The organism is Sarcina sp. DSM 11001 (assembly GCF_900101015.1).
Classification (GTDB): domain Bacteria; phylum Bacillota; class Clostridia; order Lachnospirales; family Lachnospiraceae; genus CAG-791.
On record NZ_FNFZ01000006.1, the window covers coordinates 1 to 57,671 of the forward strand.

Consider the following 57,671-nt stretch of genomic DNA (forward strand, 5'->3'; position numbering starts at 1 on the left):
TTCCAAAAGGACCTTTTACCGCAGATGGAATCAGATCGCTCAGCTGAACCTTGACCCGGAGACCCCTTTCAGCAAGTGGATTTAATTACCAATCCATTGTGCCAAAAATCATTGATTTTTGGCACACCACTTATTTTTGGCACACTCGTCTGCTGAATTTGCATGCAGAGCCTCAAAGGTGCACCGGCTCTTCTCCTGCTGTACCTGGAAACTGGTAATCACTCCGGTTGATTACGCTTTCAAAAGAGATGTATTGGCGATTTTTAAAGAAAAATCGCAGATACGTCTGGTTCTTTGTACCCATTTTCAGGCTTCAGTGTGAAATTTCCCTAATTTGACGCTCGTTTGACCACGTTGTTACCTGACACCATAAACGTGACCCCGGTATTTTGAAACAATCAAAATGTCCCTGCTTTTACATGTTTACAGTCTAAAAAAGCAAATAATAGGTTGTATTTAACCTATTATTTGCTATCATTGTTTTGGGAGGAAAACTAATATGACAATTAACACGAATGCGATCGTAAGCGCGACAGAAGCGAATCAGAATTTTTCCAAAGTTGCCAGGATGGCTGAAAAAAGGGGACATGTGGTAGTGTTCAAGAACAATAAGCCCAAGCTGCTTGTCATTGATTTGGATCAGGAACCTCAGATCGATATGACAGAGGATGAAAAGTTTGAGTTTGTAGCCGCCAGGATCCTTCGCGAACATCGGGCGGCATTTGAGGAGCTTGCAAAATGATAAAGTTTTCCAGAGAAAGAGTATTGCTGCTGCATCAGATCATAGGAGAAGCCACCGGCGGAAGCATAGGCGTACGCGACGAAGGGCTTTTAGATTCTGCCCTGGAAGGTATCTACGCGGGATTTGGCGGTAAAGAGTTTTATCCGACCAAAGAGGAAAAGGGCGCCCGCCTGGGTTTTTCTTTGATTTCCAACCATGCATTTGTTGATGGCAATAAGCGGATCGGGATATATGTCATGCTGGCGTTTCTCGAAATGAATGGGATACGGTTGTACTGTACGGATGACGAGCTTGTCAAAGTCGGCCTGTCCGTAGCTGAAGGTTCAATGAAATATGAGGAGTTGCTTGCGTGGGTGGTGGAACATGAAACAATATAAAAGTCACGGGTATAGTCCTTTTGTAGGTCGCGGGGACTGTGATGAAGGAATGTAGGTCACGGGGACGGTCCTTTTGTTTCCGTCCCCTTGTTTGTGCTTCTGACTGTTGGGAATCAGGGAGACAGATACAAAAGGACCGTCCCTTTGTTTCCCTTTGTTTCCTTTGTTTCTGCCTTTGTTTCTGCGGCGCTCACTGCTGCGGCGTTGTGATACTGAGCCAAGGCTGTATGGTGGAAAGGCAGTCCGATCCCCCTCAAGGTGAACCTGCCGTAAGGCAGGTAGTAGGAAGCACGCGGCGGTAGTCGTGTGAGGCTTCACTGGCCAAAAAAACATTGACCTAAAGACGGATTTATGATAATGTGATTGCAATTTAATAAAACCGTTGAGGGAGAGTGAGTAGGTGGCTTCCCTGTCATTACAGAGAACTGCGGGCGGTGAGATCGCAGTATGATATATTTCACTGAATGGACTCCTGAGGGCGCAGTCAAAAGAATTATTATTCAAAGAATTATTGCTCAAAGAATTATTATTCCCAGTATGCTGCGACGTTGCAGGCAGACGTCAATTGCCGGGGATATGTTGGTATCCCGCTAAGTGCACGGGTCAGACCGTGAAATCAAGGTGGCACCGCGGATAGTGTCTATTGCTTTTATCTATTCGTCCTTGACAGATGGTATCTATGTATCCATCTGACAGGGACTTTTTTATGTCTCCGGCGGATGGGAAAACTGTTTTTCTGCCTGCGCGGCGGGAGAGTACTGCCGCTTTAAACAGACAGGCAGGACACAGGCAGGGCTAAGGCCGGGTTATTTCTGAAAGGATTTCCGCCAGGCCTTCCAATCGTTTTTCAGGAGGAGAACAAATGATTAAGGAAGCAATCGTAAAGATCGTCAGCAAAGGTGACCTCAGCTTTGATGAAGCCTACACCGTCATGAATGAGATCATGAGCGGCAGTACGACGGCGACGCAGAACGCGGCTTTCCTGGCAGCACTTTCTACAAAGAGTGCCAGGGCGGAGACGACCGATGAGATTGCCGGATGTGCCGCCGCCATGCGGGCACATGCCACGAAGGTTGAGACCGGCATGGATCTGTTTGAAATCGTGGGAACCGGCGGAGATAACGCACGCAGTTTCAATATTTCCACGACTTCCGCCCTGGTCGCTGCCGCGGGCGGAATGAAGGTGGGCAAGCACGGCAACCGGGCGGCATCCTCCCAGTGCGGAACGGCTGACTGCCTGGAGGCGCTTGGCGTCAATATCGATCAGAGCCCTGAAAAATGCCTGGAACTGCTCAAAGAGGCCGGCATGTGCTTCTTTTTCGCCCAGAAATATCACACTTCCATGAAGTATGTCGGCGCCATCCGAAGGGAGCTCGGCTTCCGGACGGTTTTCAATATTCTGGGACCTCTCACCAATCCGGGAACACCGTCCATGCAGCTCCTGGGAGTCTATGATGACTATCTTGTGGAGCCGCTTTCCCATGTACTGGTGAGCCTTGGCATAAAGCGCGGCATGGTGGTGTATGGGATGGATAAGCTTGACGAAATCTCTATGAGTGCGCCTACGAAGGTATGTGAGATCAAGGATGGATGGTACCGGACATCCGTGATCACACCGGAGGAATTCGGCTTTATCCGGTGTACGAAAGAAGAACTGAAGGGCGGGACGCCGGAAGAGAATGCGGAGATCACACGGGCTATTCTGCGTGGAGCCCCCGGACCGAAGAGAGATGCGGTCCTGGTGAATGCGGGCGCCTCCCTCTATATCGGAGGAAAAGCGGACAGCATGAAGGAAGGCGTTGCCCTGGCAGCACAGCTGATTGATTCGGGGAAGGCCATGGAAACGCTCGAGAAACTGATCGAGGTCAGCAACAGGCCGGAGAAATTATGTAGTTAGAAAAAAGCAGTTATGGAGATTTAGTATGACAATACTGGATACGATAGCGAGATATGCCAGAGTGAGAATAGCAAGGGATAAGGCGTCCATCAGCTCCGGGGAGATGAGGGAGCGTGCTTTTTCCCTTGGAAGAGGGAACGGCAGAGCTTTCTCCGCAGCTCTTGCAAAGCCGGGTCTGCGTTTTATCTGCGAGATCAAAAAGGCCTCCCCCTCAAAAGGACTTATCGATCCGGTCTTTGATTACAGGAAGACTGCATCGGAGTACGAGTCGGCGGGAGCAGACGCAGTTTCTGTTCTGACTGAGCCCAGGTGGTTCCAGGGCTCTGACGAGATCTTCCGGAATGTCCGCAGCCTGATCCGGACACCTATGCTCCGCAAGGATTTTGTGGTGGACGATTACCAGATCTACCAGGCCAGATGTCTGGGAGCGGATTGTATCCTTCTGATCTGTGCCCTACTTGATACGGAGACGATCCGAAGTTATCTTGGCATATGTGAGAAACTCGGGCTGGCAGCCCTGGTGGAGGCGCATGATGAAGAAGAGATCCGGTCCGCGGTCAGGGCAGGCGCCGGGATTATAGGTGTAAACAACAGGAACCTGAAGGATTTTTCTGTAGACCTGAGGAATGCCTCGCGTCTGCGGGACCTGATCCCTCGGGATGTCCTGTATGTGGCGGAAAGCGGCGTAAAGACAGCCGGCGATGTCCGTAAGCTGTACCAGACCGGAGCTGATGCCGTTCTGGTGGGGGAAGCCCTGATGCGCTCACCGGATAAACAGCGGCTCCTCGATGATTTCCGGGAGGCGGCCCGATGACAAAAATAAAGATCTGCGGTCTGTTCCGTGAACAGGATATCGAATATGTGAATGAAGCGCTGCCGGATTATGCCGGATTTATCCTGCATTTTCCCAAAAGCCACCGCAATATTGACCTTGGAAAAGCGAAGGCTCTGAGAGACCGTCTGGTCCCGGAGATCCGGCCTGTCTGTGTATTCGTAGACCAGCCTCTGGAGACCGTGATCCGGTCTGCAGAATACATTCAGCCGGATATCCTGCAGCTTCACGGCAGTGAAAGCAACAAGTACATTGAAGAATTGAAAGAAAAAACAGGATTGACTGTCTGGAAAGCATTCCGGGTCAGAAACAGCGCATCGATGACGGAGGCTATGGAATCCAGTGCGGATCTGGTTCTTTTGGACAACGGTTACGGCACCGGGGAAGTTTTTGACTGGTCAAAGGTGGAATCGTTACTTTTCAGACCGGCACGAAATTCGAGGCGTTTTTCGCGGGTTTTTCGCGAAAAATCCGAGTGGAACGGCGTTCGCCCCATTCGCGAAGCGAATTCAGCATGGGCGAACGCAAGTTACTGTCACGCCCCTCGAGGGGGCGTGGACAGTAACGCGGAATCCTTCCGGCGTCCTTTCATTCTCGCAGGCGGCCTGACCCCGGGGAATATCCCGGATGCTGTTTTAAGGCTGTGTCCAGCAGCAGTTGACATCTCCTCCGGGGTTGAGACAAACCGTCAGAAGGACAGGGACAAAGTGCTCGCGGCAGTCCGGGCAGCCCGTTCCTGCTGACCGGATTAAAATGAAGGCATGGCAGGCGGCAAGGCCCGACCGGGCAGCCCGCTCCTGCTGACCGGATACTGACCTGATGTATCTGATGTACATGATAGAAAACCCGGTTCGGGATCTTCCATGGGGAAGACCCTGAACCGGGTTTTTTACAGCAGAATGATCAACAGCAGGATGATTAGCAGCAGGATGATCAACAGCAGGATCATCAGCATCAGAACCATCAGCATCAGAACCATCAATAACCGGAATCTACGATTTCCCATCCACCGTTTTCAGTGCGCCCGAGCCACCACTGGTAATCGGTGTATTCAGTGTCAGGCGTCAAGGGAGAGAGACCACTCTCGACCGGGCTGTGAAAGCTGCCCAGGAATTCGGCGACCTGTGTGTATTTTTCTGTTACGCCTTCATGGGAATTCAGCCATGCGATGTTTTCTTCGGTGCAGCACTCATCACCGGCATAGCGCAGGCTGTGGAGCTCACAGCCCTTCCAGGAGGCAAAGTTGCATTTGATCTGGATGTCGGCCTCTTCCAGGTCCTCCTGACTGTAGAGTTCGGAAGTGCCGTAGTCGATGTCCACATCTGTCTCATTGACATCTCCGAGGTAACCCTCCAGGGTCACGCCGGTCGACATGATCTCTCTTGCGATATCTACATTGTCCAAATACCGGATGTGCCAGGGCTCATAGCCATAGCCGGTGAGATGCTCCTTGCCCTCCAGAGCGCGGAGGACAAAGCCGTAGTCGGCAATCTTCGCATGGATTTTCTCCCAGATTTCTGGATACTGGATCATATCTTCGTTTTCAAAAACGTCAACGCCGTCGATAATGAGATACAGATCCAGCGCCAGTCCGGTGTGGTGTTCGGAGAAGCCCGGAGTCGCAACTGTCTTTGCGGCATAGTCCGCACCGTATTTTTTTGTAAAGTCGTCCATGATCCTCTGCTGATCAGCGACACTGCGGCGGCCGGAATCAAGATCCACGTACACACCTTCCTTTTCCAGGTCTTCCTTCAGGCGCAGGTAGGCATCATAGGTTTTCTTTTCCACCTCTACATCATCGCCCAGGGAATTTGTCGTATGGACTGTCTCAAGCGCGTCCTCCCAGCCCTCAGGCAGGGGATGAATCTTGTTGACCAGCACGAGATAGTCTATGCTCTCTGCGGTAGTCTGTGCGCTGTCCGTGGCAGCAGTGGCAGCAGTTTCAGGAGCCTCCTCAGTGGAGAAGGCAGCGGCTCCCGCAGTCGAAAACTCAGTAGCTGCTGCGGTCGAAAAGGCAGCGGCGTCAGCGGAAAGAGTCGCAGAAGCTTCCTCAGCGGCAGCAACAGAGAGATCTGCAGAAGCATCATCAGAATCTTCAACAGAATCCGCAGCGGAAACGTCTGCTGGAGCTTCCGTTTCTTTTTCTGTATCTGCGGCAGGAGCAGCGGTTCCGGAAGAACAAGCCGCAAGCGCAAATACCATACCAGCCGCAACGATCAGGCTGCAGCATTTTTTCCATGTTTTTTTCATAACTTTTTCCCTCGCTTGTTTTGTTGTTTTGATATTGTGATTTTTTTAAAAACCCCACAAACACAAGTGCCGATACTATAATATCTTAGAATTCATCAGAATGGGAACGGTTTCGTATTATTTTAAATTGTTTTCACAAAGCACCGGCTGTTATCACAGAGTATTGGTTATTTTACGCTGGTCGCTTTTCTTCTTCACCAGCATAGGTGACCTTGGACTTCCGGAGCCGGAATATCGCTTTACTCTTTCCTCGGCATAAGTGACCTTGTGCTTTCGGAGCTGCTGCATTGTTAAAAAGGATGACTACATGTATGTATTATTGCTAAAGCTTTCAGGCAGGCCTGTACAGATCAGGAAATTTTTCTTTGATTGACAGCTGACTGAATTTCGAGTTATTTTGCATAGCCTTTCTGCATAATGTATAATAAGAATCTGGAATCTATGGATTTGTAAACGATGGCAAAACAGTCTGCAGACCTTCGGACATTTCACGTCATGAACCTGCGGACGGTACTATTTCGGAGAGAATTGAAACCCGTAATAATTTCCTGACTCAGATTGATTCCGAAAAAACAAAAGAACACAGTTGTAAGATAGAAAGAAACCAGCAGCCATATAAATCGAATTCGAGTTTTAACGAGTACAGCACCATCTTTAACATGCATTGGCTTGCGGTAATCTGCCAGAAGGAGATACCATCATGAACGCAAAGCGCGGCTTCGTCCCGGAGGACGAGAGAAACTTCTCTCTTCCTGCATTGGAAAATATGAAGACTGCCTCCCGTCACGTCTGTTATCTCCTGAATGAGGGATATGACCTGAAACAGGCTGTCACCTTTGTGGGCAATCACTACCTTCTCTCGGAACGCCAACGACTTGCGATCATGCGGAGTGTTGCCACGCAGACACAGATTGAAAACAGAAAAGAAAAACAGGTGCCGCTCACTTCATTGTCCGGCAGAGAAGTCTGGATCGACGGCTTTAATACGATCATCACTCTGGAAGTTCTGCTGAGTGATTCTATTCTCTTTGCCTGCATGGACGGCACGATCAGGGACCTGGCTGCTCTTCGCGGCACCTACAGACTGATTCCGGAGACTGAAGCTGCGATCCGTATGCTGTTCGACATTCTCCGGGAGGCAGGAGTAAGCAGAGTAAATATCCTGCTCGACCAGCCTGTCTCAAATTCCGGACGTCTGAAAACCTGTATGGCTGACCTTGGCGAAGAATACCCCTTTATACTGGACATCCGGATCCTCAGGGATGTCGACCGGGAATTATACGGGAAAGAAAACGTGGTCACATCCGATTCCATCATACTGGATCATTGCATAAGCTGGGTCAATTTGACACCGGAATGCCTGGAGCGGCAGGGAAAAGACACTATTCAAGTCTGGTAAAAAACAGGGCGGACCAGGGGAAGGGGCTGGTTCCCAAGCCCGCTCAGAACAGCCTAAGCTGCGGATCGATCCAGCTCTTTTGTTTCGCCTCATGAACTTTGTCTTCCGGACGGAGCCTCCCCACGAGGAGCGGAGAGGAAGGGTCGTGCCTGAGCATATTATTCTTTACAGTCGTGATATCTGCGTTCGCGTAGCAGTATCGGCACAGGTGCCCGCAGGTGTTGTATTGACCTATATCATTTGTGATGTAACAGGTGCATTCCTTCCGATTGCCGGGATTGGGCGGCAGGGTCAGGTTCTGCCCTACTGCGGCCTCGAAGGTCTTCAGTGTCATGCAGCCGGATAAGTCCGCGCCTGCAGAGGCCAGCCGCGGATCTTCCCCGCAGGGCTTGATGATCATTTGATGCCGGGCCGCAATCTTTACAAGGGCTTTTGTGAGGTGCATCTGAACATCAAACGGTACTGTCCTTGCCTCAGGGAAATTCCTCCATACTTTTTCATAAAGGTCGATAAAGCTGATGACACAAGTATATGTCCGGCCTTCCAGTTTTTCACACATGGAGGAAAAAGCATCGATATGACGGCTGACAGTCCATTCCTGATCGACAAGGATCGGGTCATACCGCCAGCACATGCGCTCCGGACCGACGATTTTCGAGAGACTGCAGAAGGTGTCTATAACCAGCTCTTTTTCTGGAACGTTGGGTTCGATGTCCCTGCCGTAGGGTGTGATCGTGATAAACCAGTACTGTTTGTACGGCTTTAAGAGACTCATATAGGGAAGCATTGGCCCGGGATTCTTGGAGCAGAATACGATCAGGTCGACGATGGATGGATCGAACCGGTATTTTGTTACCTGGACAGGATTGAAAGGATTTCGCACGAGCACATAGCCTTCCCGCAGACGGTTGGCGAACCATTCCGGATAGAAGGCGGGGATATCTGTGCGGTTTCCAGTCTGGATGATCATCACGGTGTCTCTCTTTCTTACGACAGTCTTACAAAAATATATTGTAGCATGTTTTGCGGCACGAATCTGTTCGTGAAGGAGGATATACAGAACGAATCTGTTCGTGAAGGAGGATATACAGAACGAATCTGCTCGTGAAGGAGGATACACAGCACGAATCTGTTCGTGGAGGAGGATATGGATGAAACTGAAAAATGTGCTGATCGTTGTAAAGGACATAGAGCGGTCGAGAGACTTTTATCATGACGTCTTCGGGCTTGATCTTCTGCTCGACAACGACGGGAACATGATCCTTACAGAAGGCCTCGTGCTGCAGGATGAGAAGATCTGGAAAAAGTTCCTGGACAGGGAAATTACTCCGGAGAACAACTGCAGTGAGTTGTATTTTGAGGAGCCCGATATCGAGGGATTTGTGGAACAACTGGAGAAAAAATATCCGGAAGTGCGCTATGTGAACAGGCTGATGACCCACAGCTGGGGTCAAAAGGTCGTCCGCTTTTACGACCCGGACGGCAATCTGATCGAAGTTGGAACCCCGACGTAGGGGTATTGTGGAATTCGTTCCCCGGTCACTCCTGGTCCACATGCTCGCTTTTGATATTTACGCGGGGACAAACCATGGTAAAATGGAGTTCAGGGAACAGGAAGAGCTTTAAAAAAGCAGGAGGTAAATAAGAATGAACGACGTAATCAAAGCCATGAAAGAACGCAGGAGCATCCGCAGCTTTAAGCCTGATATGCCGGCGGAGGCGGATATCGAGCAGATCCTGGAAGCGGGTCTGTACGCGCCCAGCGGTATGGGAAAACAGAGCGTGATCACTGTTGCAGTGACAAACAAAGAGATCAGGGATAAACTTGCAGCGGACAACTGCAGGATCGGCGGCTGGAAGGAAGGATTTGATCCTTTCTATGGGGCGCCTGTCATCCTGATCGTTCTTGCAAAGAAAGGCAGCTTCACATGCGTTTATGATGGCAGCCTTGTGATGGGCAACCTGATGCTGGCGGCACATTCTCTTGGTCTCGGGAGCATCTGGATCCACCGTGCCAAAGAGGAATTCGAGATGGAGGAATACAAAAAACTCCTCGCGGATCTCGGTGTCGAGGGCGAGTGGGAAGGTATCGGACACTGTGCAGTCGGTTATGTCAACGGAGATCAGCCGGAGGCGGCACCGCGCGCCAAAAACAGGCTTTTCTATGTGAGATAAAAAGACTGAGTAAGAGATAGTAATTGAAGTATTTGAAAGGGGATGGTTCTGTTGTCAGGGTTTACCAGACCAGAGAGCCATCCCTTTGTTTGTTACATATTTTTCCGGTTTTTATATTTCCCCGGTTTTTATATTTCTCCGGCTTTTCATATTCTTCCGGCTTTCCATGTATTTCCGGCTCTCCCTGGTTTGCCGGCCTACATGATCTTTCGGGTTTCTACGAGGGTGTCTTTCGCAGGAAGGAGAAAATACAGGCGGTTTTCTCTTTCAACATAGGAATACTCCGCCTTTGATGTCGTGCCCTTGAGGATCCTGACAGACAGAAGGTCATCATCCTTGAGGGGGTCAAATTCATCTCCCTGATAGCAGATGGAAACGGCGGGGCTTTGCCCGGCATCTCCGCATTCGACTGTGAACCGGACCGGGAAAGCAGTTTCGCGCGTCTGCAGCAGTTCAAAAACAGCTTCTTCAAAAATGCGGGTCACGAGATTGACAGTCCGGATGCCCATTGACTGTTTGTGGCAGAAAGCGGCCAGTTCCGCAATGGTCTTCGCGTAATCGATCTGAGGATGTTGAAATACGATCTCACAGGTTTTCAGCCGATTGACAAAGATGCGCGTCTTTTCCTTTTCAGGGTGATGGAAGATTTGTTCCGGGTTTCCTTCTTCATAGATCCTTCCGTCAGACATGAAAAAAACTCTGCTGCTGACATTTTCGGCAAAACGCATCTCATGGGTCACGATCAGCATGGTGTATCCTCTTGAAGCCAGGTCGCGGATCACGGAGTGGACTTCGTCGACCATGGCGGGATCCAGGGCAGAGGTCGGTTCATCCAGAAGGAGCAGGTCGGGATCCATGCAGAGGGTACGTGCAATGGCTACGCGCTGTTTCTGACCGCCGGACAATTCGTCCGGATAGTTGTTTTCACGGCCGGCAAGGCCGACTGTCTCCAGCATGGACCTGGCTTTTGCCTCCGCCTCCTTTCTCCCGAGACCCTTGAGCGTTATGGGGCAGACGGTCAGATTTTCGAGGACAGTCATATTGGAAAACAGGTTGAAGGATTGAAAGACCATTCCGATCTTCCTGCGGGTTTCCCGAAGCTGTTTCCTGTTGTCGCTCATAAGGGTTCCGGAAAAATACACCTCTCCGCTGTCGGGAATCTCCAGACGGTTGATGCATCTGAGGAAGGTGCTTTTCCCCGTGCCGGAGGGACCGATCACAGAGATCACTTCACCGCTTTCAACCGTACAGTTCACGTCCTGCAGAGGGGCAAGATCTCCGTATTTTTTTGCGAGATGCTTTATCTCCAGAAGAACCTTTCTATTCTGCATATTTTTTCCCCTTTTCAGGCGTTCTTTTTACTTTGGATCTCCTTCCATTCAGTTTCCTTTCAGCGATGGAAAGCAGGAGCAGGACAAGGCGGCAGATCAGAAAATAGATCAGGGCTGTAAAGACCAGGGAGAAAAAGGCTTCATAGGTCCGGGCCCGGATGATGTCCGAAGCCTTGGTAAGGTCCTGTACAGCAATGTAACCCACCACGGAGGTGGCTTTGATCAGATTGACGACCTGGGTCTTGTAGACGCCGAAGATGTTCTGTACCGCCTGAGGAAAAATGATCAGGCGGTGGATCTGGAAGGGGCTCATCCCCATAGATTCCGCAGCTTCGATTTCGCCCTTTTCCACGCTTCGTATCCCGCTGTCGAGGGTCACGGCGCCCCGGCAGCCGAAATCTGTGGCAAAGGCAATGATCGCCACGATCATCTCCGGGAGACCCGTTCTGGCAAATATCACATAGAAGCAGATCATCAGGAAGAGGACAATGGGCATACCGTTGACCAGTTCAATAACAGATTTCATGAACAGGGAGACTGCCCTGAACCGGCTTCCTGCTGCCGCACAGAAGAGACAGGCCAGGATCGTTCCCAGGACCAGAGAGCAGCAGGAGAGTAGGAGTGTGACCCGCAGCCCGTCCAGGATCAGCTTCCAGCGGGATTCACGAATAAAGGTCTTTTCGAAATTTACCCGCATTGTGTCGAGAAAAGTGGATGAAGGGCCGGCATTTTGGGCCAGCACCATCATTTCAGTCGGTACTTCATGGATGGCGGGAAAAACGAAATCTGCCTGTTCGGCTCTTTCTTCTGTATAGAAAAAACCGCCGTCCGTCATATCGATCCGGCCGAATTCCGCATCGGAGAGCTGAGAGGTCGTATCTTCTACACGGAAATCCACGGCATAGCCATACTCAAGGGCAAAGGTCCTGACGAGCTCAACACACATACCGATCAGCTCATCTCCCTGATAAAAGGAATAGGGCACTATTGTTCCCTGTGTCCCGGTAGTGATGACTGCCCTGGGCTGCTGCGCTTCGGGAATGTCCGGCATTACATACCCGTTTCCGGAAGTCCAGCGGTCATACAGGTCGTCCAGATAGCCTTGTTCCTTTTTGGCCTCCATAAATTCTGTCACTTCACTGTGGAGCGATTTGATCTTTGTTTTAGGGGAAACGGTCATACAGATTTCGTCTGTCCCGACCGGTGTCTTCAGTATATAGAGTTTGTCCGGTTTTTCACGCTGCGCGTTTTCCAGGACGATCCCGTTGTAGACAATGGCATCGACCTGCCCCCGCTCCAGCCCCAGGATCAGTTCCGTCGGTCCTTTATAGCTTTTGATCTCTGCCTTATGGAAAAGCTTTCTGACCAGAGTTTCCGACCCGGCTCCGGTTACGATACCAATCGTGTTTTCCGGCCTGTCCATCTCCAGGGGGTCTTCAGTGTGGAAGGGAGCCTGTCCGGAGACCGATGGTATTACTGCCCGGGCTTTTACCCGGCAGAACACAGAGGCAGCCAGGACAAGAGCGGTCAAAAGCAGGTATAGCCGGATAATGATTCTTTTATTCATTTTTTGAACCTCTTTCCTGCCCCGTCTGCCGGAGAGTATGAGCGAGTCTTCAACTACAAGTCAGTTATACACATGAACAAGTCAGTTCTACACATGGCAGCGATTTTCTGAACAGATCTGAACAGATCTGTTCAGAATGGAGAAGCTGCTTGATCCTTGTCCCGTGTTTAAAAGGAAAGGTTATGGAAGCTGTACATAGGCTTTATCAAAAGCGTTCCGGAGGCTCTCCCTGAGAGAGTCTGCCTTTGCCTTGTCCTTGCTCTTTTCAGCCATGTGCGTAAACAGCTCGAATTTGCTCTGCGCGTTCCTGACAGTCGGATGGGTTCCGGCCAGGCGCGCTTTTTTATTCAGATCCTCCGGGATCAGCTTCAGACTGTCGAGCGCCATGTCCACGGAGAGGTCCAGAAGCTGGCCGCTGATGTCCGTGTCCGAATCCATCCCCATGGAGAGGATCTGGGGAACAAAACCAAGAGTGGAAGCAGTGTACCAGCCGCCGTCAAAGTCGTTTGGATTTTCTTTCAAGTCCGTAACCCGGGTGTTGATCTTGTTCGTCAGATAGGCGATCACCAGATTGCGCTGCAGGTCGATCATGACAAGGGTGCCGGTCCATCCCTGGTGGCCTATGGTGTTTGAGCCGGCCTGTGAGCCGAAATACCAGATCCTCTGACCGTCGCCCTGACGCCACCAGCCAAGTCCCCAGTTCGCCGCGTTCTCCATCTTGGGCGCCGTGAACAGATCGATCACGTTCTGTGAGAAATAGCGGTTCCCGCCGTATCCGCCGCTGAGCATGACGGAGGCAAGCTTTGCCACATCCGATGCGCTCGCGAACAGGCCTGCATGGCCGGATACTCCATCCATGCTGTAAAATGCCTTCTCGTCATGTACCTCTCCCTGGAGGATATAAGTCCGGTAGCCCGGGAAATCCAGAAGGTGGTCACGGGTGTTTCCGTTCAGTTCAGTGGCCGCGCAGTCATCTTTGGCAAAGCCGTTTCTCAGAGGATTGTAGGTGATATGTGTCAGACCCATCGGATCCCAGAAAGTCTTTTTGAGCCAGGTGTCCAGTTTTTCGCCTGTGGTCTTTTCGACAACGAGACCGAGGATCATGTAATCCAGATCGGAATACACGGTCTTTGTGCCGGGTTCATACCACAGAGGAGTCCTGCAGATCATGTCGACCGTTGCCTTCGTGGTTTCTTTCCCGGGGTTATTGCCGGCAAAAAGCGGGTTCTCCGGGTAGCTCTCACCCTCCGGTACCTCATCATCGTAAAGAAAAGGTGCACTGTATTTAGGATCCGGAGGGAAGCCGCCCTGATGACGGAGCAGATCCCTGATCGTCAGTTCCTTTTTCCATTTCTTGATCTGCTTGAGGTCTGCTTCCGGATATTGTCCCTTCTCATTGGGCACATAGAGGGTTTCCTTTACAAACTCTTTCCCCAGAAAATCCGTGATCTTTGCGTCCAGACTGACCTTCCCGTCCGTCACGAGCTTCTGCAGAGCATAGTTGACGGAAAACATCTTCGTCAGGGAGGCAAGATCATAGAGAGTCTCTGTTGTCACTTCCGGACTTTCCGTGTCCGGACTCCCGTCCTGCAGATAGCTGTTGGTCTTTCCCCAGGCATTCTCATAGACCAGCCTTCCGTTGCGGATGACTGCAAGCTGGGCGCTGGTGAAGCCGTGGCTGACGTCTGTCTCGATCAGGTCCGAGACCATCTCCAGGGCCTGGGCGGAGAAGCCCTCCTCTTCCGCTGTACCCGGAAGGACCTCCGGATAAGGGACGCACAGGGTCACGGTCGCGTCTGTGACATTGGGGGTGATCCCCGAGATCTGGACCGTGTTTTCTCCGTCTCTGGTCAGAGAGGAGATATCCAGATCGTATTTTTTCCCGCCGGTCAATTCAGCGGTGTCGACAAGGACCTCGTTGACATAGAGACGGAATCCCGTGACTTTCTTCGAGGGGCCCAGGCGCAGTGACCCCTGCCCGTGAAAGCCCAAAAAGCTGTACATATGATTCATGGCCAGGGTATCGTCCACATAGCCTTTCCAGTAGGGATAGGTCACTTCTTCCTTTCCGTAGGGCTCCTTAGAGGGAGAAACCTCCTGAACAGCTACTTTAATGCCGTTTTCTCCGGCAGCCTTCGAACCCTCTTTCTTTTCGGTACATGCTGTCACGGCCAGAATCAGGAGTAAGCAGATAAGAACTGCGCATATCCTTTTTTTATACTGTCTGAACATGATCATATCCGGGACCTCCTTCTTTAATGTTTCTATTATTATGCTTCCATTATGCTTGAAATAATCTCTGGTTTACAGTGGGATGCCGTAAAGACTTTCTGAGTCTTTTTTTATCAATGTCACTCAAAATCATAATATAAGCCAGACAAAAGAACAAGAAGCTGGCGTTCAGACTGTCACGAAACTCGATGCAGCCCGGTGTACCATTACGTGGTTTCCAACGCAAAATCCGATTGGACAACAATGTGTAATGAACAGGAGAATAAGGGCTCTTCCACGGGATTCTCCACTTGATTAATGCGGGGAATTCCCATATAATCTGAGCCATTGGAGTCAGAAGATTTCCGCAAGTCAGGGAGTTTGTAGAGGAGAAACGGTTGGAGAAATTCACGATAGAGATTGCCGGGATACCTGTCCTGATCAGGTGCCGGTACAGTGTCAACAGAGATTTCCTGAGGGATTATTTGAGTGAAAAAGAGCCGGTGTGCACTATTGAACCGTCTGCCGAAGACCTGGTCCGGATGCAGTCGGACTTTGACCGGATGAACGAAGCTGAGGGATTTCCCGCCCGCCGGAGGTCGGACGAGTTTCTGGAAAATAATGCTATCCATTCTCTGCTGGCGGAAAAACTCGTCGGGCACGGTGTCCTGCTGATGCATGGCTCTGCTCTGTGCATGGACGGGGAGGCCTACATTTTTACGGCAAAGAGCGGAACCGGCAAGAGTACACACACCAGGCTCTGGCGGGAGATGTTCGGGGACCGCGTCTGGATGATCAATGACGATAAGCCCATGCTGCGGATCTTCGGAGAAAAAGAGACCGGCAAAGGGGCTTGTGCAGACAGCTGCAGAGATGCGGCCGGCAATGACAGGAATGACCATGTAAATGAACGTGTCATGGTATATGGCACGCCATGGAACGGCAAACACCGCCTGAGCCGCAACGCCTGTGCACCTTTAAAAGCCATTGTCAACCTGTACAGAGATGAACAGAATCATATAGAACCGATGACGAAAGCAGATGCTTTTCCGGAACTGATGAAGCGGGCCTTTTTCTCTCAAAATCCATCCACGATGGCGGGGATCATGATTCTGGAGAAAAAGATTCTGAACGCCGTAGATTTCTATACTCTGGGCTGCAATATGGAGCCGGAAGCGGCGCGGACGGCCTGGGAGGGGATGAATGGGCTCCTTGCAAAAGGTTCATTGTAAAAGGCTCATTGCAAAAGGCCCATTACAAAAGGTTTTTTACAAAAGGAGATTTGATATGAAACTGAAATCGGATTTTATCACTCAGGAGATCGATGACACCCAGTTCCTGGTGCCTGTAGGCGCGGAGTCCTTCAGCGGTATCGTGCGCAGCAATAAGACGGCGGCCTTTATCGTGGACTGCCTGAAAGAGGAGACCACAGAGGAAGCTATCGTTGACAAAATGTGCGCGAAGTATGACGCGGACCGCGCGACGATCGCGGCCGATGTGAAGAAGATCCTGGACACTCTGAGAAAGATCAACGCGATCGAGGAATGAGCATGACCTTTGAAGACATCCTTGCCCGGGACGGGAAGCTGGTTTACAAGACCAGAGGCGTGAGCATGGAACCTATGCTGCGGCAGAACAGGGACCTGGTGGTGATCCGGGTTCCTTCTTCACGTCTGAAAAAATATGATGTGGCGCTCTATAAACGGGGAGATAATTATGTCCTGCACCGGGTGGTGGGCGTCGGGGACGGCCATTATCTGATCCGGGGCGACAATACCTATACTCTGGAGATCGTGCCCGACAGCGCCGTGATCGGGGTGCTGGACGGCTTTCAGCGCAAGGGCAGGCAGATCTCCGCAGACGACAGAGGATATCAGACCTATGTCTGCCTCTGGGATACCGTCTATCCGCTTCGCCGCTGTGGGTTCAAATGCCGGAGACTGGCAGTGAGAGCTGCGCGGAAACTCGGGATCCTGCCGGTGATCAAAAAAATGATGGGAAGATCGTGAGACTGCCCGTCGCGAACCAGATGACTACGGAAGAATCTCCGGACTGAAAGATTTCCGGACTGAAAAATTTCCGGACTGAAAAATTTCCGGACTGAAATTCAAAAGGGGCAATGACGAAAAAAACTGCCGGCGCCGGGCGCCGGCAGGGGAGATTTCAGGGGAAATATCATTCCACTGTAACACTTTTGGCGAGGTTTCTGGGCTTGTCCACATCGAGGCCTTTAGCGACGCTGACATAGTAGGCCATAAGCTGGAGGGAGATGATGGCGAGGCTGTTCGCGAAATGCGGGTCTGTGCGGGGAACGTAGACTGTGAAATCAGCCGTGTCTTCGACACTGTAGTAACCGTAGGAAGTGAGGCCCATGAGGTAGGCTCCGCGGCTCTTGACTTCTACCATGTTGCTGATGGTTTTTTCAAAGAGATCGGGCTGAGTGAGGGAGCCGATGACGAGGGTGCCTTCCTCCACGAGGCTGATGGTGCCGTGCTTGAGCTCGCCGGCGGCATAAGCCTCGGAGTGTACATAGCTGATCTCTTTCATCTTGAGGCTTCCCTCCATACAGATCGCGTAGTCGACTCCGCGTCCAATGAAGAAAATATCATGCGCGTGGGAGTATTTGGCGGCGAACCACTGGATACGTTCCTTATCCTCCAGGATGCGGGTGATCTGGGAGGGGATCTTTGCGATGTCCTCCAGATAGCGGGCGTACTGGTCTTCTGTGATTTTCCCGCGGACCCTGCCGAATTCTATGGCAAGGAGATAGCCGGCGATCAGCTGTGTGGAGTAGGCTTTGGTCGTCGCGACCGCGATCTCCGGTCCTGCCAGCGTATAGAGTACATTGTCCGCCTCGCGGGCAATGGAGGAGCCGATGACATTGACGATACCGAGAGTCCTGGCGCCGCGGCTCTTTGCCTCCCGCAGGGCAGCCAGAGAATCCGCAGTCTCCCCGGACTGGCTGATGACGATCACCAGCGTGTCCGCGTCAAGGATGGGCTTCCGGTACCGGAACTCGCTGGCGAGCTCCACACGGACGGGGATCCTTGCCAGATCCTCTATGACGTACTGCAGGCTGATCCCGACATGATAGGCGCTGCCACAGGCGACGATCACAATATTGTGTATTTTTTCAATGGCTTCCGGCGTTATTTCGATACCTTCAAGATCTACGTGCCCGTCCCTGACGATCGCATTGTATGTGTCCTGGACAGCCTTGGGCTGCTCATGGATCTCCTTCATCATGAAATGTTCGAAACCGCCCTTTTCCGCGGATTCCGCATCCCACTTGATCTGCGTGACCTCTTTTTCGATCTCCTCCTGGTCGATGTTATAGAAGGTGGCGGATCCGGCACCCAGCCGGGCAATCTCGAGATTGCCGATGTAGTATACATTCCGGGTATACTTTAAAAGCGCGGGGACATCCGAGGCCACATAGGTATCAGTTCCGTCTACACCGATGATCAGGGGGCTGTCCTTGCGCGCGACATAGAGCTCGCCCGGGTACTCCTTGAACATGAAGGCGAGGGCATAGGATCCCCGGACACGCATCATAGTCCGGACAATGGCGTCGATCGGCCCCTTGTTGTATTTGCGCAGATAATAATCGACCGTTTTGATCGCGACTTCGGTATCTGTCTGCGAATGGAAGGAGTAACCCTTTCGGACCAGCTTGTCCCGAAGCTCCTGATAGTTTTCGATAATGCCGTTGTGAACGCCGATGATCGACCGGTCATCTGTGCAGTGCGGGTGTGCGTTGCCCTCCGAGGGCTCTCCGTGAGTCGCCCAGCGGGTGTGCCCGATGCCGCAGTTCCCGGGCAGGCTCAGACCGTCATCGGTCTTTTCCGCCAGGATCTTGAGACGTCCCTTTGCTTTGACGATGACAGGCTCCGCTTCGCCGTCCCGCACAGCGAGCCCCGCGGAATCATACCCGCGGTATTCCAGCTTCGACAGCCCTTCCAGAAGGATGGGCGCCGCCTGTCTGTTTCCAATATATCCGACAATTCCACACATATTTTTACCTCTGTCTTTAACCTCTGTATTATTCCTCTGTTACTTTTATGCTTCCTGATCGATAGTATTGATCGATAGTATTCTTTTTTATGTTTCCTGACCGGGAGTATACCCTTGTCTTAGCGTTTCCTGACCGGTATTTCGGGCTGCAGGTACTCAGGGTGATAAAAAAGAAAGGCATCAGGAAACAGGGCAGGATTCCCCCCCTGATTCCAGACGCCTTTGCCTGAATTTATGGATGAAAAAAAGATAATTTTTGTACTTCAGGAAATGAGTATAGCACAGGCCGGCAGTTCAGGCAAGCGTAATGAAGGGAGACAAAAATCTGTAGCCGTCCCCTGCTACAGTACACGCCCTATCGAGGGCGTGTACTGTAGCTTGCGAAAATCCCATTCCAAATCGCTTCGCGATGGGATTTTCGCCGTAAAACTCGGGTTTTTCGCGAAAAAGCCGCGAAAAACGCCTCGAGTTTCGAGCCGGTCTGTACTGTAGCCGTCCCCTTTCTCTCCGCAGCCGTAAGACAGAAGCAGATCACTCTTCTGAAAACTATGGCACAGTTTTTGCTTTATATTTTGACATAAGAAGGAAACCGTATGGCTCGAGTGGACGGAAAAACAAAGATCCATATTAACCGTACGATCAAGATTCGACTATGTGCGATCAGATGGAGGGTTTGCTTGAGAAGAGCCGAATTCTATAAGCGTATATTTGATGAAATGCTGCGCCTGTCTGATGACGGGTTTATCGTTGTGGACAACCACGCCATCGTCACGGACATCAATGAACTCTACAGCAGGTTCCTGGGGAAACCGAGAGAGGAGATCATAGGAAAGCCCATCACGAATGTCATACCCAACAGCAAGATGCCGGACATCATGAAAAACCAGTACCGGGAGGACCTGGCGCTGCACAAGTATGTCCCGGGATATGTGAAGGATGCCAAAAATGATTTCGTTCTGGTCAGCCGGACATTCGTCAAGGATTCCAGGGGCAATGTCATCGGAGGTGTGGCCCAGGTCCATTTCCGTGAGCAGTCCATACAGTCGGCCAGACGCATGCTTAAGGAATACAACGAACTGGAATTTCTGCGTGAGCAGTACGAACAGTTCAATGAATCCAGACCCGGTTTCAATGATATCATTGGAAAAAGCGATATCATTCAGGAAAAAAAGCGGCTGGCTATCCAGGCTTCCAGAACCGATTTTTCAGTTCTGATCACCGGAGAGAGCGGCACCGGAAAGGAAGTATTCGCCAGGGCGATCCATTACACGGGGGCGCGCAACCACCGCCCCTTTGTCAGCGTCAACTGCGCTGCGATTCCGAGTGAACTGCTGGAATCGGAACTCTTCGGTTATGAAGAGGGTGCCTTCACAGGAGCCAAAAAGGGCGGCCGCAAGGGAAAATTCATACAGGCGGACGGCGGCACGATCTTCCTGGATGAGATCGGAGATATGCCGATGGTGATGCAGGCCAAGCTGCTCCGCGTTCTGCAGGAGCGGGAGGTGGATATGGTGGGCGGCAGCACGCCTGTCCCGGTAGATATCCGCGTGATCTCCGCTACACGCAAGAACCTGGAGCAGATGATCCGTGAGGGGACCTTCCGCGAGGACCTCTACTACCGTCTGAACGTGATCAACATCAATCTGCCCCCTCTGCGCGAGAGGAGGGAGGACATCCCGCTGCTCGTGGGCTACTACATGGACAAGCTGAATCAGGAATATAAGCGGAATGTTTCGATCTCGAAAGAGGTCATGCACGCGCTCTGCGTTCATTCCTGGGACGGGAATGTCCGTGAGCTGGACAACGTGATCAAGGGCGCCTATGCGGTCTGTGACGGGCTGGAGATCGTGATGTCGGATCTGCCGGTCAAGATGGAATCCGCTCACAAAAAGCATACCGAGACTGCCATTCAGAAAACAGTGACCCAGGTGACAGAACCTGATGAGATGATAAAACTGGTGCACGAGATCGGCTCCATGAAAGCCTATCTGGAAGCTATTGAAAAAACAATGATTCTCTCGGCATACGAGAAATTCCACAGTGTCCGCAAAGCGGCGGAATATCTTGGCATGAGCATGCCGACCTATGTCAGAAAGCGGCAGGCTTATCTTAATGAAGAACAAAAGGGAGATGGCTCAGGCACTTCCTGACTGGAGACGGGGCAGCTGCTTTCCTGACAGGATTCAGCGCAGTCCGTCTTCCGGCAAAGCTCCGACAAAGATTTTAAAAACGCTCCATTATTGAAACGCTCCATTTATGAATGCTTCAATAATGGAGCGTTTTGCAATTATAACCTGAGTTATGACAGCTTTTTTTACATGAAGGGGGGACAATGGCTGCTCTGTTTTGTCTGTTTTCCACAAAAGCCAAATGGCGGGAAAGTATTGAAAAATATAAAAATTATATAAATACCACAAAGGAACCTGATATAAAAAGGTTTGGATACACCTTGTTATTTTTGGCACAGCAATTGCTTTAAAGAATATGTGGGAACCTCTCCTTTTCCAGGCTGGTCCTGTTTTGAATCCGATCCTGTTTTGAATCCGGACTTGTTTTGAATCCGGACTTGCTTTGGATCCGGGCATGGAAATCAAAGGAATGGAATGGAAAAGGAAAGAAAAGCTGCGGATCCTGCCCCGGCCGGTAAGTCCGGCCCTTCTGCAGCAGGAACAATCGTCCATCCAAGAGAGGAGGTACTAAGATGAAATTTACGGAAGTGGCAAAGACAACAGAGTTTGTGAAAGGCGAACTTGATGGAAAAGTCGCGATCCTTACTATGAATCGTCCTAAGGCAATGAATGCGCTGAATGATCAGACCCTCGGTGAGCTCGACGCTTTCTTTACAGCGATCGCTGAGGATGAGGATGTCCTGGGAGTGATCATTACCGGAAATGGAAAAGCCTTCGTCGCAGGAGCGGACATCAGCCAGATGCAGTCTTACGGGGCTGCGGAGGGCAGGAAGTATGCAGACCGCGCTCAGACTCTTTTCAACAAGATCGAATGCGTCGAGAAACCGGTCATTGCCGCGGTCAACGGATTTGCTCTGGGCGGCGGATGCGAACTCTCCATGAGCTGTGACATCAGGATCGCTTCCGAGAAGGCCGTTTTCGGACAGCCGGAAGCCAACCTCGGTCTGATCCCCTGCTTCGGGGGGACACAGAGACTTTCCAGGCTTGTCGGAACCGGGATCGCGAAAGAACTGATCTACACCTGCCGTCAGGTCAAGGCAGACGAGGCTAAGGAGATCGGTCTTGTCAATAAAGTCGTCCCTGCGGATGAGCTGCTGAACGAAGCAAAGGCCATGATGGATATGATCCTGCTGCGTTCTCCTGTGGCGATCGCCTACTGCAAAGTCGCCATCAACCGCGGCGTGGACACCGATCTGCGCAATGGCCTCGAGATCGAGAAGGACTGCGCAGCCGTCGTATTCAGTACAGAGGACAAGCAGGAAGGCGTCAACGCGTTCCTGGAGAAGAGGAAACCTGTCTTTAAAAACCGCTGATCACTTTTTGTGACACGACAGATCGCAAATTAGAAATGAGGTATACCATATGAATACTTTGGGCATTCTAGGCATTGTGCTTGCCTTTGCTTTATTGATGTTTCTCATCATGAAGAACCTCAATCTGTACCTGACTGTTTTCATTTGTGTGGCAGTCGTTATTATCCTCAACGGACTCTCTCCTTATGAAACATTCAAGGAAACCTATATGACAGGTTTCGTGGGGTTCTTCAAGAATTATTTCCTGCTGTTCCTGGCAGGTACGGTACTGGCGAAATTCATGGATATCACCAACGCGGCGAGGAGTATAGCCCAGACGATCATCAAGAGTATCGGTAAAGACTGGGCCTTCGTCTCTGTCCCGATCGCCTGCGCCATCCTTTCCTATGGCGGCGTCTCCGCCCACGTCGGCGCATTCTGCGTTTTCGCGATCGCTCTGGAAATCTGGCGTGAAGCGGATCTTCCCAGACGCGCCCTTCCCGGTACGCTCTTCTTCGGCGTCGCGACCTTTGGTATGATCGCCCCCGGCGCAGTTCAGATCCACAACGCGGTACCGGCGACCAATCTGGGAACCAGCTTCATGGCAGGAGCCGTGGTCGGCTTCATCTCCATCGCTTTCATGGGCATTGCGGGTATTGCCTATCTGAAATTCTGGCTCGACAATGCGGTAAAGAACGGTGAGCATTTTGTGGAAAGAGCGGACGATGATTTCTCTACAGATGATAATCAGGAGCTTCCCAGCTTCATCATAGCGCTGATCCCGCTCATCATCTGCATTGTCCTCGTCAATATCAAGCTCGGAGAGGCCAAGTTCCCTGTGGAAGCGGCCGTCTTCATCGCAGCCCTGTCCGCCCTGGGTCTTATGTGGAAATATATCGATAAGAGCAAAAAGCTCCAGGTCTCCTTCCAGGAAGCCCTGACGACCGCGATCATTTCCGTCAGCAACACCTGCTGCGTCGTCGGATTCGGCGCTGTCGTCTCCTCGACAGATGCTTTCCAGGACATCGTTCAGGTCATGCTCAATATCCCCGGCCCGAGGCTTCTTTCCCTGCTCATCGGAACCACCGTCATCTGCGGTATCTGCGGAAGCGCTTCCGGTGGTCTGGGCATTGCAGTCCCGATCCTGGGTCCCGTGTATACACAGATGGGAATTTCCCCTGCTATCGTCCACCGTGTCATGAGCCTTTCCTCTTCGGCACTTGACTCACTGCCCCACAACGGCGTTGTCGTCACGATCACAACCGGTCTTTGCAAAGAGACGCACCGCGACTCTTATCCTCTGACCTGTGTCCTCAGTGTCGTGATCCCGTTTATCGGCTCCCTGATCGGTGTCATTCTGTTCACCCTGTTCCCTGGTCTGCCGTGATCACCGGGTCTCTTTCGGATCCATTGGCAGGGACGCTGTCATAGAATGCCCTGCATTTTGTGATGCGCAGATCTGCCCCGGAAGACCTGGCGCAGGTTAGTGGGGCACAGCAGGGTCAAGCGAAGGCAACGGTCTGCCCCGGAAGACCTGGCGCAGGTGCGTGTCGGCATGACGATAAGCATGACTGCTCTTTTTTCGGGGGTCCGCATTGGAACACAGTGGACTCCCGCAAAATATAAAGTGTTTATAGTGTTCCGGAAAGTGGGGTAATTATGTTTCAACCGTTAAAGGGTGTAAAGGTTATCGATCTTACCTATTTTGTCGCAGGTCCCGGCGCAGCCAGGATCCTCGCGGACTGGGGCGCGGATGTCATCAAAGTCGAGCCCGGATTCGGTGATCCCGGACGCGGGACCGGCGCTACGATGTCCTGCCCGACCAAAAAGGACTGCAACCCCTTCTACACGATCTACAACATGAACAAGAGGGGCATCGCCCTCAACCTCAAGAAGGAGGAAGGCAAGGCTATCCTGGACAAGATCCTTGAGACGGCGGACGTTTTCGTGAGCAGCTACAGGACTGGAGCTTTGAAGCGCCTGGGCCTGGACTATGACTCACTGAGCAAAAAATTTCCTCATCTGATCTGGGCACAGATCAACGGATTCGGCGATTTCGGCCCTGCCAAAGACAATGCCGGTTTTGACACGGTCGCTTTCTGGGCCCGTTCGGGCGCAATGATCGACCTCACGGAAAAGGATACCAGCCCGATCAATCCTCTGATCGGCTTCGGCGATGCTACGACCTCCTGCTCACTGGCAGGCGGGATCTCCGCAGCTCTCTACCAGAAGGCACAGACCGGCAAGGGCTGCAAGGTCATGATCTCTCTGTTCGGTCAGGCGATCTGGAGTGAGAGCGCGGGTATGGTCTCCGTCCAGTACGGTGATGAATATCCCAAGACCCGTCTCAATCCCGGCAGCCCCGTCATGGACACCTACTGCAGTTCCGACGGCAAATGGTTCTATATGAGTATTCTGGAACCCGACCGCTACAACAACAAGCTGTTTGAGGAACTGGGACTGACAGATCTGATCGACAATCCCGACTTTGCGACAGCGGTCGGATCGAAAGCCCACTCCGCCGAGTTGGTCAGCATCCTGGCCCCTGCTTTCGCAAAGCACACCATGGAAGAGATCGAGGGAATGTTTGCCCGCGCGGATATCGCCTACGATCATGTCCAGCATCTGAGCGAAGTCGTCAACGATCCTCAGGCTCTGGAGAACAAGTATATCGTTCCCTTTGCCAACAATGACGGGACTGTGACAAAGCAGCCCACGACTCCGATCCGTTTCACGCTCACCGAGCCTGAAACCGTCGAAGACATCGCCCCCACTCTGGAGCGCCAGGCGCCCATGATCGGCGAGCATACCATTGAAGTGCTCAAGGAGTATGGATATGCGGATGACGTGATCCAGAAATATATTGACGATGGCGTTGTGACCGTGACAAAATAAAATAGAATTGTCAAAGCAAACCGGGTGCCTGTGAACCAAATATCACACAGTTTTTCGCAGGTATCCGGCAGCGCGCGATGGGAACAGCGCTTAGTTTTTGGTTCCTCGGAAGGGAGGTAGAGATTTAAATGGCAATCATCATGACAGAAGACCAGAAGGCAATGGTCGAGCTTGCGAAACAGTTTGCGGAGGGAGATATCGCTCCGTATTCTCAGGAGATGGATGAAACAGGTCACATGCGTCCCGAGATCGTCGCCAAAATGGCTGAGTTGGGTTTCATGGGCATCAATATCCCTGAGGAGTACGGCGGAGCCGGTCTGGACGAGGTCACCAAGATCCTGGTCATCGAGGAGATCGCAAAGGTCGACGCATCTGTCGCCGAACTGCTCTCCGTGCACACGCTGGTCAGCGACATTATCATGAAACGGGGCAACGAGGAGCAGAAAAAGAAATATCTTTCCCTCGCCAGTTCCGGCAAGGTCGGCGCCTTTGCGCTGACAGAGCCCGGCGCAGGTTCCGACGCGGCAGCCGCCAAGACCAAGGCTATTGCTGACGGCGATGACTATGTCATCGACGGCACCAAGTGCTTCATCTCCAATATGGGACAGGAGGAAGGCGACTATGTCGTTCTGATCGCCCTGACAGAGCCTGAGAAGAAGACAAAAGGCATGTCTGCCATCATCGTTGACCGCGGCACACCCGGATTCACTGTCGGAAAGACAGAGAACAAGATGGGCCTTCGCGCAGCACCGGTCTCGGAACTGATCTTTGAGAACTGCCGGGTTCCCAGGTCCAATCTCCTCGGACAGGAAGGCAAAGGCTTCATGATCGCCATGGCAGCTCTTGACGGCGGACGTATCGGCATGGGCGCCCAGGCAGTCGGTATCGCGGAAGCTGCCATCGAAGCAGCTGTGAAGTACTCCGGCGAGCGTATTCAGTTTGGCAAACCGATCAACGCAAACCAGGGTATCCAGTGGTATCTGGCCGACATGGCTACCACGACAGAAGCGGCAAAGCTTCTGGTCTGGAACGCTGCCAACCTCCGTCAGAACGGTTTCAACATCAACAAGGAAGCATCGATGGCGAAGTACTATGCTTCTGAGAATGCTGTTGCGGTCTGCAACCGTGCCCTTCAGATCCACGGAGGCTACGGCTACATGAAGGACTACGCAATCGAGCGGATGTACAGAGACGCCCGTATCGTTCCTCTTTACGAGGGCACCTCCGAAGTTCAGAAGATGGTCATTTCCAGGGCTGTCATCAACGGCTGACGCCCTTTTTCGTACAGGACCTCCTTATCATTTCCGGACTTGTTTATGAGTCCTGGAAAGATAAGCAGGACAGTGAGATTTCGACTGGATAAGTTCCTCTCTCTACACCGTGCACACGGTCTGCTTATCCCAGGTTGGAACAGCTGTAGATCAAAATCGAAAGATCAGTGAGCACAGGGGAAAGTCCCGGGAAACCGGGGCTTTCCCTTTTTAACGGCATGGAAGTAGTTTTGCAACCGGTTTCTTATTTGTGTATAATAATGATGATTACAGATTTTTGAAAACACAACCGGCTCATTCTCGAAACTTCAGTCATGAGTTATCCGGTTTTCAAACAGGAGATTAGTTGGAATTCAGGAATTGGTAATATGAAAAAAATCCAAATAATTATCGATTTGGAGCGGACAGGAAAGAGACTGAAGGCTATAGCTGTACAAAAAGGATACAGTGTTAAGAGTATTCAAGAATATCTGGGTCTGTCCTGTCCTCAACCGATTTACAGATGGTATAAGGGAATGATCCTCCCTTCTGTTGACCATCTTCTGATGCTGAGTGAGCTTTATCAAGTGCATATGGAAGATCTGCTGGTAAAGAAAAACATTAAGTTAAACATGAATATTGAGGATCGTGAGGAAAAGTCAGATATTATTTCAGATATGAATTTTACAAAAAGAACCCTTCGCCTTCAGGCGTACTTCTTAAAGCTGTATGCTTAAAATTCATTGGATTAACCGTCCAATGACAATTACAGTTAAACCTCCTACGATTGATTCGAACACGGTGTTAAGAATCCGGTATCTTTAAATCATGAGGAGGCAGACACGAATGACAAGAGGAAAAATCATTTATCTTGACAGTGATCAAAAAGCATACAGTACAATCGAATTTAATGGAGATATGTATCCTGAAGGACATGGAGATGAAATCCTCGAGAGATTTGAGGAGAATTATTTTACAAGTTTCACAGTTTATGAAAACTTTGTTTTCAGGTTTAATAAAAGAAACTTCGGTTATCCGGAAAAACTGATACACTCCCTTTCCTGCAGCCAGACCGGTGTTATTGATGTAACAGGAAACTGGACAGATTACCTGTATATAATTAATGAGTCCACCCAAAAATGGATCATATTGGACGAGGAGGGAACTAAGGATCTTCCTGACCAGACATTGGGAGTTGTAAGTTTTAAAAGTGTAGAGAATGTAATACAGAAGAAATCGGAATCCGTATCGGATCAAACCAGCGTAGTATTACATCGATCAGAAGAACCCGCATTTGTATCGGAATCAGCACCTTTCAGGAAGGCAGTGAGTAATAATCCTGCGATTGGTACGCCGTATGATGATGCATACCGTACACTGCTTAACGACTGTGAGCGCCTTATTATCCCTGTCATCAACGAAGTGTTTGGAAAAGATTATCGGGGAGACGAAAGGATTATCCATCATCCGGATATTCATTTTATTAACAGACAGGATGGGACTGAAGAAAAACGCATCACAGACAGTATCTTTACAATTTCCAGTAAAACTGATGAAAAATACCTTATGGAGTGTCAGTCTTATGGGGACAGCAGTCTGCTCGTCAGGATTTTTGAGTACATCACTCAGGAAGCGATTGATGGCAGTGAAATGTCAGGGAGTGTGCTAAAAGTTACTATTCCGCATGCGGGTGTACTTTTTCTTAGAAGCACTGGGAAAACACCTGATCAAATGAACGTTTTCATTGTAACGCCTGGAGGAAACTGTTCTTTCGATATTCCTGTGATGAAGATACAGTCTTATTCCATAGATCAGATTGTCAAACGAAAACTGTATTTCCTGTTGCCGTTTTATATTTTTAATCATGAAAAGTATTTTTCTGAATATGAAAAAGATGAGAAAAGTCGTTCATCTCTTCAAGGTGAGTACATAAGAATTATGGAGTTGTTGGATCAGGCGGTAAAAGAGAAGGAGATTTCTTATTATTACCGCCGCACAATTATTGATATGATGAAAAAGGTTTTGGACAACATAGCCAGAAATTATGAGAATGTTAAAGAGGAGGTGAAGAAAATCGTGGGCGGTGAGATTTTGGAGCATGAAGGTAAAACGATCTATAACGAAGGAAAAGAAGAAGGACACATTGAAGGAAAAGCAGATGGAGAAGCACTGGTATCTAAACTGATGAGTATTTTGTTTAAAGAGAATAAGATTGAAGATGCAAAAAAGGCAGCGGAAGACAGTAACTATCTCCATCTTCTGTTAAAACAGTACAACATTGAGTAGAAGTATGTTTTGTGGTAATAGTCTCACTAGTAAAAGACCATGGAACCCTAAAACTTTCGCTGAGTCATTGAGTGACCGGAAAAACACAGCAGAGACTGCAAATATTGCATTATTGTATACAAATTTCCATTGACTTCCCTTCCAAGACGTGTATAATGTGTTTTAGAGCAAAGGCGCTTGAGGAAACAGAATATCCGTTTCTTCGGGTGCCTTTTTTTGTTTTTTCGGCGTATCCTGTGTCTGACTGGAGGATCTGTACATGGTAGCTGCAAATCAGGACTATCTCAAGCTCCCGGGGAGCTATCTGTTTTCAACAGTGGCAAAAAAGACAAAAGCCTATACGGACGCGCATCCCGGGGCGCGGATCATCCGTCTCGGGATCGGGGATGTGACCCTGCCGCTCCCGCAGGCTGTGATAGAAGCTCTTCACCGGGCAGTGGATGAGCAGGCAGACGCGGCGACATTCCGCGGGTATGCACCGGATCTGGGCTATGATTTTCTGCGGGAGACCATCGCGGAACAGGATTTCCGTGCGAGGGGCTGCGATATTGCGGCAGACGAGATCTTTATCTCAGACGGAGCCAAGAGCGACTGCGCGAATATCCAGGAGATTTTTGAAAAAGACGCCCGGATCGCTGTCTGTGATCCGGTCTATCCGGTTTATGTCGACAGTAATGTCATGGCCGGCAGGGCCGGGACTTATGATGCCGGAACACAGATCTGGAGCCGGGTCCTCTACATGCCCTGTACAAGAGAGAACGGCTTTGCGCCGCAGCTTCCGGATGAGGCACCGGACCTGATCTATCTGTGTTTTCCCAATAATCCGACCGGCGCCGCGGTGACAAAGGATTTCCTGCAGGAGTGGGTCGACTACGCCAACCGCATCGGTGCTGTCATCCTGTACGATGCGGCCTATGAAGCCTATATTTCAGAAGAAGGGATCCCCCATTCGATCTATGAGTGTGAGGGGGCCAGGACCTGCGCCATTGAGATGCGCTCTTTTTCCAAAAACGCGGGATTCACCGGGCTGCGGCTGGGCGCCACGGTCATCCCCAGGGATCTCAAGGACAAAAACGGACAGGCCTTCCATCCCCTCTGGGCGAGGCGGCACGGTACAAAGTATAACGGTGCTCCCTATATCGTCCAGCGCGCAGGCGAGGCCTGCTATTCTCCGGAAGGAAAGAAGCAGATCGCGGACATGATCGGGCACTACATGAAAAACGCCCACTATATCCGCGACAGCCTGAAATCCTTCGGCTATGAGGTCTCCGGCGGTGTCAACTCGCCTTACATCTGGCTCCGCACACCGGAGAATATGACCAGTTGGGAGTTTTTTGATCATCTTCTTGAAAAGGCCAATGTCATCGGCACACCCGGCAGCGGATTCGGCCCGGCGGGCGAGCATTATTTCAGGCTGACCGCCTTCGGTACCTATGAAAACAGCGTGGAGGCGATGGAGAGGATCCGGAAGCTGTAAATCCGGAGAAATCGGGTAAATTCGCCATTAGAATGTTCTGCATAACGTATTTTTATAAAAATATTAAAGACGAGGTCGAGGAGCATAAATGAGTAATTGTGTAATTGTCGGTATTAACTGGGGAGATGAGGGAAAGGGCAGGATGGTAGATCTGCTGACCCGGGGGTATGACCTTGTCGTGCGCTATCAGGGCGGCGGAAACGCCGGACATACTGTTGTGAATGAAAAGGGAAAATTCGCCCTCCATCTGCTACCTTCCGGCGTATTCAGGAGCGGTGTCACCAACATTCTCGGGAACGGAGTCGCCTTTGATCCTGAGAACCTCTGGAAAGAAATGGAGGAAGTGCGTTCAAAGGGTGTGGAGCTCACACCGGAGAACCTGAAGATCAGCAGCAGGGCGTCCCTGCTCCTTCCCTGGCACAGGGAGCTGGATGCGCTGGAGGAAACGCGTCTCGCTGACAAGCAGTACGGATCCACGAAACAGGGGATCGCGCCTTTTTATTCCGATAAATACCAGAAAAAGACCGTTCTTGCCGGTGAGCTTTTTTATCCTGAGGAACTCAAAGATCATCTGAAGGATCTGATGGAGTGGAAGAATCTGACGCTGACAAAAGTATATGGAGCCAGACCCTGGACGATGGAGATGCTTGAGAAATGGATCCATGATTTCTGCGAGCCCGTCAGACCCTTTATCTGTGATACGGCGGCCTTTCTGGAGCAGGCTGTGGAGGCAGACAAAAAGATTCTGTTCGAAGCGCAGCTGGGCGCTCTCCGGGACCTGGACTACGGCATCTATCCCTACACGACCTCTTCCAATACATTGGCGGCCTATGCGCCGATCGGCTCAGGCCTGCCGTCTGCCCGGATCGATGAAGTGATCGGTGTAGTCAAAGCCTATTCCACCTGCGTGGGCGAGGGACCGTTTGTCTGTGAGATGTTTGGAGAAGAAGCTGAAAAACTCCGCGAAGCCGGCGGGGAATATGGAGCCAAAACAGGCAGGCCCCGCCGCGTGGGTCCTATTGACCTTGTCGCCACCCGTTACGGCGTCAAAGTGCAGGCGGCTACGCAGATCGCCCTGACGAAACTGGATGTGCTCAGCTATATGGACAGGATCCCTGTCTGCGCCCGGTACCGGATAAACGGGAAGGAGACGGACCGTTTCCCCTTCCCCACCGAGCTGGATAAGGCTGAACCCGTGATCACCTGGATGGACGGCTGGAAATGTGATATTTCCGGAGTCAGACACTGGGAGGACCTGCCGCGGGAAGCCAGGGACTACGTGACCTGTATTGAAGAGGCTGTCAAGTGCCCCGTGACTTATGTGTCCGTGGGACCGGAGCGGGACAGTATAATTTTCAGATGATCCTTATTTTGACAGCATTCATAATTTCAATTTCCCATGAGAAAGAGAGAATATGAAAATGAAACTATGAATGCCGACAGCAGTAAACCATGAACAGTGAAAAACGTCCTGATAAAAGGGCGTTTTTTATTTCCATTTATTTCTTTTTTATTTTCAGGCTCTTGAGGTATTCCTTCTGCTCCGGCGCGATGCGGTAACTTTCCACGGCTTTCTGGATCGCTTTATTGTGTGTCCAGACATCCAGTCTGCGGCCTTCAATGTACGGCAGTACAGCATCATACTGCTTTGCCAGGGCAGTAGCGAAATACCAGGCGGTCATCATGTTTACATAGTATTCTTCTGACCGGATACCGGAGACCATTTCCGGATATGCCCTGTCGAAATCTTCGTTCAGGAAATGCTCCATCAGCATCCCGACCGCAAAACGGATCGTGTAGGTCTGGTCAGAGCATATCCATATTTTTACAGGATTCAGCAGCTCCTGCCGGTGCTTTTTAAACACCTTCGGCGACAGCTGGTCGCAGGTCGCCCAATTATCTATATAGGGCAGAAAACGACTCACTTCTTCGATGCATTTTTCATAGTCCTTCATTTCTGAAAGAATGAAGGCGTGAAGCTGATTTTCGTCAAAATACTGATGGGGCAGATCATCCAGAAAAGCGGAGATATCGTCTCTTTTGATCAGCTTTTTTGCGTATTTTCTGAGTTCCGGAGTCCGCACTCCGATGATGGAATCCGCGGCGGCGGTCGGGATCAGCTTTGCCTGAAAATCCCGGTATTTTTTATCCTGAAGCAGGAACAGGTCTTTTCTGATTTCTTCTGTCAGCATGGGTACTCTCCTTGTCAAATGGATCCTTTTATAAATATATTGTAATACAGATTTGCCGGATTTAAAGAAGAACAGGCTTACATTTCAGATTGCCTTTAAATTCAGGTGTTCTGTGCGACTTCCAACGAAAAACCAGAAAAACCATTATTCCAAATCAGTTGAGTCAAGGGTTTTTTCGTGTTACTCTGACACTGCCGGTCAATTGTAATAATACAGTGCTTAGTGAGGCTGTTTGAAAGCGGGGAGAATACCCATAACAATCGAAAATGAAAAAAAAGAAAAAGAAAAAAAGCGCGGCGGGAATCATTGAACAGTCGAATCCCATGCCGCAAAATCCCGCGGCGGATCTGGAGACCTATCTGAAAAGCAGAATGAACGACCTTCCCTGCCGGGATCTGATCAGAAATATTTCCGTCAGTGAAAGCGGGGACGGGAAGAGCCTGAATGTGACGATCGTTCCAAAGTGCGGAGAGGCCGTCTCTTTAGGGACGCTGAAAATAAGCCTGGAAAACGTGAACGGATCTCTGTGGAAGAGAAAGAAAAAAGATGCCTGGGCTGGTCTGAAAGGGTATCGTCCCAAAGTTGATCCTAAACTCTCCGGGAGGATCCTGGAGGAGGCAAATGCCTGTCTGACCGCCTGGAGGGAGGACCACCCCTTCTCTGACGAGTTGAGATCCGACCTGTTTTCTCAGAAGGCTTACGGATTTTTGAGTCCGGGGAAAATCAATACACTTCGTTTCCTTGCGGGAGAGAAGGTGCTCACCGGCCAGCGGACGGAGGTCCTTGCGGATGCTGTCCATATGGAGTTTAACGGGATCCCTTATAAGGCGGTCTGTGCTCTCCCTGCAGGGACGATAAAGTTTACACTCTCGAAAGCAGACTTTCTCCTGCATCAGTTTGAACTTGTGCGGAAGGAGATCCGGACAAAAGAAGCGATCGGCGGGTACCTGACAGAAAAAGGGATCCCCGGGGAGGTGCAGTATGCGGGGAAACCGGGGACCTTCTGTCTCTTATTTGATTTTGCCCTCAGCAGGGAAAAGGAAACCGTCACTGTCGGGACAGCCTTCCGGAGGATCGTGATGACCGCCTACAGGAATGCCAGGGACAGGGAGAGACAAAGGGAAGAGAAACTTGAAAAGTACCTGAAGACATGCCCCTGGTACGGGACTTTTGTGGCTCAGGCCGTCCTGACAAGCCTGGAAGAAAACAAAAAGCGGCTGACCAGAGGGCAGCTTGTCAATCTGCTGAGAGGTGTGAATGTCTCTGCCGATTATGTTTTTGGAGAATACTCTGGAAAGTATAACCTGATGCCAAAGTCCGAAGTCAGAGAGGTCGTTGACTGCCTGGTCCGGTTCGGCATCGTCGGCGAATGGCGCGTACACGGGGAATATCAGGATTACTATACCTGTTTTGTCACACCGGAGGGGAAGTTTTTTGAACGCCTGCAGAGTGAAGCAGTCCCGAAGAAGAGGCCGGTCACTGAACAGGAATATCATCTTGTCTTAACAGCTGTGAGGGAAGATATCCCGAGGCTTGAAGATAAGGAGAAGCAAAAGCTCCTGCAGGCGGCCGTAAGCATGCGGAGCCTCTTTTTGACCGACCCGGAGCTTATTCTGGACTGCGTAGAGCAGATGGGAGAGCCCGCGGCAGAATACCTGCGTGACCAATACAAAAACGAAGAGACCAGGACGGATAAAAGGATCCTGAAGCTCCTGCTCAATGCCGCCTCCGGAAAGGGCAAAGAAGTCCCGAAAAACGGCCTGGATGCCTTCCGGGAAAGGAACGAGAAAAAACGGCGGAAAAAGGAGGAAGAGGAGAAACGGGACAGGGAGCTGTTCCAGCTGGTCCTGACGGAGATCCCTGACAATTATGTCGATCTGTATCCCGCCGCCCGCCTGATGCACAGAAAATTTGTCCTCCACATCGGACCGACCAATTCGGGCAAGACCCACGATGCGGTCCAGGAGCTGATGCGGGCAGATAACGGGATCTATCTGGCCCCGCTCCGTCTCCTTGCCTACGAGCAGTATGAGCGGCTGAACCGCGCGGAGTGCCCCTGTTCCCTGGTGACCGGCGAGGAGCAGTTTCTCATAGACGGGGCCAGACACCAGTCCTCCACCATCGAGATGGTCAGCTTAAAGACCCGCTACGAAGTGGCAGTGATCGATGAAGCGCAGATGATCGCGGACAGGTCCCGCGGCGGCGCCTGGACAGCGGCCATCATGGGAGTCTGCGCGGATACAGTGTATGTCTGCGCGGCCCCGGAGGTGGAACAAAGACTTGTGGAGATCATCAAAGACTGCGGAGATGAATATAAAGTCGTCCACCACAGGAGGATGACGCCTCTTGAATACGAGGAAGAAAAATTCATCTTCCCGGACGATGTAAAGCCGGGGGATGCCCTGATCGTCTTTTCCCGGAGAAATGTCCACGCCGTGGCGGCTCAGCTCTGGAAAAAACACGTCAGCTGCAGCATTATCTACGGCGCTCTTCCCTATGACGTGCGGCACAAACAGGCGGAGCTTTTCGCTGCGGGCAAGACCGATGTGGTGGTCGCCACAGATGCCATCGGCATGGGCATGAACCTTCCCATCAGACGTGTCGTCCTGATGGAGACCGTAAAATATGACGGCTTTGAAAGGCGTTCCCTCACCTATGGGGAAATCAGGCAGATCATCGGCAGGGCGGGAAGATACGGCATCTACAATGTCGGATATGCAGCAGCTGCGGATGACGGTGAGAGGGTAAAAAAGGCTGTCCATAAGCGGCTTGACCCTATCGGGGAAGCGGTGATCGACTTTCCGGAGACACTCCTCACCGTTGACGCCACCATCCTCGAACTCATCAAAAAATGGGAGCAGGTCATTCCGGCAAAGGGCTGGTGCAAAGAGTCCGTCGAGCATATGCACCGTATGGCGGAAATGACGGAAGACCTGAATGCCCCCAAGCACCTGGCCTATGATTTTCTGACGATCCCCTTTGAAGACGAAAACGGAGAGCTTCTGCAGATCTGGCTGGATATTTTTGAAAAAGAGGTGCGGGGAAGAGAATACAGCATTTTTGATCAGGCCGCCGCAGTCGAACTGAAAAGCCCCTCCGCTGCTGATGCCATTGACGCGCTTGAACAGCAGCACCGTGTCCTGGATCTGTATTACGCCCTGGCCCGCAAGTTCCAGCCCCTTGAGAGTACACTGGAATATATCATGGAAAAGAAAAGAGTCTGCTCTGAAAGGATCATGAAGGTGCTCGCAAAGCGGGGGTTCAGGGAAAAGAGGTGCAGGATCTGCGGCAGGCCGCTCCCCTGGAACCACCCCTACGGGATGTGCGGCCGCTGCTGGGACAAGAGGATGTGATCTTACAAAAAAGGTTACAAAGAAGGTTGCAAATAATGTGGCTCGAGTCCGCTGTTTTTGGCCTGGCTGCCTTTTTTCCGGACAGGATCAGGACAATACACAAGCTTCATGCCGGTGATGATAGAGGATGCCCGGATGCGGCCGATGCGGATGAGGTAGTCGATCTTGCACCGGGCGGCGTAGCGGATGGGTTCCCGGTAGATGGGATTTGAGGGGAGCAGATCCAGGCCGTACATGACGGAATCGACGAAGTCATCGTATTCCTCCGGCCCGTTCAGCAGTTCCATGATCTCGTCGCAGATGCGATGATAGAGCCGTATATTCTGTTTCAGCAGACCGCGGATATCGCGCCCCTCGATGACTTCCATGTGCGCCAGGGCATAATAGGGATAAGGCTCTTCTGCAAGGAGGTTTTCTAATGTTCTGAACTGATCCTCCATGTATTCGCAGTAGGGCATGCGGGAATGTGCCGCGAGATAAGGCGAAAGAATGGTGTCACCGGCACAGAATACACCGTCCGGTGTGAGGAAGCCGAGATGGCCGATGGTATGGCCATAGAGCCTGTGGATGGCAAAAGTAGTCCCCATCAGAGTGATCTCAGTACTGTCCTCCGGAATCACCTCAACGGAAAAATCCGCTGTCTCCCGGATGCGCTCGAGTAGATCAGGCAGCAGATTCCCCAGATGAGCCGCCAGGTTCTCGATCGAGGCGACAGATTCGATCTCCGAGGGATTCGCAAAAAGGCGCGCCCCGAAAGCCTCAGCCAGTGCCCGGCTGTTCGCGATGTGGTCGACATGCAGATGGGTGTGGAGGACGGCATAGACAGAGACCCCATGCTCCCGAAGGAAGGGGATCAGTTCCGGGTCGGGATCCGTACCGGAATCTATGAGGACGATGTTTTTTTCGTCCAGACGATAGGTCACTATGAGCGCCTGCCCGGAGAAAAAATAGCCTGTATTCCCTTTGATCTGATGCCATTCACGGGGCATGCAGCCTCCCTTCAGCCTGAGTGTTTCAGACGCTCCTGATCATTTTATTTGCCGTATTTGTCTTTACCGGCTAAATGATGCGCTTTTGTGATATGCTTATTTTCGTAAAAATAATGCGGTAAAGATAATGATTTCAAGATTGTATTGTAAACCAGGCCAGCCAAAGATACAATGGTATTATCGTCTGTATACTGCCCCTTTCAGCGGGCGCGGGGATAAGGGAAGGAATTTGGACCGGCTTATAGCGCAAACCGTTTTACATCGTGAGAAGGAAGGTCTGAAGGAATATGGCCTATTGTGAAAACTGCGGCGCAAAGCTGCCGGAACAAAAAGAGGGACCGGGTCAGGAAAAACAGCCCGGAGAGGTGCATATCAAATGTCCCGCCTGCGGATATATCCGATGGAAAAATCCGGGGCCCTGCGTGTCGGTCCTGGTCGTCCGCGAAGGACGTGTCCTGCTGGGCCGCAGAACAGAAACGGAGACGGATATCATGCCCGGAAAGTGGTGCCTTCCCTGCGGTTTTATTGAGTGGGGAGAGAGCTATTATGATGCGGCAAAACGGGAAGTCCTCGAGGAGACAGGCCTCACAATCCAGCCTGTCAGCATCATCAACGTAGTCACCAATCACTTTGGCCCGGGTACTTTCGGAGACCAGTACCCCGCAAAAAAATATGAGTCCCTTGTCGTAGTCCTTCTGGCTGTTCCTGTTTCAGGTGAGGAAAGGGCTGGAGATGATCTCACCGAGGTCGCATGGTTCCCTGCGGAAGGACCGCTCCCGGAAATGGCTTTTCAGGCAGATCTGCATACCATCGGTCAATACAGGCGGTGCGGAGACCGGTTCGGAATCTTTTTTTCAGATACGGAGAATGTCTTTTGGGAATGAAGGGATCCGGGCCGGTGATTTCCAAAGGAAGATTTCTGTTTCAGACAGGGAAAAAATAGACGTAAAATTATGAAGTTATCTCTTTACAGTGCCTATGGAGTAAGAAGATGGGAGAGGCCAAATCCCGCCCGGAGGGAAAACATTACACCTTTTTTCAGAATACGGAATGCGAGTTTTTCCCCTGTCATAAAACACAGGATCCGTCCCGCTTTAACTGTCTGTTCTGTTACTGCCCGCTCTACGCATTGGGAAAAAGATGCGGCGGCAATTTCCGCTACACAGACCGCGGGAACAAAGACTGTACAAACTGCCTGATCCCCCATGTGCCTGAAAATTACGAGCTGGTCACAAAGAAATATTCTGAGATCATGGAGGTCGTCCGCAGAGAGGACAGGAGACTGCCCTGAAGAGCCGCAGCCCCCGGATGTTCGGGGACGGAGGCGTCTCTCCGCTCCCGGCGAGGGGATTTTGGGTATCCTCCCTAATGACCCGGGGACAAAGGAGTACACCGGCAGGTCAGGGGACGGAGGGATAACCCGATAAAGATGCGAAAACGATAGTATTACAAGAACAAGTAAGACTGTTAATATTTAATAAATTGAATATGTTTACAGGTGCCCGGTTTTCCCCGTGCAAAGCGTACGCGGCCTGAACTTCTTAAAGTCATTGCAGGGTCATTGAAGGATCATTGCAGGGTCATTGAAGGATCATTGGAGGATCGATCGTTGCAGGATCGTTGAAGGATCATGGGAGGATCATTGCAAGGATCATTGCAGAATCATCACAGGATAAGCAGGTTCATGTTCAGGGCGGGGGAAAAGAGGGTGAAAAGGGAAACGGGTGAGAGTCCCGTGCTGTCCCGCAACTGTGAAATGGTTGTTTTTTCGATTATGCCACTGGCGGAAATTCTGCCGGGAAGGGGAAAAAACAGACCGGACCTTTCAGCGTGTGAAAGCATATTGAATTTTAAACCGGATATAGCAGAAGGCAGTTCAGAACTGAATCCGTCTCTGCTATCCGGTCTCAAAGAAAATGCTGAACAGGTTTGGAAGCCATGAGCCAGGAGACCTGCCTGTAAACGGTCGTCTATGGTTACGGAGTATGACCGGAGGACGTGTGGAATGATCAGGGGCAGGTATGCCCCTCCTTTCCGTGTGCTGCCGGGACATGCCCTGTGTTCGCATAGACCTGTTTATCGGTAAAGATCCTGAGAGAGTTCTGAATGGATTTATACCGGAGACAGGACAGCGCTTTACTCATGACTATTTGCACAGGAGCGCCGCAAACAGTCCATGCAGCATAGAGAACGCCATTACTTACAGCGTGTTGTTATTCTATTTCAAGAGCGTTCCGGAAGGGAGTTTTTTTATGAATAAGAAGTTGGCGGCAATCGTACTTGCGGCTGTGCTGGCAGGTTCTATGATCGCCGGCTGCGGAAGCAGTTCGGGAGGCGGTACAGCCTCTTCGGGATCCGGAGAGCCGGCAGCCGCAGAAGCGGAAGCTGAAACCGGAGGAGAAACGGAGGAGGAAACTCAGACTGTCGATGCAATCGATACTTCCGCTGCAGCAGTGGAAGATGTTGCGGAAACGGCTGCTTCTGTGGAAGCGGCGACAACAGTATCTGAAGCTGCCTCAACAGCTGCATCCTCAGCGGCGGAAACGGCAGTGGAGACTGACCCTGTGGCGCAGGCTGCTGCGCTGATCGACGCGATCTATGTACAGGAACGCACAGAGACAACGGACGCGGACATCGAGGCCGCCCGCAATGCCTGGAACGCGCTGACCGATGAGCAGAAGGCTCTGGTGGAAGGCGAAGACGCGGATCCCGATTACTTTGGCCGCGACACGGGCGACGCGTCCCTGGATGATCCCCGCAACGGAGATGAGATCGGCGAGAACGAGCTCCTGGTCGTGAGCTTCGGCACCTCTTTCAATGAAAGCCGCGCAGAGGACATCGGCGGTATCGAAAAGGCACTTCAGGAAGCAAATCCTGACTGGTCCGTCCGCAGAGCATTTACAGCTCAGATCATCATCAACCATGTGCAGGCCAGAGACGAGGAAGTGATCGACAATGTCGACCAGGCACTGGCGCGCGCGAAAGCAAACGGAGTGAAAAATCTTGTCGTCCAGCCCACTCATCTCATGCATGGAGCGGAGTATGATGAACTGATGGCCGCTCTGAAGGCCGTGGAGGGTGATTTTGAGACCATCCGTGTGGCGGAGCCCCTTCTGGGCCAGGTCGGTGAAGACGCATCTGTCATTAATGAAGACAAGGCCATTGTTGCCCAGGCTGTCGCAGCCACTGCAGCCGCGGAAGCAGGCTATGAGGGTGAAGATACCGCCGCAGCTCTTGCAGCAGCCGCAGAGGATGGCACTGCTTTTGTTTTTATGGGCCACGGCACCGCTCATGTCGCCAAGGTCTCCTACAGTCAGATGCAGACACAGATGAATGAACTGGGCTACAACAATGTCTTTATCGGCACCGTAGAGGGTGAGCCGGAGGAGACTGCCTGTGATCAGATCATCGAGAAGGTCAAGGCAGCCGGCTTTAAAAAGGTCATACTTCGGCCTCTGATGGTCGTGGCCGGCGACCATGCAAACAATGACATGGCTGGCGACGAGGAGGATTCTTGGAAGAGCATGTTCATGGCGGATGGAAGCTTTGATCAGGTCGACTGCCAGGTCGAAGGCCTCGGCCGCATCCCCGAGATACAGGCTCTTTATGCAGCCCACACAGCAGCCGCTCTCGCTTCTGATCCCACAGCCGGAACAGCTGTTTCCGGTGCGGCGGAAGACGCGGGCGCAGCCCTGGAGGACGGCACTTACACAGCAACCTTCACTACTGACGGCAGCATGTTCCATGTCAATGAAGCCTATGACAACAAGGGGACACTTACTGTCGCGGACGGGCAGATGACGATCCACGTCAGCCTTGTTTCCAAAAAGATCGTCAACCTCTTTTTGGGTACTGCTGAGGAGGCCCAGGCGGAAGGCGCTGCCCTCCTCGAGCCCACGACCGATTCTGTCGAGTACGCGGACGGAACAACGGATGAAGTCTATGGCTTTGACATTCCCGTGCCCGCCATTGGTGAGGAATTTGACTGCGCTCTTGTCGGCGAAAAGGGGAAATGGTATGACCATAAGGTCATGGTGACAGATCCCGTGAAGGCGGAATAATGTGAAAGCGGAATGAAAATGACATGACGGTATGAGCGGATGTTCTGGTTTTGTCATGTCCTGGCTGGAATAAAGGATAAGCAGCTGGAATTTACAGGGGTGTTCCGGATGCACTGCATCTGGAACACCCCTTTATTAGGCTGACGAGATCTTTAAAGTCGAAGAAAGGACATTTGGTCCGGAGAGCAATCTTTTGATCCGGAGAACAATCTTTTGATCCGGAGAACAATCTTTTGATCCGGAGAACAATCTTTTGGTTCGGAGAGCAATCTTTTGGTCTGAAGAGCCGGAGATTTATTCAGGAAAGAACTGGTCGATCCGGATCAAAATCATTTAGGTATCTTGCTTGGAGGAAATAATGATCGATATTGCCGAACGGCTGGAAGACGGTCTGCTCCGGTCTGCACTCCGCGGGATCCGTCCCGCGGATGAAGAGGCGGCAGCCCGGTGCCGGGCGCGTTGGAACTGCATCGCCAAGCCGCTCTACGGGCTGGGCGTGCTGGAGGATCTGGTCGTGCGGATCGCCGCCGCACAGGGAACGGATCAGGTGGATATCTCCCGAAAGGGGCTGGTCGTTTTCTGCGCGGACAACGGTGTTGTCGACGAGGGTGTGAGCCAGACCGGACAGGAAGTGACAGCCATCGTGGCGGAAAATTTCATCGACGGGAAGTCCTGCGCCGCGATCATGTGTAAGCGGGCAGGTGCCGATCTGTACCCTGTTGATGTGGGCATTGCGGTTGACACGCCGCGCGTGGAGAAGAGGAAGTGCAGGCGGGGCACAGCCAATATGACAAAGGGTCCCGCTATGACGCGCGAAGAGGCCGTTTTCGCAATTGAGGCGGGCATCTCTAAGGCTCAGGAACTGGAGGAAGCCGGCTATCGGATCCTGGCGGCAGGTGAGATGGGGATCGGAAACACCACGACCAGCGCTGCCGTCACGGCGGTGCTTCTGGGGATGGATCCGGCAGAGGTGACCGGCCGGGGCGCCGGCCTTTCTGATGAAGGTTTGCGAAAAAAAACCGATGCCATCCGCCGTGCCATCGACATCAATCGGCCGGATCCGGAGGACCCGCTGGGCGTCCTGTCAAAAGTGGGCGGCTTTGATATCGCGGCCCTGACCGGCCTGTTTCTGGGAGGGGCATCCCTCCGCGTGCCGGTCGTTATTGACGGGGTTATCTCCGCTGTGGCTGCCCTTATCGCCGCGCGTCTGGAGCCTTCCTGCCGGGATTACATGCTGCCCTCACACATATCAGGGGAACCCGCCGCGATGGCTGTGATGACTGCCCTTGGATTGATACAGGAAGAACAGGAAACAGAACAGGGGAAATTGTTCCGGGAAAAAGAATTCGGGAAAAAGGGACCGGGCCCCGCTGTTTCTCCAATTCTGCATGCGGGTATGCACCTCGGGGAAGGCACCGGTGCTGTCGCCCTGTTTCCCCTGCTTGACATGGCTGTCGACATTTATTACAAAATGGATACTTTCGAAGGAATCGCGGTGGAGCAGTACAGAGACTACGATGCGGAATAATAAAAAACGATAAAAAACAGGTGCTTTTATGGCAAAGTCGATCATGATCCAGGGGACGATGTCTAATGCCGGCAAGAGCCTGCTGGCAGCCGGCCTGTGCCGGATCTTCCGGCAGGACGGATACAGGACAGCCCCTTTTAAATCCCAGAATATGGCGCTCAATTCCTTCATCACCCGGGAAGGGCTGGAGATGGGCAGGGCCCAGGTCATGCAGGCGGAGGCGGCAGGGATCGTCCCGGATGTCCGGATGAATCCGGTGCTGCTAAAGCCTACGACGGATACGGGCTCCCAGGTCATTGTGCGCGGCGAGGTGCTGGGCCACATGGATGCCCGTCGTTATTTTGCTTATAAAAAAGGCCTGATGCCCATGATATTGGAGGCTTACCGGTCTCTGTCCGAGGAATATGATATTATCGTGATCGAGGGTGCCGGCAGCCCGGCGGAGATCAATCTAAAGAGCGATGATATCGTCAACATGGGTCTCGCAAAGGCAGTCGGAGCTCCGGTTCTCCTGGTGGGTGATATCGACCGCGGGGGTGTTTTCGCTCAGCTGCTGGGCACGCACATGCTCCTGGAACCAGACGAACAGGCTCTGCTGAAGGGCTTTATCATCAACAAGTTCCGCGGTGACAAAACGATCCTGGACCCTGGCGTCCGGATGCTTGAGGAGCGTGGAGGCGTACCCGTGGTCGGCGTGGTGCCCTACATGCAGCTTGACCTGGATGACGAGGATTCCCTCTCTCCGCAGCTGGAGCAGACGAACCGTCCTTCAGCAGGAAAGCCCGTTGAGATCGCGGTCATCCGCCTGCCGCATCTATCTAATTTCACGGATCTTAATGTATTTTTGAGGATTCCTGAAGTGGATCTCCGTTACGTGTCGCGTCCCGGGGCTCTCGGGGATCCGGACATGGTCATCCTTCCGGGCACGAAAAATACGATCGAAGATCTGCTGTGGCTTAAAGAAAGTGGAATGGCCTCCGCTATCGATGCTCTGCGGCAGATGGGCCGCCTGATTTTTGGAATCTGCGGCGGCTTCCAGATGCTTGGACGAAGAGTCAGCGACCCGGAGGGTATGGAGACAGGAAAAGCAGGTGCGTCCGTGGACGGACTCGGTTTTCTGGATGCGGATACTGTTTTTTTTACAGAAAAAAGACGCACCCGTGTCAGCGGAATCATCGGCAATCTGTCCGGCATCCTGAGCACACTCAATGGTATGGCAGTCGTTGGGTATGAGATCCATATGGGACAGACCGGGACTAATGCTGCTGATCTGGACTATGGAGAGGCGGCTTCCGGAAGCTCTGTATTATCCGGGAAAGAATCAGGGACATTGACCTTTGCATTACCAGGAAAATCATCAGGGACACTGTCCGGGAAATTCTCAGAGACAGAAAAACCAGAGACAGAAAAACCAGAGACGGATTCAGAAAAAACAACTGGTTTTGCAGTGATCACAGACCAGCGCACAGGACAGACGACAGTTGACGGACTGGCCTGCGGGAATGTCTGCGGCACCTATATCCATGGTGTCTTTGACGCCCCCGGCATCGCCCGGAGGATCGTCCGGACTCTGGGAGATTTAAAGGGCCTGGATATAGCGGCAGGCAATGACGCGGAAATTTGGGAGGGCACTGCTCCTGACAATGAAGATGGGGAACATCCCGACAAGTACAAAGAAGCACAGTATGATGCGCTGGCGGATACGCTCCGTTTACACCTGGACATGGAGAAAATCTACCGGATTCTGGAGGAAGGAGCCGCATTCAGGATATGATGGAAATTGAACACGTCAGACCGGCGGATATTGAACAGACAAGCTTTAGGATCATCGAGAAAGAAATCCGCGAAATGGGACTTGAGCTTCCGGAGGATAAAAAACATGTCCTGCTCCGCGTGATCCACACTACGGCGGATTTTGATTATCTGGACACCATGACCTTCAGCAAAAACGCAGTGGAAAAAGCAGAGGATGCCTTCCGGCGGGGCGCTCATGTCGTCACGGACACTACGATGGCCATGTCCGGCATCAATAAAAGAAGACTCGCTCTTTTCGGTGGACAGACTCATTGTTATATCGCGGACCCGGAGATCGCGGAGACTGCCCGAAGGGACGGAACGACCCGGTCTGCGGCCGCTGTGAAAAAGGCCTTGCGGGAGGCATTTCTTCCGGATATACCGGATGGAAAAGGAGACACATCTGCCCCGGACTGCGGGAAAATGAACCCGGATGCCGGAAAAGAAATAAAAGCAGTCTGGCAGAGAAAGCAGAGATATCCGCTCATTTTTGCCGTGGGCAATGCACCGACTGCCTTGCTGGCGCTGGAGGAAGAACTGCGGAAGGGATTCCGCCCTGAACTCATCATTGCAGTACCCGTCGGGTTTGTAAATGTTGTCCCCGCAAAGGAGCGGATCATGGCGGCCTGCGAGGAGGCAGGTGTTCCCTGTATCTGCAACAAAGGCAGAAAGGGGGGGAGCAACGTCGCTGCCGCCATCTGTAATGCAATCCTGTACAAGCTGTAACATGTCGTCAGCGCCGTCTGTAATGCAATCCTGTACAAGCTGTAACATGTCGTCAGCGCCGTCGTCGCTGCCGCCATCTGCAATGCAATAATGTATAAAATGTAGCATGTCGTCAGCGCCGTCGTCGCTGCCGCCATCTGTAATTCTTTTTTTGCAACAGCAGCGCGTAGTTTATTCATACATGTTTGCGGGCACTCGCCCATGGCCACAAGTATGCTCAAAGAATATATCGAAAAAGGGGGGCAGCGTCTCCGCCTTGGTTATACGACAGGAAGCTGTGCCGCAGCTGCGGCTAAAGCGGCAGTCCTTATGCTCTTTACCGGGCAGGAGGTCCGTCATGTCCGTCTGATGACGCCGAGAGGGATAGAACTCGTTCTGGACATTGAGGAGATCCGGATGCAGAAGAGGACAGGGGAGTCCAGTTCTCTGTTTTCCTGTGAGGATATAGAGGGATCCTGTAAAAACGGGAAGACCGTGAATAAGCCTCCCTTTTATTCTGCCGTCTCCTGTGGAGTGCATAAGGACAGCGGAGATGATCCGGACATCACAAATGGAGCCCTGATCTGCGCGACAGCTGCCCTGTCCGACAGACCTGGCATCCGGATCGACGGCGGAGAGGGGGTTGGCCGCGTCACAAAGCCTGGGCTCAATCAGCCTGTCGGAAGCGCAGCGATCAACAGCACACCGCGCCGGATGATTGAAACGGCGGTCAGAGAAGCCATGGAAGCGGCAGAAGCATGCGGAGAATACGGCCTGGAGGTGACGATCTCCGTACCCCGGGGGCGGGAGCTCGCCGCGCAGACCTTCAATCCGAAACTGGGGATCAGGGGCGGGATTTCTATTCTGGGGACCAGCGGGATCGTGGAACCGATGAGTGACCAGGCGCTTTTGGATACGATCCGGACAGAGATCAGCGTCCGGCACAGTGAGGGAATGACGATCCTGGCTGCGGCACCGGGTAATTACGGAAAAAATTTTTTCCTTGAGAAATACGATTTTTCCATCGAGACGGCAGTGACAGCCTCCAATTTTATCTATGATACGGTACAGATGGCATCCGAAGCCGGATTTACACGTATGCTCTTCGTGGGACACATCGGAAAGCTGGTCAAGGTCGCGGGCGGGATCAAAAACACGCACTCGCAGTACGGCGACCATCGGATGGAGATCCTGGGGCAGATCGCGGAAGAAACTGCCGGCAGCAGGGAAGCTGTTCCGCTGACGTTGAAACAGGAGCTTTCGGACTGCGTCTCGACCGATGAAGCAATCCGTATTCTGAAAAAATACAGTCTCGACAAACAGGTCCTGCATGAAATGACAAACCGGATCCAGTCGGTCATGGAAGGCTGGACAAAAGGGAAGATGCGGGTGGAGGTCATAGTTTTTTCCAATGTTTTCGGAGAACTGGGGAAGACAGCAAAGGCGGAAGCCTGGATCTCGGAGCTGAGGCATGAGACAGGCCGGAGAGCCGGAAGACCGGCTGGTGAGGATCCTGGATCTCGGAGCTGAGGTATGAGACAGGACGGAGAGGTGGAAGGCCGGCTGGTGGGGAGCCTGGATCCTGGAAACAGGGCTGGGAAACATAAGAATCCGTATGGAGGGAAAAATGGTACATTTTGTGGGAGCGGGTCCCGGCGCGCCGGATCTGATCACGGTCCGGGGGGCACGGCTTATCGGAGAGGCAGATGTGATCATCTATGCGGGATCACTGGTCAATCCCGCTCTTCTGGAAATGAAAAAAGAAAGCTGCCGGATCTGTGACAGTGCGAAAATGACACTGGAAGAGGTGATCGAAACCATAAAAGACGCGGAAAAAGAGGGGCTCACGACGGTGCGGCTGCACACGGGGGATCCCTGTGTTTACGGTGCAGTCAGGGAGCAGATGGACCTGCTGGAAGAGGCAGGCATCTGCTACGATTCCACACCGGGTGTGAGCTCTTTCTGCGGCGCCGCAGCCGCTCTGGATCTGGAGTATACCCTGCCCGGGATCTCACAGAGTGTGGTCATCACCAGGATGGCGGGCCGGACTCCGGTCCCGGACAGAGAATCTATTGAAACCTTCGCGGCGCATGGCGCGACGATGGTCATTTTTCTGAGTACCGGTCATCTGGAGGAGCTGAGCAAGCGGCTCGTGGACGGCGGCTATGCGCCTGATACACCGGCTGCGATTGTCTACAAAGCATCCTGGCCGGACGAGGAAAAATATATCTGCACGATCGAAACCCTCGCACAGACGGCGCAGGCACACGGAATCACAAAGACCGCCCTGATCATTGCAGGGGAGACGGTTGCACAGAGCGGTTATGAGCGTTCAAAGCTGTATGATCCTTCTTTTACGACGGAATACAGAAGGGCAGCCGATTAAAGTATGATGAAAACAGCGAGCCAAGCGGCTGCAAATGCCATGCTCGCATGAGCATTTGCAGACATTTGGCGAGCGTACAAACATGAGGAAGGAGCCGTTTTGCACCCGGAACGGGTGCAAAACGAGCGGATTCCGAATGTTTGGAGCGGGCTGGGAGCGTGTAAGCGCGACAGCACGCGTAGTTTTCATCATATATGTTTGTGAACAGCAGGTCATGGCACTGAAGGATGGGAGAAACGGATGAAGGAGAAAAGGGGACAGCTGATCGTGGTGGGGATCGGTCCGGGCGCTATGGACAAGATGACCTTTGAGGCCTACCGTGTCATGGAGGAATGCGACGTGATCGCGGGATATCATGTCTATGTGGACCTGGTGCGGGACAGTTTTCCGGATAAAAAATTTGTCACGACTACCATGCGGCGGGAAACGGAGCGCTGCGTACAAGCCCTGGAGGAAGCCGCTTCCGGTCAGAAGGTTGCCTTTATCTGCAGCGGAGATGCAGGTGTCTATGGATTGGCGGGACTCATCTGGGAGGTGGCTCAGGACTATCCGGACGTGGAGATCGATGTGATTCCGGGTGTCACAGCCGCCCTGAGCGGCGCCGCCTGCCTGGGAGCCCCCCTGATCCACGATTTTGCTCTCATCAGCCTCAGCGATCTCATGACGCCATGGGAAAAGATCGAAAAAAGACTCCGCGTGGCGGCAGAGGGGGATTTTTCCATTGTCCTCTATAATCCCTCCAGCCACCGTAGGAAGGAACATCTGCAGAAGGCCTGCGATATCCTCCTGGAGACCCTTCCCGGGACCCGGGTATGCGGTACCGTCCGGAACATTGGCCGCGAAGGAGAGGAGACACAGATTTATACCCTTGAAGAGCTGCGGAATGTGCACGTGGACATGTTCACGACTGTTTTTATCGGGAACTCGTCAACAAAGCGCATTGGAGATAAGATGGTCACTCCCCGCGGTTATGCCAGGGAAAAGGCAGATGGAATTTTAGAACCATGAAGAAAACAGAAAAACAAATACTGATCTTCGGCGGGACGACGGAGGGGCGCATGGCAGCGGAGAGACTGCTGGCGGAAGGTGTACTCTGTACAGTCTGTGTGGCGACAGAATATGGAAGTGAAGTAATGGAGCCTCATCCTCTGCTCACAGTTCATGTCGGCCGGATGGACCGGATGGAGATGGTGGATATGATGGGCGGCGAAGTATACGCCTGCGTCATCGACGCGACGCACCCGCATGCGCAGAAGGTGACGGAGGAGATCCGGGCTGCCTGCCGGAAGACCCGGTTGCCATACCTGCGGGTGGAAAGAGATTTATCGGAGGCGGATCCTTCAGAGCGGAACAGGCAGAGAGAGCAGCTCGCCGAAAACTCTGTTGCGTATTATTTATGGAAAGATGATCCTTGTGACAGAAGCCTGTTTGAAAAAGGTTCATTTGAAAAAGGTTCATTTGAAAAATCTTTATTTGAAAAGGGTTTATATAAAAGAGATTTATATAAAAATGATTTTTGCAAAAACGGCAGTTCCGGAATAATAGCATCAGAGGATCTGCCTGCGGTTCTTTATGCAGAGAACGCGGAGCTGGCGGCGTCCTTTCTTGCGCGGACACAGGGAAGGATCCTGGTGACGACTGGGAGCAGGGAACTGGGGAAGATCGTGCAGATCATCGGAGACCCCTCCCGGATCTCGGCCCGTGTCCTGCCTTCACGGGAGAGTCTCGAGGCCTGTACCCGCGCCGGCCTCAAAGGTGATCAGATCATTGCCATGCAGGGCCCTTTTGACCGTCAGATGAACATCTCCACGATCCTCCATACCCGTGCGTCCTGGCTTTTGACCAAGGATAGCGGCAGGGTCGGCGGTTATCAGGAAAAGCTGGAGGCAGCACAGCAATGCAGGATCCGGACCGTGGTGATCAGGCCTGCTGCTTCCGATATATCCATGCCTCTGGAACAGGTATTGAAGACCGCTTTGGGCTATGCAGGGATGGGTAAAGACGGGAGAATCCAGGATTCTGACAGCATGACATGGAAGCCGGATCCTTTCTTTCCTGCCGGTCGGGAATATGAGGACATGACCGGCAATGCGGCACAGAGAGTAGCTGAAAAGGAAAAGCATACCCTGACGGGCCGATGCATTGCCAAGGCGGCTGAAAATGGCGTCAGGGAAGGCCGGCAGGACCTCTGGCTGGTCGGTGTCGGGCCCGGAAGCCATGAAGCCCGGACGAAAGAGGCTCAGCTGGCCCTTGCGCAGGCCGAGGTTATTTTCGGCGCTGAGAGCGTGCTGGGTGTATTGAACAGGGACCAGATGCTGAAGAAAAGAGCTATGGAGCCCGTCTATGTCCCGATCTATGACAGCGCCCGGATCCTGCGATATCTGCAGGATCACCCGGATATTTGCAGGGCAGCTGTCGCTTATTCAGGGGACAGCGGATTTTACAGCGGAGCCTCCTCCATGCTCTCCCTTCTCAGAACAAAACAGAAATTCCCGACCGGAGTTTTAGAGCACCTCAGTGTCCGTATCATCTGCGGAACCTCCAGTGTATCGTGGTTTGCGGCGCGCGCCGGGATCCCCTGGCAGAACTGGAAGATCCTGAGCTCCCACGGGCGTACCTGCAACATTGTCGGTCAGGTGCGCAGTCACCCGGAATGCTTTCTCCTGCTCTCCGGCGCGGAAGATCTGCGCAGGACCGGGAGACTCCTTGCCGACGCCCGGGCGCAAGGGGTGTTGGGAGAACTGCGTCTCATCTATGGGTACGAATTGTCTCGGGCGGCAGAGGAGATCCGCAGCTGTACGCCTGAGGAACTCTGCAGTCTTGATGAAAGCAGGTTGAAAGAGGGACTTTACGTCCTGTATATTGAACATAAGGATGCGAAAAAGACCCCCGTGCTTCCCGGGATGGCGGACAGCAGCTTCCTTCGCGGAAAGGCCCCGATGACTTCAGCCGAGATCCGCGCGCTTTCTCTGTGCAAACTGGGATTGACTGGTCAGGCCGTGGTCTGGGACATCGGCGCCGGCACCGGTTCTGTGAGCGTCGAAGCAGCCAGAACCTGTCCGGAAGGAACCGTCTGGTCAGTCGAATATAAAAAGGACGCGCTGGAACTGCTGTATAAAAACCGCGCGAAATTCTGCCTGTCCAATATGGAAATCATTGAGGGAAGGGCGCCGGAGATCCTGAAGGAGCTCCCTGCACCGACCCATGTCTTTATCGGGGGCAGCGGTGGAGAAATCGGCGCGGTCATTGAGCAGGCGCTGGCGAAAAATCCCCGGGCCCGTTTCGTGGCAGACTGCATCACGGCAGAAACTCTGATGGCGCTGCAGGAGGCGATCAGGCGCCTTCCCGTCTGTAACGTGCATGCGGTCCAGGTCAGCGTTCAGCGCATGGAAGAACTCGGGCGCTATCATTATCTGAAAGCGCAGAATCCGGTTTTCATTATTTTTTTTTCAGGGAAATAAGGAACTATTTCTGAATAAGGAACTATTCCTGTCCTGCGTGGACTTTCCTTGAACCGTAATATTGGCAGTCTCCACATCGGAAACTATTCCTGTCCTGCGTGGACTTTCCGGTTCCGGGACAGAGCAGAACAGGCAGGAAAGCCTGATCAGACTTTAAATATATCAGCAGGACAGGCAGGAAGGCCGGATCAGATTTTGGATATATCAGCAGGACAGGAGAAATGGCGCACGGCACAGAGACTTTTAAACACGGCGGGGAAATTTATCATAATAAAAACATACAGTATGATTTTTCCGTAAATATCAATCCTCTGGGCATTCCCGCATCCGTGAAAGAGGACCTGTCCGCCCTGATCTCCGGGACGGCAGGATGGGATTCCTGCCTGGAACAGTATCCGGATCAGGACTGCACGGAGCTCAGGGAAGCATTGTCTGTTTATACGGGAGTGCGGGCAGACCATATCCTGTGCGGAAACGGGGCCTCGGAACTGATCGAGACGGCTGTGCGGGCAATCCGGCCGGAAAGCATTCTGCTCACGGCGCCGTCCTTTTCCGGTTACCGCCATGCCGCGGAGGGGGCCTGTGTCCGGATCCTTTATCATGAACTGCGCAGGGAAGAGGACTTCTGCCTAACAGAGCGGTACCTGGAGGACCTGGAGCGACTGGGGCATAATGGAAGAAATCCTCAAACCTTCGGGCTTCCTTCTCAAACCCCGGGGCTTCCTTCTCAAACCTCCGGATCCCTTTCTGTAATGGCAATCCTGTGTAATCCGGCCAACCCTGTCGGAAACACGATCGAACCGGGGCTTCTTGAACGGATCGTGGAAAAGTGCTCACAACTGAGAATATGGCTCCTGATCGATGAGTGTTTCCTCGGCTTTTTAAAGGATGAGAAGGCGAGGACAGCGCGGAGATATTTTACGACAGATACTGGTGCCGCAAAGGCTGGGGCGTCAGGTGTATACCTGACCGGCTCCAGAAGCAATGATCAGGGCTTTGAAGGCAATGAATCGGACTTTGAGGGCAGTGAACCGGATTCCGGAGACATTGAGCCGGATCTTAAAGGTGTAGGAGCAGACTCTGAGGGCATAAGAACGGACAGGCTTCTGGTTCTGGACGCATTTACCAAACGCTTTGCCATGCCGGGTATCCGGCTGGGCTATCTGATGGCGCAGAATACTGACCTGTTGAAAAAGATCCAGGCACAGCAGCCTGAATGGAGCGTTTCTGTCCTTGCGCAGAAAGCGGGACTGGCAGCACTGAAAGCTGATCTTCCTCAGAAAAGGGGAATGACGGAACTGAAAGCAGATCTTTCGCAGAAAGCGGGACTGGCAGCACTGAAAGCGGATTTCCCGCAGAAGGCAGTACCAGGAGCACTGGAATCAGAAATGCCGGAATCCGCGGGTAATACCTATATGGACAGGGCGCGCGCGCTTGTGGCTGCTGAGAGAAAGAAAATAAAAGAGGCCTTACAGAAAATGGGCTTCAGGGTCTTTCCCGGAGAGGCAAACTATATCTTTTTTTCTGCCGGAGAGACCACGGGGCGGGAAAGACCTGACCTTCAGGCAGCCCTTCTTAAGCAGGGGATCCTCATCCGCAGCTGCGAAAATTATGTCGGCCTGCAGAAAGGGGACTACCGCGTTGCGGTGCTCTCGCCGGAGAAAAATGCTGCGCTCTTGACAGCGCTGGAGGGAAAAAAAGACGGACAAAAGGTTTAATTACTAAAGCGGCCATCACAATTACTATAGCGGAAAGATGCCTGAAGCTTAAAAAGGTTGATGATATGAGAGGAAAAGCGTATGGCGTGGGCGTGGGCCCCGGCGATCCGGAGCTGATGACATTGAAAGCAGTGCGGCTGATACGGAAAAATGAAGTGATCGCTGTTCCCGGCAGGGATGCAAAGTCTTCAGCCGCCTACCGGATCGCGGAGCGGAGTGTGCCTGAAATCGCAGAGAAAACACTGGTCCCGATATACATGCCGATGGTCAGGGACCGGAAAAAGATGGACGAAGAGCACAGAAAAGGAGCCGCGCTCCTGGAAAAATATCTCGACACGGGCAGAAACGTCATCTATCTGACACTTGGCGACCCGACGATCTACTGCACTTTCAGTTACCTGCAGCATATCCTGGAGAGTGAAGGCTACGAGGTCGAACTGGTCAGCGGCATCCCTTCTTTCTGCGCCGCAGCAGCGAGGCTGGGCATACCGCTCACCGAGTGGGATGAACAGCTCCATGTGATCCCCGCTGCCCACCAGTCAGGCGGGGTGCTTGATCAGCCAGGCACCTATGTACTGATGAAATCCGCCAGCCGCATGGAAGAGACCAGAGAGCTTTTGCGTCAGAGCGGCAGAGAGGCTGCCTGTGTGGAAAACTGCGGCATGGAAAACGAAAAAATCTACCGCAGTGTCCGGGAAATCCCGGATAATACCGGGTATTTTTCCCTTGTCATCGCAAAGCAGGATCGGGATACGCAGGCTCTTATTTAAACAAAACGATCAGTTTTTTTAAAACAAAACAGTCTTTTTTAAATCGAAGCAATCAGGTATTGTAAAACAAAGTGATTATGATTGAAACTCAGGGCCTGACAAAAAAAACTGAAAATTTCACTGCGGTGGACCACATCGACCTGACCATTGAGACAGCCGGCTGGATGAGGATAGTTATGATGGCGTGCACTGCCCGTGGATTTGAGGCGATGCGCCGCTGTGAAAAAAGGTTAAAAGAAATACTGCCGGCAGTGGAGATCCTGACATTCGGAAGATGCAGTCATGTATCCGGATTTGAGGATAAGCCGAAGCTTTCGGAGTTGACAGCAGAATGGTTTGAACGGGCGGACGCGCTTGTTTTTTTCACCGCGGCGGGAATTGCCGTGCGCTGTATCGCCCCCTTTGTCAGCGACAAGTTCCATGATCCGGCAGTACTCGTCGTCGATGAAAACACCAGGTATGTGATTCCGCTTTTGTCGGGACATGCCGGCGGCGCGAACAGGCTGGCCGGGATCATTGCAAAAGCTCTGGATTCTCAGCCGGTGATCACTACGGCAACGGACGGCCGGGGACTTTTTGCTGTCGATGTTTTCGCGGTGGAAAACGGGCTTGTCATCTCCGACAGAACAAAGGCAAAACGGATCGCTTCGAGGCTTCTCGCCGGTGAGGAAGCAGCGGTGTTTTCGGATTGTGCAGATCGTGCAGATTGTGCAGGCGGGCTGCGGCTTTCAGACAGCTCTTTGCAGAAACGTCTGGATCGTTACGGGAAAGGGACTGTGCAGGTTGCGGACCGCGCCAGGGCGGATATCATTCTCTCCTTCCGGCAGCTGCCGGAAGACCCGGCAGATGCCCTCTATCTGATTCCCCGGATCCTGACATTGGGTATCGGATGCAGAAAGGGGATAACCGGGGACAGGATCTCCGATGCCGTTTTGGAAATGCTGGAAAAGAACGGTATTTTCCGCCAGGCTGTTTTCGGGATCGCTTCGATCGATCTGAAAAAAAATGAGGCAGGGCTCCTTACTTTTGCGAAGGAATGGCAGCTGCCAATCATTTTTTACACTGCGGAGGAACTGCGGGCTGTATCGGGAGATTTTGTACCTTCCTCCTTTGTAGAGAGTGTCACCGGCGTCGATAACGTCTGCGAGCGAAGCGCTGTTCTTCTGGCCGGGAAAAACGGGGGCCTGCTCATTGGTAAACACAGGAAAGAAGGAGTTACAGCCGCAGCGGGGATCTCAATACCTGGCAGCGGACAGGCAGGGGAGTGCGGACATGAAAGTGCGAAGATACAGGATCAGGACCAGGCTGGAGAACAGGAACCCGATAACCATCGCGCTGGTCTCTGATTTTCACAATGGAAATGCCGCCGCGGTGTCTGCTGCCCTTGACAGCTGCAGGCCGGATCTTATTGCAGTGGCGGGAGATCTGTTTCTGGGGTATCAATACCAGGGAGGCCCTGATTTCTTTTCTGGACAGGAAAATGTCCTTCCCCTGATCCGGCATTGTGCGAAGCTTGCGCCGACCTTTCTTTCTCTGGGCAACCACGAATGGGTGGCGCCGGAAACAGAATTAAAGACGCTGGAAAATGAAGGCGTCGTCATCCTCGATAACCGGTGGATCCGGGATGAAGAGCGGGGGCTTGTGATCGGAGGCCTCAGCTCCGCCATGCTGATGGATTTCAGGAAATACAGGATCAGATATGGGGCCGACGCTCCTTACCCCCATGAGATCCGCCACACAGACAGGGTTTTCCTGCGCACAAAGTCGGACTGGCTGGAGGATTTTTCCGCACAGAAAGGCTACAGGATCCTTCTCTCCCATCATCCGGAGTACTGGTGCCTCCGCGAACCGATGCTGCGGAAAAGAAAGATCGACCTTGTCCTCTCGGGGCATGCTCACGGGGGCCAGATCCGGATTTTTGGACAGGGCCTGTACTCGCCGGGCCAGGGACCTTTCCCCAAATATACAGGCGGATTATTCCGGGGGCCTTATGGCTGCATGATCGTCTCAAGAGGGACGACCAATACGGCAGCCATGGTTCCCCGTCTTTTCAATCCCCCTGAGATCGCTGTCATCGAGCTCGCCGGGCACGGAGCGCATCATAACAACATCAGTCAAAACATCGTCAGTCATAACATTAATCAGTCATAACATTTTAATCAGTCATAACATTCATCATCCCATCGACGGTTTCCCGCCGCCAGTCTGCAGGAGAAAAACAAATGACATTATTTCTTGCCAGTTTACTCTTTTCGGTCATTGTTTTGATCTACTGGATCATATTGGAATTATTTACCCTGATGTTCCGCATCACCGGCCTGCCGGATGATAAGGCACGCTTTCAGGTCCTGTCCATCCTGACCGGAGCGGGTTTTACCACCCGGGAAAGTGAAAGCATAGTCTCTTCCAGGATGAGGAGAAGACTTGCCCAGGGGACGATGTTGTTTGGCTACGTTTTTAATGTGACGATCGTATCCGCACTTGTGAACGTGTTTTTTTCCCTGAAATCCGCGCAGGTGGACACTGTCTTTCTCGGGCTTGCTGTTCCGCTTGCGATCGCGGCGCTGGTGATCCATCTGATCAGGACACGGGCTGTCAGGAAAAGGATCGACCGCATACTCGGACGAGTTGCCGGCAGGATCATGAAACAGAATAAGGTCAATACGATCCTTCTGATGGATTACATAGGCAATGATTCCATCGCAAATGTGATCCTGAAGGAAGTTCCTGAATCATTGAAGGAAAAAACACTGGCGGAGAGCGGTCTGAAAACGGAGCACAGTATCCTGATCATGCTCATTGAAAGAGACGGGATCAAGCCGGAAAAGGCCAGAGCAGAGACCGTTTTTAAACCCGGCGACACGCTGACGGTTTTTGGTCAGTACAAGGAAATCAGCCGGGTTTTTCAGGCGGAGGAGCGCTTTTTCTGAGAACTTTGGCCTTATGCCCTTTGAAGGTACGTATTTTGAGGTTCAATACGGAAACTCTGAGCCAACACTCCATTTTTGCCGGCCTAATGCCCATATAACTGTATGTATTTTGAGACCGGATCTGTATGACCACACCGTTCAATCTGTGTGATTTTTCAGGCTGCCCGGTGTGCCCGCACCGGGACCTGCAGATCCGTGTATTGTTCAGATCGTTTCTCTGCAGTTTTATGACTGCTGGAGGAATCCCATAAAAAGAAAAGAGGAAAAAGTTTATGATTTTACAAAATGGCAGACCGGAGGACGTGTCCGGCAGACTTCCCAGAGAGATCCGGACCTATGATTTTCTAGATTCTCTCAACATATCCTATCAGCGCACTGACCACGAGCGGGCCGATAACATGGAAGCCTGTAATGAGATCGATGCGGTCCTCGGCGTTGTGATCTGCAAAAATCTGTTTCTCTGCAACCGGCAGAAAACAAAATTTTACCTTCTCATGATGCCGGGGGATAAAAAGTTCAAGACAAAGGAACTGTCATCCCAGATCAATTCCGCCCGTCTCTCCTTTGCCGGTCCGGATTCCATGCTGGAATATCTCGACATCGAACCCGGAGCTGTGAGTATCATGGGGCTGATGAACGACAAAGATAAAAATGTACAGCTTTTGATTGATGAAGATGTGCTGAAAGACGAGTATCTCGGCTGCCATCCCTGTGTATGTACCAGCAGTCTGAAGATCAGGACATCGGATGTGATCGAAAAGTTTATTCCCGCGACGGGGCACACCTATATGACCGTCCACCTGGTGGGAGAGGACTGAGGCAAAACTAAACCGGGCTGCACAATCTGCTCCGCAGATCTGCCGGCAGCTGCTCAGCACTGAACACATGACTTCTCAGACTTCTGCTGTTTCAGCGGCAGGAGGAGATACTGTTTCACAGATAAATGGAGATAATAGATGAGAAACAGGAAAAGGAACTTTTTTTCGTCGATTATGACAGTACCTATAATGCTGCTTGCGGCGTCTTTTTTATTTCCGGGACAGAAACAGGCGCAGGCGCAGGACCGGTCATTTGTTCCGCTGACTCTGGCAGCAGCTACAGATCTGCACTACATTGCTCCTGAGCTGACGGACGGGGGCGAGTGTTTTACCCGTCTTGTCGAAAACGCTGACGGCAAGGCCATGGCCTACTGTGAGGAGATCACGGATGCCTTTATATCGCAGGTGACCGGGGAAAAACCGGATGCACTGATCCTGACGGGCGATCTGACCTTCAACGGTGCGAAAGCGAGTCATGAGGCCCTTGCCGCTAAGCTGTCCTTCATCGAAAATGCCGGCATTCCGGTACTGGTGATTCCCGGCAATCACGATCTGAACAGCACGATGGCGGCGTCCTTTCAGGGCAGATCCTACACCCTGGTCGATAGCGTCGACGCAGGACAGTTTGCCGAGATCTATGGAGATTTCGGATACCGGGAGGCCCTTGCCCACGATAAAGCCTCGCTCAGCTATGTATATGAATTATCGCCGGGGCTGCGGATCCTGATGCTTGACGTCAACACAAAAGAAGCACCGGGCACACTGACAGACGATACTTTCCG

46 protein-coding genes and 1 riboswitch (1 of these 47 running past the window's edge) are annotated in these 57,671 nt (G+C 52.1%); of the genes, 38 read left to right on the forward strand and 8 right to left on the reverse strand.

The genetic code is table 11. The features are described 5' to 3' along the window. Positions 1-499: 499 nt before the first annotated feature. From BLT02_RS04130 to BLT02_RS17710, 5 genes are all read left to right on the forward strand, one after another. Positions 500-742 (forward strand): type II toxin-antitoxin system Phd/YefM family antitoxin, encoded by a 243-nt coding sequence (locus BLT02_RS04130; RefSeq protein ID WP_092991875.1) that lies wholly within the window; start codon positions 500-502, stop codon positions 740-742. Next, positions 739-1,119, forward strand: coding sequence for a type II toxin-antitoxin system death-on-curing family toxin (locus BLT02_RS04135; RefSeq protein ID WP_092991877.1), 381 nt, complete (start codon positions 739-741; stop codon positions 1,117-1,119). The genes BLT02_RS04130 and BLT02_RS04135 overlap by 4 nt, the downstream gene beginning before the upstream one ends. An 862-nt stretch (positions 1,120-1,981) precedes the next feature. After that, the gene (trpD, locus tag BLT02_RS04140) at positions 1,982-3,016 is read left to right on the forward strand and encodes an anthranilate phosphoribosyltransferase (protein ID WP_092991879.1); all 1,035 of its coding nucleotides are present in this window, start codon (positions 1,982-1,984) and stop codon (positions 3,014-3,016) included. 25 nt (positions 3,017-3,041) lie between these two features. Beyond that, positions 3,042-3,830 carry an indole-3-glycerol phosphate synthase TrpC gene (trpC, locus tag BLT02_RS04145; RefSeq protein ID WP_092991881.1) on the forward strand — a complete coding sequence of 263 codons (789 nt, stop codon included), beginning with the start codon at positions 3,042-3,044 and terminating at the stop codon, positions 3,828-3,830. Then, positions 3,827-4,591: a phosphoribosylanthranilate isomerase gene (locus BLT02_RS17710; protein ID WP_092991883.1), complete on the forward strand. Its 765-nt coding sequence runs from the start codon at positions 3,827-3,829 to the stop codon at positions 4,589-4,591. Before trpC ends, BLT02_RS17710 begins: the two co-directional genes overlap by 4 nt. 235 nt (positions 4,592-4,826) lie before the next feature. Here BLT02_RS17710 and BLT02_RS04155 read toward each other — a convergent pair whose 3' ends face one another. After that, the gene (locus BLT02_RS04155) at positions 4,827-6,098 is read right to left on the reverse strand and encodes a M15 family metallopeptidase (protein ID WP_092991886.1); all 1,272 of its coding nucleotides are present in this window, start codon (positions 6,096-6,098) and stop codon (positions 4,827-4,829) included. Between the two features lie 700 nt (positions 6,099-6,798). Here BLT02_RS04155 and BLT02_RS04160 point away from each other — a divergent pair. Continuing rightward, the gene (locus tag BLT02_RS04160) at positions 6,799-7,497 is read left to right on the forward strand and encodes a DUF434 domain-containing protein (protein WP_092991888.1); all 699 of its coding nucleotides are present in this window, start codon (positions 6,799-6,801) and stop codon (positions 7,495-7,497) included. A gap of 43 nt (positions 7,498-7,540) precedes the next feature. Here the strand turns inward: BLT02_RS04160 and BLT02_RS04165 are convergent, their stop codons facing one another. Further along, a complete protein-coding gene (locus BLT02_RS04165) occupies positions 7,541-8,467 on the reverse strand; it encodes a DUF1848 domain-containing protein (protein WP_092991890.1) in 927 nt (308 codons plus the stop codon). Positions 8,468-8,648: 181 nt separating this feature from the next. On the opposite strand from BLT02_RS04165, the gene BLT02_RS04170 reads away from it, so the two are divergent. Both BLT02_RS04170 and BLT02_RS04175 read left to right on the forward strand, forming a co-directional pair. Next, complete coding sequence (locus BLT02_RS04170) at positions 8,649-9,011, forward strand: VOC family protein (protein WP_092991892.1); 363 nt, start codon at positions 8,649-8,651, stop codon at positions 9,009-9,011. A gap of 133 nt (positions 9,012-9,144) precedes the next feature. Further along, positions 9,145-9,672, forward strand: a complete 528-nt coding sequence (locus BLT02_RS04175) for a nitroreductase family protein (RefSeq protein WP_092991894.1) — start codon at positions 9,145-9,147, stop codon at positions 9,670-9,672. 197 nt (positions 9,673-9,869) lie between these two features. Here BLT02_RS04175 and BLT02_RS18185 read toward each other — a convergent pair whose 3' ends face one another. From BLT02_RS18185 to pbp4b, 3 genes are all read right to left on the reverse strand, one after another. Further along, on the reverse strand, positions 9,870-11,003 hold the full coding sequence (locus BLT02_RS18185) for an amino acid ABC transporter ATP-binding protein (protein ID WP_092991896.1): 1,134 nt from the start codon (positions 11,001-11,003) through the stop codon (positions 9,870-9,872). After that, on the reverse strand, positions 10,993-12,570 hold the full coding sequence (locus BLT02_RS04185; protein ID WP_092991898.1) for an ABC transporter substrate-binding protein/permease: 1,578 nt from the start codon (positions 12,568-12,570) through the stop codon (positions 10,993-10,995). The genes BLT02_RS18185 and BLT02_RS04185 overlap by 11 nt, the downstream gene beginning before the upstream one ends. A gap of 180 nt (positions 12,571-12,750) precedes the next feature. Beyond that, entirely contained in the window at positions 12,751-14,808 is a 2,058-nt protein-coding gene (pbp4b, locus tag BLT02_RS04190; RefSeq protein WP_092991900.1) for a penicillin binding protein PBP4B, read from the reverse strand. 371 nt (positions 14,809-15,179) lie between these two features. On the opposite strand from pbp4b, the gene BLT02_RS04195 reads away from it, so the two are divergent. Genes BLT02_RS04195 through BLT02_RS04205 form a run of 3 tightly spaced genes read left to right on the forward strand, consistent with a single transcriptional unit; the run spans position 15,180 to position 16,790 of the window. After that, positions 15,180-16,013 carry a hypothetical protein gene (locus tag BLT02_RS04195; protein WP_092991902.1) on the forward strand — a complete coding sequence of 278 codons (834 nt, stop codon included), beginning with the start codon at positions 15,180-15,182 and terminating at the stop codon, positions 16,011-16,013. A 55-nt stretch (positions 16,014-16,068) separates the two neighbouring features. Further along, complete coding sequence (locus BLT02_RS04200) at positions 16,069-16,329, forward strand: PqqD family protein (protein WP_175453686.1); 261 nt, start codon at positions 16,069-16,071, stop codon at positions 16,327-16,329. Between the two features lie 2 nt (positions 16,330-16,331). Continuing rightward, on the forward strand, positions 16,332-16,790 hold the full coding sequence (locus BLT02_RS04205) for a S24/S26 family peptidase (RefSeq protein ID WP_139187410.1): 459 nt from the start codon (positions 16,332-16,334) through the stop codon (positions 16,788-16,790). 166 nt (positions 16,791-16,956) lie between these two features. On the opposite strand, the gene glmS is transcribed toward BLT02_RS04205, so the two are convergent. Beyond that, positions 16,957-18,795 (reverse strand): glutamine--fructose-6-phosphate transaminase (isomerizing), encoded by a 1,839-nt coding sequence (glmS, locus tag BLT02_RS04210; RefSeq protein ID WP_092991906.1) that lies wholly within the window; start codon positions 18,793-18,795, stop codon positions 16,957-16,959. A 677-nt stretch (positions 18,796-19,472) separates the two neighbouring features. Between glmS and BLT02_RS04215 the strand changes: the two genes are divergently transcribed. The 9 genes from BLT02_RS04215 to BLT02_RS04260 all read left to right on the forward strand — a co-directional run bounded on the left by BLT02_RS04215 (position 19,473) and on the right by BLT02_RS04260 (position 31,547). Further along, positions 19,473-20,945, forward strand: coding sequence for a sigma-54 interaction domain-containing protein (locus tag BLT02_RS04215; RefSeq protein ID WP_242869693.1), 1,473 nt, complete (start codon positions 19,473-19,475; stop codon positions 20,943-20,945). Positions 20,946-21,496: 551 nt separating this feature from the next. Continuing rightward, a complete protein-coding gene (locus BLT02_RS04225; protein ID WP_092991912.1) occupies positions 21,497-22,297 on the forward strand; it encodes an enoyl-CoA hydratase-related protein in 801 nt (266 codons plus the stop codon). Between the two features lie 49 nt (positions 22,298-22,346). Further along, the gene (locus tag BLT02_RS04230) at positions 22,347-23,663 is read left to right on the forward strand and encodes a GntP family permease (protein WP_092991914.1); all 1,317 of its coding nucleotides are present in this window, start codon (positions 22,347-22,349) and stop codon (positions 23,661-23,663) included. Positions 23,664-23,935: 272 nt separating this feature from the next. Continuing rightward, positions 23,936-25,171, forward strand: coding sequence for a CaiB/BaiF CoA transferase family protein (locus BLT02_RS04235; RefSeq protein WP_092991916.1), 1,236 nt, complete (start codon positions 23,936-23,938; stop codon positions 25,169-25,171). 128 nt (positions 25,172-25,299) lie between these two features. Next, entirely contained in the window at positions 25,300-26,442 is a 1,143-nt protein-coding gene (locus tag BLT02_RS04240) for an acyl-CoA dehydrogenase family protein (RefSeq protein ID WP_092991918.1), read from the forward strand. A 368-nt stretch (positions 26,443-26,810) separates the two neighbouring features. Next, the gene (locus BLT02_RS04245; RefSeq protein WP_092991920.1) at positions 26,811-27,158 is read left to right on the forward strand and encodes a helix-turn-helix domain-containing protein; all 348 of its coding nucleotides are present in this window, start codon (positions 26,811-26,813) and stop codon (positions 27,156-27,158) included. Between the two features lie 109 nt (positions 27,159-27,267). Beyond that, positions 27,268-28,707, forward strand: a complete 1,440-nt coding sequence (locus BLT02_RS04250; protein WP_092991922.1) for a hypothetical protein — start codon at positions 27,268-27,270, stop codon at positions 28,705-28,707. Between the two features lie 259 nt (positions 28,708-28,966). Then, positions 28,967-30,184 carry an LL-diaminopimelate aminotransferase gene (locus BLT02_RS04255; protein WP_092991924.1) on the forward strand — a complete coding sequence of 406 codons (1,218 nt, stop codon included), beginning with the start codon at positions 28,967-28,969 and terminating at the stop codon, positions 30,182-30,184. 88 nt (positions 30,185-30,272) lie between these two features. Further along, a complete protein-coding gene (locus tag BLT02_RS04260; protein WP_092991926.1) occupies positions 30,273-31,547 on the forward strand; it encodes an adenylosuccinate synthase in 1,275 nt (424 codons plus the stop codon). A 136-nt stretch (positions 31,548-31,683) separates the two neighbouring features. On the opposite strand, the gene BLT02_RS04265 is transcribed toward BLT02_RS04260, so the two are convergent. Beyond that, positions 31,684-32,376 carry a DNA alkylation repair protein gene (locus BLT02_RS04265; protein ID WP_092991928.1) on the reverse strand — a complete coding sequence of 231 codons (693 nt, stop codon included), beginning with the start codon at positions 32,374-32,376 and terminating at the stop codon, positions 31,684-31,686. Positions 32,377-32,642: 266 nt separating this feature from the next. Here BLT02_RS04265 and BLT02_RS04270 point away from each other — a divergent pair, with 266 nt between their 5' ends. Next, positions 32,643-35,729 (forward strand): DEAD/DEAH box helicase, encoded by a 3,087-nt coding sequence (locus BLT02_RS04270; RefSeq protein ID WP_092991930.1) that lies wholly within the window; start codon positions 32,643-32,645, stop codon positions 35,727-35,729. Positions 35,730-35,743: 14 nt separating this feature from the next. On the opposite strand, the gene BLT02_RS04275 is transcribed toward BLT02_RS04270, so the two are convergent. Further along, positions 35,744-36,718 carry an MBL fold metallo-hydrolase gene (locus BLT02_RS04275; RefSeq protein WP_092991932.1) on the reverse strand — a complete coding sequence of 325 codons (975 nt, stop codon included), beginning with the start codon at positions 36,716-36,718 and terminating at the stop codon, positions 35,744-35,746. Between the two features lie 287 nt (positions 36,719-37,005). Between BLT02_RS04275 and BLT02_RS04280 the strand changes: the two genes are divergently transcribed. The 17 genes from BLT02_RS04280 to BLT02_RS04360 all read left to right on the forward strand — a co-directional run. Then, on the forward strand, positions 37,006-37,602 hold the full coding sequence (locus BLT02_RS04280; protein WP_092991934.1) for an NUDIX hydrolase: 597 nt from the start codon (positions 37,006-37,008) through the stop codon (positions 37,600-37,602). A gap of 107 nt (positions 37,603-37,709) precedes the next feature. Next, on the forward strand, positions 37,710-38,009 hold the full coding sequence (locus BLT02_RS04285) for a cysteine-rich small domain-containing protein (protein WP_092991936.1): 300 nt from the start codon (positions 37,710-37,712) through the stop codon (positions 38,007-38,009). A 370-nt stretch (positions 38,010-38,379) separates the two neighbouring features. Beyond that, a riboswitch (cobalamin riboswitch) is annotated at positions 38,380-38,693 on the forward strand. Between the two features lie 277 nt (positions 38,694-38,970). After that, entirely contained in the window at positions 38,971-40,779 is a 1,809-nt protein-coding gene (locus tag BLT02_RS04290) for a sirohydrochlorin cobaltochelatase (RefSeq protein ID WP_347474892.1), read from the forward strand. 358 nt (positions 40,780-41,137) lie between these two features. Next, positions 41,138-42,307: a nicotinate-nucleotide--dimethylbenzimidazole phosphoribosyltransferase gene (cobT, locus tag BLT02_RS04295; protein WP_092991938.1), complete on the forward strand. Its 1,170-nt coding sequence runs from the start codon at positions 41,138-41,140 to the stop codon at positions 42,305-42,307. Positions 42,308-42,335: 28 nt separating this feature from the next. Continuing rightward, on the forward strand, positions 42,336-44,081 hold the full coding sequence (locus tag BLT02_RS04300; RefSeq protein WP_092991940.1) for a cobyric acid synthase: 1,746 nt from the start codon (positions 42,336-42,338) through the stop codon (positions 44,079-44,081). Beyond that, positions 44,081-44,827, forward strand: a complete 747-nt coding sequence (locus BLT02_RS04305; protein WP_092992097.1) for a precorrin-8X methylmutase — start codon at positions 44,081-44,083, stop codon at positions 44,825-44,827. Before BLT02_RS04300 ends, BLT02_RS04305 begins: the two co-directional genes overlap by 1 nt. A gap of 201 nt (positions 44,828-45,028) precedes the next feature. After that, entirely contained in the window at positions 45,029-46,336 is a 1,308-nt protein-coding gene (gene cbiD, locus BLT02_RS04310) for a cobalt-precorrin-5B (C(1))-methyltransferase CbiD (protein WP_242869694.1), read from the forward strand. Between the two features lie 97 nt (positions 46,337-46,433). Then, positions 46,434-47,192: a precorrin-4 C(11)-methyltransferase gene (cobM, locus tag BLT02_RS04315; RefSeq protein WP_092991942.1), complete on the forward strand. Its 759-nt coding sequence runs from the start codon at positions 46,434-46,436 to the stop codon at positions 47,190-47,192. 240 nt (positions 47,193-47,432) lie between these two features. After that, a complete protein-coding gene (gene cobJ, locus BLT02_RS04320) occupies positions 47,433-48,200 on the forward strand; it encodes a precorrin-3B C(17)-methyltransferase (RefSeq protein ID WP_092991944.1) in 768 nt (255 codons plus the stop codon). After that, entirely contained in the window at positions 48,197-50,653 is a 2,457-nt protein-coding gene (gene cbiT, locus BLT02_RS04325) for a precorrin-6Y C5,15-methyltransferase (decarboxylating) subunit CbiT (RefSeq protein WP_092991946.1), read from the forward strand. The genes cobJ and cbiT overlap by 4 nt, the downstream gene beginning before the upstream one ends. 221 nt (positions 50,654-50,874) lie before the next feature. After that, positions 50,875-52,371, forward strand: coding sequence for a pyridoxal phosphate-dependent aminotransferase (locus BLT02_RS04330; protein ID WP_092991948.1), 1,497 nt, complete (start codon positions 50,875-50,877; stop codon positions 52,369-52,371). A 65-nt stretch (positions 52,372-52,436) separates the two neighbouring features. Further along, a complete protein-coding gene (gene cobI, locus BLT02_RS04335) occupies positions 52,437-53,141 on the forward strand; it encodes a precorrin-2 C(20)-methyltransferase (protein ID WP_092991950.1) in 705 nt (234 codons plus the stop codon). 77 nt (positions 53,142-53,218) lie between these two features. Next, on the forward strand, positions 53,219-54,487 hold the full coding sequence (locus BLT02_RS04340; RefSeq protein WP_092991952.1) for a cobalt-precorrin 5A hydrolase: 1,269 nt from the start codon (positions 53,219-53,221) through the stop codon (positions 54,485-54,487). Further along, positions 54,414-55,292 carry a metallophosphoesterase gene (locus tag BLT02_RS04345; protein WP_092991954.1) on the forward strand — a complete coding sequence of 293 codons (879 nt, stop codon included), beginning with the start codon at positions 54,414-54,416 and terminating at the stop codon, positions 55,290-55,292. The genes BLT02_RS04340 and BLT02_RS04345 overlap by 74 nt, the downstream gene beginning before the upstream one ends. Before the next feature lie 71 nt (positions 55,293-55,363). Beyond that, positions 55,364-56,071 carry a TrkA C-terminal domain-containing protein gene (locus BLT02_RS04350; RefSeq protein ID WP_092991956.1) on the forward strand — a complete coding sequence of 236 codons (708 nt, stop codon included), beginning with the start codon at positions 55,364-55,366 and terminating at the stop codon, positions 56,069-56,071. Positions 56,072-56,343: 272 nt separating this feature from the next. Continuing rightward, the gene (locus tag BLT02_RS04355) at positions 56,344-56,889 is read left to right on the forward strand and encodes a prolyl-tRNA synthetase associated domain-containing protein (protein ID WP_092991958.1); all 546 of its coding nucleotides are present in this window, start codon (positions 56,344-56,346) and stop codon (positions 56,887-56,889) included. Between the two features lie 138 nt (positions 56,890-57,027). Continuing rightward, a protein-coding gene (locus BLT02_RS04360; protein WP_092991960.1) for a metallophosphoesterase family protein crosses the window boundary here: on the forward strand, positions 57,028-57,671 show its 5' portion. It continues 589 nt past the right edge of the window; the window shows 644 of its 1,233 coding nt (coding positions 1-644); its start codon is at positions 57,028-57,030; its stop codon lies beyond the right edge, outside the window.

Bases quoted from the DNA above. Each gene is read 5' to 3' on its own strand.
- BLT02_RS04130 (WP_092991875.1), top strand. From the start codon at position 500: ATGACAATTAACACGAATGCGATCGTAAGCGCGACAGAAGCGAATCAG.
- BLT02_RS04135 (WP_092991877.1), top strand. From the start codon at position 739: ATGATAAAGTTTTCCAGAGAAAGAGTATTGCTGCTGCATCAGATCATA.
- trpD (WP_092991879.1), top strand. From the start codon at position 1,982: ATGATTAAGGAAGCAATCGTAAAGATCGTCAGCAAAGGTGACCTCAGC.
- trpC (WP_092991881.1), top strand. From the start codon at position 3,042: ATGACAATACTGGATACGATAGCGAGATATGCCAGAGTGAGAATAGCA.
- BLT02_RS17710 (WP_092991883.1), top strand. From the start codon at position 3,827: ATGACAAAAATAAAGATCTGCGGTCTGTTCCGTGAACAGGATATCGAA.
- BLT02_RS04155 (WP_092991886.1), bottom strand. From the start codon at position 6,098: ATGAAAAAAACATGGAAAAAATGCTGCAGCCTGATCGTTGCGGCTGGT.
- BLT02_RS04160 (WP_092991888.1), top strand. From the start codon at position 6,799: ATGAACGCAAAGCGCGGCTTCGTCCCGGAGGACGAGAGAAACTTCTCT.
- BLT02_RS04165 (WP_092991890.1), bottom strand. From the start codon at position 8,467: ATGATCATCCAGACTGGAAACCGCACAGATATCCCCGCCTTCTATCCG.
- BLT02_RS04170 (WP_092991892.1), top strand. From the start codon at position 8,649: ATGAAACTGAAAAATGTGCTGATCGTTGTAAAGGACATAGAGCGGTCG.
- BLT02_RS04175 (WP_092991894.1), top strand. From the start codon at position 9,145: ATGAACGACGTAATCAAAGCCATGAAAGAACGCAGGAGCATCCGCAGC.
- BLT02_RS18185 (WP_092991896.1), bottom strand. From the start codon at position 11,003: ATGCAGAATAGAAAGGTTCTTCTGGAGATAAAGCATCTCGCAAAAAAA.
- BLT02_RS04185 (WP_092991898.1), bottom strand. From the start codon at position 12,570: ATGAATAAAAGAATCATTATCCGGCTATACCTGCTTTTGACCGCTCTT.
- pbp4b (WP_092991900.1), bottom strand. From the start codon at position 14,808: ATGATCATGTTCAGACAGTATAAAAAAAGGATATGCGCAGTTCTTATC.
- BLT02_RS04200 (WP_175453686.1), top strand. From the start codon at position 16,069: ATGAAACTGAAATCGGATTTTATCACTCAGGAGATCGATGACACCCAG.
- BLT02_RS04205 (WP_139187410.1), top strand. From the start codon at position 16,332: ATGACCTTTGAAGACATCCTTGCCCGGGACGGGAAGCTGGTTTACAAG.
- glmS (WP_092991906.1), bottom strand. From the start codon at position 18,795: ATGTGTGGAATTGTCGGATATATTGGAAACAGACAGGCGGCGCCCATC.
- BLT02_RS04225 (WP_092991912.1), top strand. From the start codon at position 21,497: ATGAAATTTACGGAAGTGGCAAAGACAACAGAGTTTGTGAAAGGCGAA.
- BLT02_RS04230 (WP_092991914.1), top strand. From the start codon at position 22,347: ATGAATACTTTGGGCATTCTAGGCATTGTGCTTGCCTTTGCTTTATTG.
- BLT02_RS04235 (WP_092991916.1), top strand. From the start codon at position 23,936: ATGTTTCAACCGTTAAAGGGTGTAAAGGTTATCGATCTTACCTATTTT.
- BLT02_RS04240 (WP_092991918.1), top strand. From the start codon at position 25,300: ATGGCAATCATCATGACAGAAGACCAGAAGGCAATGGTCGAGCTTGCG.
- BLT02_RS04245 (WP_092991920.1), top strand. From the start codon at position 26,811: ATGAAAAAAATCCAAATAATTATCGATTTGGAGCGGACAGGAAAGAGA.
- BLT02_RS04250 (WP_092991922.1), top strand. From the start codon at position 27,268: ATGACAAGAGGAAAAATCATTTATCTTGACAGTGATCAAAAAGCATAC.
- BLT02_RS04255 (WP_092991924.1), top strand. From the start codon at position 28,967: ATGGTAGCTGCAAATCAGGACTATCTCAAGCTCCCGGGGAGCTATCTG.
- BLT02_RS04260 (WP_092991926.1), top strand. From the start codon at position 30,273: ATGAGTAATTGTGTAATTGTCGGTATTAACTGGGGAGATGAGGGAAAG.
- BLT02_RS04265 (WP_092991928.1), bottom strand. From the start codon at position 32,376: ATGCTGACAGAAGAAATCAGAAAAGACCTGTTCCTGCTTCAGGATAAA.
- BLT02_RS04270 (WP_092991930.1), top strand. From the start codon at position 32,643: ATGAAAAAAAAGAAAAAGAAAAAAAGCGCGGCGGGAATCATTGAACAG.
- BLT02_RS04275 (WP_092991932.1), bottom strand. From the start codon at position 36,718: ATGCCCCGTGAATGGCATCAGATCAAAGGGAATACAGGCTATTTTTTC.
- BLT02_RS04280 (WP_092991934.1), top strand. From the start codon at position 37,006: ATGGCCTATTGTGAAAACTGCGGCGCAAAGCTGCCGGAACAAAAAGAG.
- BLT02_RS04285 (WP_092991936.1), top strand. From the start codon at position 37,710: ATGGGAGAGGCCAAATCCCGCCCGGAGGGAAAACATTACACCTTTTTT.
- BLT02_RS04290 (WP_347474892.1), top strand. From the start codon at position 38,971: ATGAATAAGAAGTTGGCGGCAATCGTACTTGCGGCTGTGCTGGCAGGT.
- cobT (WP_092991938.1), top strand. From the start codon at position 41,138: ATGATCGATATTGCCGAACGGCTGGAAGACGGTCTGCTCCGGTCTGCA.
- BLT02_RS04300 (WP_092991940.1), top strand. From the start codon at position 42,336: ATGGCAAAGTCGATCATGATCCAGGGGACGATGTCTAATGCCGGCAAG.
- BLT02_RS04305 (WP_092992097.1), top strand. From the start codon at position 44,081: ATGGAAATTGAACACGTCAGACCGGCGGATATTGAACAGACAAGCTTT.
- cbiD (WP_242869694.1), top strand. From the start codon at position 45,029: ATGGCCACAAGTATGCTCAAAGAATATATCGAAAAAGGGGGGCAGCGT.
- cobM (WP_092991942.1), top strand. From the start codon at position 46,434: ATGGTACATTTTGTGGGAGCGGGTCCCGGCGCGCCGGATCTGATCACG.
- cobJ (WP_092991944.1), top strand. From the start codon at position 47,433: ATGAAGGAGAAAAGGGGACAGCTGATCGTGGTGGGGATCGGTCCGGGC.
- cbiT (WP_092991946.1), top strand. From the start codon at position 48,197: ATGAAGAAAACAGAAAAACAAATACTGATCTTCGGCGGGACGACGGAG.
- BLT02_RS04330 (WP_092991948.1), top strand. From the start codon at position 50,875: ATGGCGCACGGCACAGAGACTTTTAAACACGGCGGGGAAATTTATCAT.
- cobI (WP_092991950.1), top strand. From the start codon at position 52,437: ATGAGAGGAAAAGCGTATGGCGTGGGCGTGGGCCCCGGCGATCCGGAG.
- BLT02_RS04340 (WP_092991952.1), top strand. From the start codon at position 53,219: ATGATTGAAACTCAGGGCCTGACAAAAAAAACTGAAAATTTCACTGCG.
- BLT02_RS04345 (WP_092991954.1), top strand. From the start codon at position 54,414: ATGAAAGTGCGAAGATACAGGATCAGGACCAGGCTGGAGAACAGGAAC.
- BLT02_RS04350 (WP_092991956.1), top strand. From the start codon at position 55,364: ATGACATTATTTCTTGCCAGTTTACTCTTTTCGGTCATTGTTTTGATC.
- BLT02_RS04355 (WP_092991958.1), top strand. From the start codon at position 56,344: ATGATTTTACAAAATGGCAGACCGGAGGACGTGTCCGGCAGACTTCCC.